The organism is Rhodospirillaceae bacterium, assembly GCA_028819475.1.
In the GTDB taxonomy this organism is placed as follows: Bacteria; Pseudomonadota; Alphaproteobacteria; order Bin65; family Bin65; genus Bin65.
This window is the reverse complement of record JAPPLJ010000021.1, coordinates 1-55,531: the sequence shown is the minus strand read 5'-3', so window position 1 is coordinate 55,531 and position 55,531 is coordinate 1. Positions and strand designations below refer to the sequence as shown.

The window sequence follows — 55,531 nt, the reverse complement described above, 5'->3', positions numbered from 1 at the left end:
GGCGGTAAGCGCCGGCTCCAGAAGATAGCCGGAAAGGCGCGTATCCTTGCCGATCACCACCCGGTGACGGTGCGCGCCGCGGCGGAAATGGCCGCCGGCCGCCGCCGCCAGCGCCAGCGCGGTCGTCGCGGTCATCGGCTCGCGGTTGGCGATGCCGCGAATGCCGTCGGTGCCGAAAAATTTGCGGCTCATGTTCCGGATGCGCTCCCCGGTCCGGACCGTTCGGCGGGAGTCCTAAACGATCGCGGGGTTTTCGGCCATACCGAGCTTCGTTCCATCCGGGGGCCTATCCGGGGGCCGCGGCATGGCAAATCCGGCGATCCGCAACGCCACCCGGGTCTCGGCGACGTCGTGGACCCGCAAGATCGCTGCGCCTTTCTGGGCCGCCAGCACCGCCGCCGCCGTCGATGCCGCCAGGCGCACGCCCGCCGGCGCCGACAAGGCGGCCAGCTTGCGCGAAGCGCCAACGCAGACCGGATAGCCAAGGGCGGTCAGCCGGTCCAGATCGTGCAGCAGGGCGAGATTGTGCCGATGGGTCTTGCCGAATCCGAAGCCCGGATCGACGGCGATCTGCGACTTCAGGAGGCCGGCGGCCACGAAGCGTTCGGCCTGCTCTCCCAGCGTGTCGGCGACTTCCGCGACGACGTCGCCATAACGGGGATCGTCGTTCATCGTCGCGGGATCGCCCTTCATGTGCATGAGGATGACCGGCGCGCCGCTGCGCCGGACCGTTTCGAAGCTGTCCGGATCGTGGGTCAGCGCGCTGACATCGTTGACGACCGCCGCGCCGGCATCGAGCGCGGCCCGCATGACGGACGCGTTGCGCGTGTCGATCGAAACCGTCCGGCCGTCCGCCGCGAGACGGCTCACGGCCGGCATGACCCGGTCGAGTTCGGCCTCCGGTGCAACCGGGGTCGCGCCGGGCCGGGTCGATTCGCCGCCGATGTCGATGAAATCCGCGCCGGCTGCGAGCAATTGTCCGGCGCGGGCGAGCGCCGCATCGGGCGTCTCGTAGCGGCCGCCGTCCGAGAAACTGTCCGGCGTGGGATTGAGAATACCCATCAGGGCCGGCCGGCCGGCAGGCAACAGGTCGGGCCAACGGGGAGCAGGGGAAGCGGAAGACAAGGCGGCATCTCGGCGGGCAAACGAACGGGCGGGATGTTGGCCTTCGGGGCCGGGAAGGCAACAGGGCAGGGCGGCGCGTTCCGGCCCGTACCGGAGGACGCGCCTCAGAACCGGTCGGACCGATACGGCGTCAGGTCCACCCTCGGCTCGCGGCCGCAGGCCAGGTCGGCGATCAGCAGGCCGGTGATCGCGCCCAGGGTCAGACCGAGCTGGCCGTGGCCGAAGGCGAAATAGGTGTTGGCATGGCGGCGCGACTGTTCGATGACCGGAAGGCTGTCCGGAATCATCGGCCGGTGGCCCATCCAGGGCCGGGTCTTCGCGCCTTTCAGGGCCGGCAGCATGTCCTGCGCCAGGGGCAGCATCATCTCGGCGCGTTCGTAGTTCGGTGCGGCATCGAGGCTCGCCAGCTCCACCATTCCGGCCAGGCGCAGGCCGCCCGACATGGGCGTCACCGCGAAATGCCGCTTGCCGTCCAGCACCGGCCCGTTGATCCGCACGGTCTCGTCCAGCAGCATCAGGTGATAGCCGCGCGCCGATTCGAGCGGCACCGAAACGCCCAGTTCCCGCGCGAACTTTTTCGAGAAAACGCCGGCGGCCAGAACCAGGCGTTCGACCGGGACGGTCCCGGAGGTCGTGCGCAGGGCTCTTGGCCCCGCTTCGCCCATCTCGATCCCGGTCGCTTCGGCCTTCCGGAAGACGCCGCCCAATTTTTCAAACGCTTCGGCGAGCCGCTCGGCGAGGTGCTTCGGATCGACGGTATAGAAGCAGTCCGGCAGATGGAATCCGTGGGTGTAGTCCCGGTTGAGCGCCGGCTCCATCTGGCGCAGTTCGTCGGCGCTCACCGTGTCCACCCGGACGCCGTGGCGGCGGAACATGTCCATTTCCCATTCGGCGTCACGGGCGTCCGCAGCGCCGCGATAGACGAACAGCAGCCCCTTGTAGCGCAGCATGTCCTCGGCGCCGGCCGCCCTGACCAGTTCCCGGTAGGCGTCGCCGACATGATCGAGCAGGCGCATCTGCGCGCGGGCATTGGCCTCGGTCCGGCGCGCCGACGACTGCCGGATGAAGCGCCACAGCCAGGGCAGCAGCCGGGGCAGGTAACGCCAGCGGATGACCAGCGATCCCTTGGGATCGAGCAGCATGGCGGGCACCTTGTGCAGCATGCCCGGGGTGGCCATCGGCATCGGCGTGCCGGTCTGGATCAGGCCGGCATTGCCGCTCGACGTGCCGGCGCCCGGCGTGTCCCGGTCGATCAGGGTGACGCTGAAACCTTCCCGCTGCAGCGCCAGCGCGCAACAGGTGCCGACGATGCCGGCGCCGAGGACCGTGATCGCGCCCCGGCCGGCCCGGTTCGAAGCGTCAGTCGGCAAGGGCGATGCACTCGATCTCGATATCGAAATCCAGCGGCCAGGACGCGACGGTGACGAAGCTGCGCGCCGGCGGGTCCTTCGGGAAATAGGTCTTGTAGACTTCGTTGAAGCGCTTGAAATGGGCGGCGTTGACCGAGAAGACCGTCACCTTCACTACCTGCTCCATCGAGGAGCCGGCGCATTCCAGACAGTATTTCACCGCCTCAAGGCAGGCGCGCGTCTGGGTCTCCAGATCGCCCTTGACCAGGTCGCCGGTCTCGATGTCGAACGGCGGCTGCCCGGAGACGAAGACGAACCCGTTCGCCTTCACCACCGGCGACAGCGGCACATTGTTCTTGCGCAGGCCTTCGGTCAGGCCGGGAACCTCGGGGATTTCTTTGGGCATCGATTGCTCCTGATTCGGGTACGGGCGGCGCAACCCTACACAAGCCGACGCCCGAAGGGGAGCGAGAAGCGTAGATGAGGTGCGAACTGCTGGCCGCACCTCACATAGCGCCTTCCACCCTGGGGTTATCGCTCAGACGCCCACCCTTCCTTCGATTAAGGCATATGCGCATTCATACTGCCAATTCGTGCGCGTCGTCGTCTTGTATCGTTTCAGATTGCAGCCAGGAGCGTCGGGGATGGTGGCGGAATTGAAGAACAGATATTTCTGGCTCCTGATTCGCTCGGTCAGGTCGCACGCCAACCGGACATAATCTTTGCTCACAAGAAGCACGACTGGCTCGTCGGTATCCTCCGGCAGCATCGAAATATCGTCGTACCGATCTCCCTTTCGCCGCCGTTTATAGCGGTCTGCCTGGGCGCTGAAGGTAATGTCGTAATTGGGCGTCAGGAATTCCGCTGCGAGCAATCCCCATCCCGCCGACAGGATGTAGAGACGGTCCAGCCCATAGCATTCCGCCAACACTTCATAGGTCGGGTTCCGGTAAAGCTGCCAGGCGGGCAGCAGCCCGAGAGAATTATCGCCCGTCGTATCATTATACCGGCGCAGTTGGTGTCTCCACGAATGGCCCGTGTCCGCCATGTCGTCGGGGCGGGCATAGAAGCACCCGCTGACCTCCGGGGCACCGTCGGGATCGGCGACGAACAAGACACGCCGACCGTCGCGCCGCCGCAGGTGACCAGCGCCCGGCTTCTTGGATGCCGCGCATTGGATAACGACAATCAAACAACGTCCTCCATTTCGCCGATCAGGCGTTCCGTCGTTTCGAGAAACGCCGGATCGTACGGCTCATCGACATGATTCTGGTTCCACAATCCGGAAATCCTGACACGTTCCCTGTCGCAAAATCGCCCCAACCATTCCCCCGATGGAGGATCGAACGGCTCCTTGCCATAGTTGCTCAGGAGAGCGATAGCATTGCGCTCGACATAACCCCGCAGGCTGTCCGGTCCTGGCTCGTCGTCGATCTCCAGCCAGAGGAACGGCATCGTCCCGATCGCCTTGCTGACAGCCTGTTCCAAAGGTTGCTCGACCCGCCGGACTTCGCGCGGCGCGGAACTTCTGTTGCCCCAAGTCGAGGACTTGAGGCTGTCCCGGTCGATCAAGGCTGTGCCGACAAGCAGGCGGAATATCGAACCGCGGTGGTTGCCGCCGCCGGACCTCTTTTGTCCTCCGTGTTGTCGGAGCCGAGTCCAGAGTCTTGTTTTCGATCCTGCCTTAAGCGCATGGGTTCCGACGCGCACGATACGCGGTCCCGATCCGGTATCGCTGCGGCCTTCGCCGAGTTCGCGGAAGAAATAGATGCCACGTTGCGGCCAGCCTGTTCGTCCATCGCATTGCGAAAGTTTCCGGGCGCCGCCAAGCCGCCGCTCAAGCTCGGCCAGCAAGCCGTAAAACCGTACCAGGTGCCGTGCCCGTATTACGGGCATCCTCCTTTCCGCGCTTCTGGGGTCGCCGCCGCTACGCCGAGCCATGCACCTCGAACAGGCCGGCGGCGCCCATGCCGCCGCCGACGCACATGGTGCAGACGACGTATTTCGCGCCGCGCCGCCGGCCTTCGATCAGGGCGTGGCCGACCATGCGCGCGCCGGACATGCCATAGGGATGGCCGATCGAGATGGCGCCGCCGTTCACGTTGTAGATGTCCGGGTCGATGCCGAGCCGGTCGCGGCAGTAGAGAGCCTGCACGGCGAAGGCTTCGTTGAGCTCCCACAGGTCGACGTCGTCGACCGTCAGGCCGTTGCGCTCCAGCAGCTTCGGCACGGCGAAGACCGGGCCGATGCCCATTTCGTCCGGATCGCAGCCGGCGACCGCGACGCCGCGATAGACGCCGAGCGGTTCCAGGCCGCGCTTCGAGGCTTCGGACGCTTCCATGAGGACCGCGGCCGAGGCGCCGTCGGAGAGCTGGGAGGCGTTGCCGGCGGTGATGTGCTTGCCTTCCGCGATCACCTGGCCGTTCTTGAACACCGGCTGCAGCCCGGCGAGGGTTTCATAGGTCGTGCCCGGCCGGTTGCCTTCGTCCTTTTCCAGCACGACGTCGCGTTCGGAAATCGCGCCGGTTTCCCTGTCCTTGAACTTCATGGTCGAGGGCAGGGCGACGATCTCGTCGTCCAGCCGTCCCGCCTGCTGCGCCGCGGCCGTGCGCGCCTGGCTCTGCGCCGCAAATTCGTCCTGGCTCTCGCGCGGGACGCCATAGCGCTCGGCGACGACCTCCGCCGTCTCCAGCATCGTCATGTAGAGCGCCGGCAGCCGGTCGACGATCCAGGGATCGTGCGCGCGGTGCATGTTCATGCTGTCGTTCTGGACCAGCGAAATGCTCTCCAGGCCGCCGCCGACCGCAACCGTCATGCCGTCGTGGACGATCTGTTTGGCGGCGGTCGCGATCGCCATCATGCCGGACGAACACTGCCGGTCCAGCGACATGGCGGCGACCGTGTTCGGCAGGCCGGCGCGGACCGCGCACTGGCGCGCGACGTTGCCGCCGGTCGAGCCCTGTTGCAGGGCGGCGCCCATGACGACATCGTCGATCTCCGCCGGATCGACCCCGGCGCGCCCGACCGCGTGGCGGATGGCGTGGCCGCCGAGCTCCTGGCCCTGGGTGTCGTTGAACGCGCCGCGATAGGCCTTGCCGATCGGCGTGCGGGCGGTTGAGACGATGACGGCTTCGCGCATGGCGGGGCTCCGTGATGATGCCGGTTGCGCCGATTTTACATCGGCAGTCTTTCAACCAGTTTCTATATCACATCGTCGGTATCGCGCTAATCGAACCGGGCATCGTGAAGGCGCCAGTACGCGTCTGTTCTCTTGAGACCGCGATTTCGAGCAGCAAAATCTCCCGGTCGCCTGCCCCTTGGGGTTTGTGCCTTCGGGTCCGCACCGGCATCCAGCAGCATCGTGACAATATCGAGAGACTTGTGGGTCGCCGCAGCAATGTGCAGAGGCGTCCGTCCATTCCTGTCCCTTGCTTCTAGCCTAGCGCCGGCCTTGAGCAATGTTTCGACGACAGCTGGGTGACTGGTATGAATTACCGCGATGTGAAGAGCCGTGCGTCTGTCTTTATCCCTCGCTTCAAGTCTCGCCCCAGCCTTGAGTAGCGCCGCGATAACGGCCGGTTCACTGTTGTATGCCGCTGCGAAATGGAGAGACGACCATCCATTATTGCTTCGCGCTTCAAGTCTCACGCCGGCCCCAATCAGCGCCGAAACGATCGCTTGTGAATTCCTCGCAGCAGCGAGATGTAGGGGAGTCCGTGCGTCCCAATCCCTTGTTTCAAGTTTGGCGCCGGCCTTGAGCAGTGCGGTAACAATGGCCGGACTGTTGCTGGTTTGAACCGCGACGTGCAGGGGCGTCCACCCGAATTTTCCTCGCGCCTCGGTTTTCGCTCCGGCATCGAGCAAGGCTGAAACGACCGTGGGCGCGCTATTCTGCACGGCAAAATGCAGGGGCGTCATGCCGTGTTCGTCCGACGCAGTTGCCGAACGCCCGGTGGCGACGCAACGCTCGACATCCTCCACCCCGGATCGAGCAAAAAATTCCTGCGTATTCCACTCATTGCATAGGGGCTGTTGCGCCACTACCGGGGCGATGGCAAAGAAGTACAGGGTGAAAGAGAGGCGGATCGCAACGGGGAAAAACGCCATAAGGACTCCTCGAATTTAAAGATTCAGGGTGCCGCCAAATCTATGTGGTGACCGCTCAGCGGCAAGGAAATACTGCTTGTCCAGAACCGTCGCTTTAGCGGCTGCTGTGTTTCTCACCGATTTACACCGTGCCAATCCCGGCTATGCTGCGCCGGTTTGGGGAGGGCGCATGGCGCAGGCGGAACCGTTCGAGGCGATGATCTCGGTTCGGGGCGTGACGAAGCGGTTCGGCGGCCTGACGGCCGTCGATAACTGTTCGCTCGAGGTTGCCGCCGGGACGATCACCGGCCTGATCGGGCCGAACGGGGCCGGCAAATCGACCCTGTTCAACATTATTGCCGGGGTCTTTCCGCCGACGGCGGGCGACGTGTTCCTGGACGGCGAGAACGTCACCGGCCAGAAACCGCACGAGCTGTTCGGGCGCGGCCTGGTGCGCACCTTCCAGATCGCCCACGAATACGCCCGGTTGCCGGTCATCGAAAACCTGATGGTCGTACCGCCCGACCAGGCCGGGGAAAAGCTGGCGACCGCCCTGTTCCGGCCCGGCCGGATCCGCGCCCAGGACGCCGAGGTGCGCGGGCGCGCCGAGGACGTGCTCGATTTTCTCCGCCTGGCGCCGCTCAAATACGAACTGGCGGGCAACCTGTCCGGCGGCCAGAAGAAACTGCTGGAGCTCGGCCGCACGATGATGACCGAAGCCCGGGTCGTGCTGCTCGACGAGGTCGCGGCGGGCATCAACCGGGCGCTGCTGGCGTCGCTCGCCGGCGACATCGAACGGCTGAACCGCGAGCGCGGCTATACCTTCTTCGTCATCGAGCACGACATGGACCTGATCGGCCGGCTGTGCGACCCGGTCATCGTCATGGCCCAGGGCAGCGTGCTGACCCGGGGCAGCATGGCGGAGATCAGGGCCGACCGGCGGGTCATCGAGGCCTATCTCGGGATGAGCGACGAGGAAGCCGCCTGACATGCCCGGCGACATGCTCCTGGCGGAAGGCATGACCGGCGGCTATGGCGGCGCCGACATCCTCAAAGGCGTCGACCTTGCGGTGGCGGCCGGCGAGATCGTCGCCATCATCGGCCCGAACGGCGCCGGCAAATCGACCGCGATGAAGGCGGTCTTCGGACTGGTCCGGCTGCGCGAGGGAGAGGTCCGGTTCCGGGGCGAGGATATCGGCAGCTGCCAGCCCGACGAGCTGGTCCGCAAGGGGATGGCCTATGTGCCCCAGGAGCGCAGCATCTTCCCGTCGCTCACCGTGCACGAAAACCTGGAAATGGGCGCCTTCATCCGGCGTGACGATTTCAGCCACGTCATCGACCAGGTCTACACCCTGTTCCCGCCGCTGAAGGAAAAGCGCCGCCAGCAGGCCGGCGAACTGTCCGGCGGCCAGCGCCAGATGGTCGCCTTCGGCCGGGCGCTGATGACCGAGCCGTCGCTGCTGTTGCTCGACGAGCCGACCGCAGGCCTGTCGCCGGTCTATATGCGCGAGATATTCGAGCGGGTGATCGCCGTGAACCAAACCGGCGTCGGCATCCTGATGGTCGAGCAGAATGCCCGCCAGGCGCTGAGGATCGCCCATCGCGGCTATGTGCTGGCGACTGGCGAGAACATCTTCACCGATACCGGCGAGGCGCTGCTGGCAAACCCGGAAGTGGCCGAGAGCTTTCTCGGCGGGCGCAACGGCACTCGGGACGGGGGCACTCGGGACGGCGGCACTCGGGACGGCGGCGGCCGGGGCGGGGCCGGCGCTTGATCGACTTCGTCAACCAGTATCTGATCCCGGCGCTCGTCCTGGGCGGGATCTATTCGCTTGGCGCGATCGGCATCTCGCTGATCTACTCTATTCTGCGTTTCGCCCATTTCGCCCATGGCGACCTGATGGCGGCGGGCGCCTATATCGGGCTGCTCGTCGTCTGGCTGCTCGATGCCACGCCGCTCAGGGAAATGTCCGTCAACGTGCGGCTGCTGATCGGCCTGCCGCTGGCCTTTGCCGGCACCGCAGCCGTCGCGATCCTGATCGACCGCCTCTTCTACAAGCCGTTCCGGCGCGCCCGGTCGATGATCGTCGTGGTCATCGCGTCGTTCGGCGTGGCGCTCATGCTGCGCTCGCTGGTCCAGCTCTTCTTCGGCGTCGACGTCATCAACTACGCCGACGGCATCCAGTTCCCGCTCAAGGAGTTCCAGCCTTTGCGCATCCTGGAGCGCCACATCTACATCGTGGTGCTGACGGTCGTCCTCATGCTGGCCCTGCACCATTTCCTGACCCGCACACGGACCGGCAAGGCGATGCGCGCGATGAGCGACGACGCCGACCTTGCCCGGGTCTCCGGCATCAACACCGAACGGGTGGTGATCTGGACCTGGATTCTCGGCGCCGGGCTGGTCGCCGTCGCCGGCGTATTCGTCGGCATGGATACGCGCCTCATCCCGACCATGGGGTGGGATATGCTGCTGCCGATGTTCGCCGCCGCGATCCTCGGCGGGCTGGGCCAGCCCTATGGCGCGATCGCCGGCGGACTCATCATCGGCGCGATGGAGGAGCTTTCGACCTACCCGTGGATCGGCGACGGTCCGCTGGTCCCGCCCGACTACAAGACCGCGGTCGCCTTCGCCGTCATGGTGCTGATGCTGATCTTCCGGCCTCGCGGCATCTTCCGGGGCAAGGTGCTGTAGATGGAAATTTACGGCCTCTTCCTGTTTGCCGTCGGCTTCCTGACCATGGCGATGATCTATGCGGTCGGCAGCCTGGGCGTGAACATCAACTGGGGCTTCACCGGCCTGTTCAACGTCGGCGTCGCCGGCTTTTTCGCTGTCGGGGCCTATTCTTCCGCGGTGCTGACCGCGCCGGAAAGCGTCAACCATATCGGCGGGTTCGGCGTGCCGGTGCCGGTCGGCATCCTCGCCGCCATGGCGCTGGCGGCCCTGGTCGCCTGGCCGGTCGGCAAGATCTGCCTGCGCCTGCGCTCGGATTACCTGGCGATCGCCACCATCGGCATCGCCGAAATCCTGCGCCTGACCGTGCGCAACTACCAGCCGATCGGCGGCGGGCCGTTCGGCGTCAACAATGTTCCGCGGCCGTTCGAATCCCTGCCCGCGCCGTGGGACCAGGTCGCCTTCCTGCTGCTGGTCGTCGTCATCGTCGGCGTCATCCTGTTCCTGGTGCAGCGCGCCTGGGCGGCGCCCTGGGGGCGGGTGCTGCGCGCGATCCGCGAGAACGAGGACGCGGCGGAGGCCGCCGGCAAGGATGTCGAGAAATTCCGGCTCCAGGCCTTCATTCTCGGCTCGGCGCTGATGGGCCTGTTCGGCGCCCTGATGGCCCATTACGTCAAGATCATCAGCCCGGAGGGGACGGAGCCCCTGCTGGTCACCTTCCTGCCCTGGGTGATGCTGATCGTCGGTGGGGCGGGCAACAACAAGGGCGCGGTGCTCGGCGCGATCCTGGTCTGGGGCCTGTGGACGATGACCGAGCTGCTGACCGGCCGGCTGCCCGACGAATGGGCCCTGCGCGTCGGCTATCTGCGCATCTTCCTGATCGGCCTGCTGCTCCAGATCGTGCTGCAGAAATTCCCCGGCGGCCTGCTCCCAGAACGCGCGCCCACCGTGCCGCGGGATTGATCGAACCTGCGGGAAGCCTCCCCCAAGGGATTCCTTTGCGAAATGCTGCTGGAATGCCAGGTGTTCCCCCTCCCCGTTGGGAGGGGGGATTCACTCCGTAACGCCGCGTCAAAGCCGAAAACCGCTACATTTCCAACCCGATTTGCTGCCCCGGACCCCGATCCGGGGCCCAGAGGCGACCCGAAAGGCCTCGGCCCGTAGCCCCTGGACCCCGGATCTCCGCTGCGCTCCATCCGGGGTGGCAATGGAGGGTGAAGCCGGAAGAGCCTGCCCTGAGCCAAGTCGAAGGGCGCCGACCCAATCCCCTCACCAAGGGGAGGGAGGAAGAAGCGAACGCATTACACACCCTCATGCCGGGCAGGCGGGCTTTGCCGGGTCGGACTTCAAAAATATTTCCTTTTTTTCGATAATATTCCTTGACACAGTCGATCCCGCACCTTATATCGGCCCCGTCAACGCCCGAAATGCGCCTGCCGCGGCCGGCCGACATCCCCCCCAAAATAAGCAAACGAAGAAACAGGCGGGGGACCGTGCGGGACCGTTCCGCCCGTCCCGCTTTCCGGCCCGCCGCTGTCAGTCGGCCATCCTGTGTGCCGCCCTGTGCGCCATTGGACCTGACGGCCGGACCCCGTCCGGTTCGACCCTCCGCTTCCGCCGGGCCATCGTGCCCCCGATCCTGCCCGGCGGTGCCGCCCCCGGTGTCGACCGGCGCTCCAGTTCGGCCGGGAGGCTGGAAAATTTCCTATCTGGATTGATTTTGCGCATTTCCGAAAGGCGTGTTTCCAACGATTCCAAAGGGTTAGGGTCGCCGGGTGCAAAAAAACACGTAAGAAAGACCGGTCTGTTTAATTAGAAAAACAGAGCAATTTCAAAGACTTAGGGAAATTGATTTTGAACATTTATTCAAAATCAGGCCGTTTTCCGGCCTCCAGCCCGTTCGGCGCACCCTTTCCCAGAGGAATCCGCTTGGGGGAGGGAGATTCGTCCGGGAGCGTTGACGCCTCGGAAACCGGACCGGGGCTGCCGTAATCCGCTATTCCGCAGCCGCCTTGGAGACGTCGGCGACAGGATTGATCACGGGCGCGACATAAGGGCTGGCGGTGGTCTCGCCGCCTTTTCCGCCGGCCGGCGGGGTCGCGGTGTAGTGGGCCGGGGCCGGCCCGCCGCGCTGCTTGCGCTCCCACGCTTGCGCCGGCGTTTCCAGCAGGGCCGCCGCCGCCAGCGCCGCCTTGCGGTCGACCGTATGGGGCGTCCCGGCGGCGTCGGGCGCCGGCATCATGTTGGCGTGGTAATAGGCCATCTTCTGCTTGGCCGGATCGACGACGCGGGACGGGTCGATGTCGCGCCGGTTGGTGCCGACCCGCGGCTCGACGGCGATATCGTCGATGATCTCGTGGTCGAACCACCATTTCTTGACCGGATTGCGCGTGCCGTTGCCCAGCCAGTCGTCGGCCCAGGTTGCGATCGGCACCATCAGCGGCTTGAGGAACATGGCGTTGACGCCCATCCAGCTCGCCGCGCGCGTCAGGAGCGGGCCGTCGGCGTCGATCACCTTGTTGATCGGGCAGGTCTTCATGCAACGTCCACAGGCCGCGCCCTTCATGTTGGTCAGGCGGTAGCGGGTGCAGCGCTCGGCGTCCGGCTTCCACATCTCGTAGCCGTTGAACATCACCTTGTCGCCGAAGGGGATGGCGTCGCACGGGCATTCGCGGGCGCATTTCAGGCAATTGTTGCAGAAATACTGGAGACCGAAATCGATCGGCCTGTCCGGCGTGAGCGGCATGTCGGTGGTCAGCACGACCGACTTGAAGCGCGGGCCGACGAAGGGGTTCAGCACCAGTTCGCCGATCCGGCTCAATTCGCCCAGGCCGGCCCACAGGACCACAGGGATGTGCAGCACGTCGCTGTCCGCGTTGGTCTGGGAGCGGGCCGGGAAGCCGAGGTCGCGGAGGAATTCGGCCATCACCCCGGCGATCGCGGCGCCGCGCAGATAGGCGCGCATGGATTGGGTGCCCGAGATCCAGTCGTCGCCGCTCGCGCCCTCCATGGTGTCGAAGCCCTGGTCGATCAGCATGACGACGGCGTATTTGTGATAGGGCGCGATCGGCCGGCCGTCCTCCTTGTGGGAGAACCAGGCGTAATGCGGGATTTCGCAGATGCCGGTGAGATCGGAGCCGAGATGGTAGGACAGCGCCTTGATTGCCCTCGAGTTCGCTTCCGGGGAGTTGGCTTCGGGATCGCCCAGTCCATCGGTATCGGCCGGCGCCGCCTCGCCGCCCTGGTACGGCACGAGCGAGCGGATGACGCCGAGCAGACCCTTGGACGTCGGATGCTTGAAGGAGAAGCGCGAGCGCTCCTTCTGGGATTTCTCGCCCAGGTCGCCCTGCAGCGCGCGTTCGAAAAAGGCGGCCCGCTTCGGCACCCGGGGGACTTCGTCGTCCAGGATCAGGGTGGTCGGCCGGTCGACCCGCTTCACCTGCTCCATCGGATAGTAGCTCTCGTGGGACGGGCGGCGCGCGCGCCGGTTGCGCTCCCGGCCCGAGGTCGCGCCGTTCCGGCCCCACCAGTAGCCCAGCCCGCGCCCGTCCCGGGCCGAGGCGGCGAGCGGCCGGTCGGTCGCCAGGGCGTAGTCCGTCGTGACGACGGCGAGCGAGAAGGCGGTATCGAGATAGGGATTGACGAGCTCCCCGTTCGAGCGGACGGCGAGGCCGGCCATCACGGCGAGCCGTCCGGCGTCGGTCTGCCGGTGCCCGGCGACGTCGGCGCGGGCGGCGAAGCCCATCGCCCGGATGTGGCGCGCCACGCAGACCGCGATTTCGGCGGCCCGCATGTCCGACATCTCGCGCACTGCGGGCGCAACCCAGCCATGCGCCGCGTTGTGCGGCTCCGGCGCCCGGCCGTCTTCGATCAGCAGCACGATGGCGTGGCTGTGGGGCAATGCTTCCGCACCCTCCAGCCAGGCGTTCGGCGCCATCTCGCAGATGCCGACCATGGCGGCGTCCATGAAGTAGGCCATGCCCTTGGCGTCGCGTGCGCGGGCTTCGAGATCGTCGGGGACCGGCGCGCGGGCGGGCGCCGATTCCTGCTCGGCAGAGGCTGCGAAGATGTTCCGGTATTTCAGCGCCGCCGCCGCCATCGGGCCGTCGCCGGCCGTGTCATGCAGGCCCGCGCGGCGCGGCCGGTCCCGTTCCACGGTCAGGATCGCGTCGTCCCGCGGCAGTGTCTCCAGCGGATAGGTGCCGAGCGAGAAGTCGCGGCCCCTGGAGCGGGGGTGAAGAAGCATGGCGAAACTCCCTGGTCGCCGGACGTTCTAGCCGCCCGGCGCGGCCCTGTCATGCGATGCAGGATGCACTAGGCCGCCGCGGCGCGCTTTTCCTCGGTCCAGGCGTCGAGCTTGTTGCGCGCGCTGGCCCGGGCATGGGCGATATAGTCGGCTTCCTCTTCCGCCAGCTCGTGGGTCAGCTCCAGGCGGTAGCCGTTCGGGTCGAAGAAATAGATCGACTGGACGAACTTGTGGTCCGTCGGGCCGATGACATGGACGCCGTGGGCCTCGAGCCGGCTCTTGGCCTGGAGCACCTCGTCGACCGAATTCATGTGCAGCGCCATGTGGTTGCACCAGGAGGGCGTGTTCGGCGACAGGTCGGCGGCCTGGTTGTCGCCGAGGTCGAAGAAGGCAACCGCAGAGCCGTCCGGCATGCCGAAGAAGAGATGGACATAGGGATCGCACTGTCCGGTCGAGGGCACGCTGTCCGCCCGGATGACGTGGACCAGCGGCAGGCCCAGGATATCCTCGTAGAAGTGGCGGGTTTCCTCGCCGTCGCGGCATTTGTAGGCCCAGTGATGCAGCCGCTCGATCGGCGGCATGTCCGGCATGTTGCTGGTTGCCGGGCTCGTCGTCCGCGTGCTCATGGCAAGGCGCTCCTGCATTGCTGCGCCCAGTATGCCGCAATTTTCTTGCGAAGACCAATGGTGCGCCGCCGCGCAGGCCTGCATGGCCGGGGTGCGAAAATGTCCTTACGGACGGCCGCCGGGCGGCGGGGCGGATTTGCCTCCGCGGCGATGTCGATGCTATTCGAAAGCGATCGCATCCGGGCGCCCTGTCGCGACGCGTCCGCAGGCGCCCGCCCTGTCCCGGAAACCCATGACGATCAAGCGCGGCAGTCGGTAATGGACCGGGAATCGGGCCGATCCGGAATGAGCCCCCGGCGGGCCGTATGGTTTGCCGTCGGCATCGCGGCGCTCGCGCTTGCCGCGCTGGGCGCAGCGCTGCCGCTGCTGCCGACGACGCCGTTTCTTCTGGTCGCGGCCTACGCCTTCGCCCGGTCTTCGAAGCGCTGGCATGCGTGGCTGCATTCCCATCGGGTCTTCGGGCCGCTCATCAGGGACTGGCGCGAGCATCGCGCCATCCACAGGCGCGCCAAGATCGTCGGCGTCGCCTCGATGGTTGCGGTCCTCGCGATATCGGTGGCGGCGGAGGTCGATACGGTCATCCTCGCGGTGCAGGCGGTCGTCCTGAGCGCATCGGCGGCCTTCGTGCTGTCGCGGCCGTCGCCGCCGGACCGCTGAAGCGGCGCCCGGCCGGAGCGGCGCGGGTGCGCGTTCCGGCCGGTTCCAGCATTCCGGGTAATTTTCCCGAAAATTCAGGCGATTGTTTCAACGGGCGCCGGCTTGGCGGCGGCCGGCCGATCGCGTATGTGTCGGCGCCGTGGCGGCGCGAGGGCGCGTTGGGCAAAGGTGTGGGCGAATGCGGGAATACCGGACTGAAATCACCGTGGAATGGGCGCATTGCGATGCGGCCGGGATCGTCTTCTATCCCTGGTTCTACACCTGGTTCGACCAGGCGACCGAGCGGCTGTTCTCCGCCAACGCGCTGTCCTATCCCGAGATGGCTCGCGACTTCGGCGTCAGCGGCATGCCGTTGCTGGAGACCGGCGCAACCTTCCGCAACGCCTGCCGGCTCGGCAACCGCCTGACGATGGCGAGCCATGTCAGCGAATGGGGCGGCAAGACCTTCACGGTCAGCCACGCGCTCACCCACGCCGACGGCCGCCCCGCGCTGGAAGGCTTCGAGAAGCGCGTCTGGGTGATTCCGGCGCCCGACCGCCCGGCCGGCATCAAGGCCGTCCCCGTCCCCGAAGAGGCCAGGGCGCGGTTCGTCGACTAGGGCCTGTCCGTTTCTTTCGATTTCGCAATCAGCCGGTTGCAAAACCCTGGAGAAAACCGGCCGGCTACTCCGCCGGTGCGGCGGCGCCGAGTTCCGTACCCGAGCGGGACGGCAGCATCAGGGCGGCGGCGATCACCAGAAGCGCTGCGCCGGCAACGATCAGCATGACGGTTTCGAAAGAGCCGTCGTTGGCCAGCACCCAGCGGGCGGACATGATCGCCAGGGCGCCGACCCCGAGATTGAGCAGGAATTTGACCGACAGCACCTTGGTGCGCCATTGGTCCGGCACATAGCGGGCGAGCACGGCGTCGGTGATCGGGATCTGGCCGAACACGAACGCCATCGCGAGCAGGGCGGCGGCGAACAGCGCGTAATCGGTCTCCAGCGCCATCGCGGCGAGGAATACCGGTTGCGCAAGGGCGACGGGCACCAGCACCCGCCTGACGGGGTGGCGATCGATGAGCCGGCCGACGGCGAGCTGCGAAAAGGCAGCCGCGGCGTAAACGATCGCCGCGAGGGCGCCGGTGAGCGCGATGTCGTCCGTGATTCCGGTCATGCGCACGTCGAACAGGCGCGGCACCAGGAACGTCATGGCGCCGAACACGAAGCCGCCGGCGCCGGTGACCAGGGCGAGCGCCACCAGCGCCCGCTGCCAGCCCGCGGCAAAGGACACATGGGCGCGCTCCCGGGCCGTGCCGGGCGCCGGATCGGCCCGGCCGCTGCGGATCATGCCGACATAGGCGAGGCCGAGGGCGACCGACATGGCGCCCGGAACGTAAAAGGCGGCGCGCCAGTCGATGAAGGACAGGATGAACCCGGTGAGCAGCGGCGCGCCGGCCACGCCCATATTGCCCCAGACGCCGTTGACGCCGAGGCGCCAGCCGACATTGCCCCCGCCCTGGATCACCATGGATATGCCGACCGGATGGTAGATCGCCGCGAAGACGCCGATGACCGCCAGCCCGATGCCGACCTGCAGCGGCGATTGTGCGAAACTGGTGGCGACGGACGCCAGGCCGATGCCGATGAAGAAGACCGCCATCATTGCATTGCGCCGCCACTTGTCGGCCAGATGCGCCGCCAGCGGCGCGCAGGCGGCGAACAGCACCATCGCCGGGATGCCGTAGGGCAGCATTTCCGCATAGGCGCCGTTCTCGGCCAGGCCGAACGCCAGCCCCGCGCTGAATGCCGCCTTGGCGAAGATCAGCATGAACAGGTGGTCGGCGAAATGGCCGAAATTGAGAAACAGAAAGTGGCTGCGGTTGGCGGACATGCGCACCGGTTCGTGCAGGAGCGGGCCGGCGAAAGATAAGCGCCGCCGCAGCCGATGTCATTGACAACCTGCCGCCCCGGAATTCTCAATGCGCAGACCGTCAATGCGCCGGATGCGCAGCGGGGAGGGCAGGGGGCGATGTCTGCAACGCTGGTCTACATGACCGCCGGTTCGGTGGAGGAAGCGCGGGCCATCGGCGCCAGCTTGGTCGCGCGCCGGCTGGCCGCCTGCGTCAACATCCTGCCGGGCATGCTGTCCCAGTATCGCTGGGAGGGCAGTATCCAGACCGACGAGGAGGTCGTTCTGATCGCCAAGACGCGCAGCGATCTGGTCGACTCATTGACCGGCCATGTCCGGGAAATCCACAGCTACGATTGCCCCTGCGTCGTCGCCCTGCCGATCGAAGGCGGCAATCCGGCCTTCCTGCAATGGATTGAAGAGGAAACGGCGGAAGCGTCGGGAGCAAAGGAATAAGCTCGGCCCGCCGCCACCTCCAGTATTTGGATCTTTCCCAAGCGCTTGGGTTATACTATTTTAAGTAATGCCAACGGTGCTTCGTCTCGATGGCCTGCGCGTGGTCATCTATCCGAACGATCATCGGCCTGCGCATGTTCATGTCATCGGTGCGGGCAAAGAGGCGGTCTTTAATTTGAACTGTCCCGAAGGCCCTCCGGAACTGCGTGCAAGTTTCGGTTTCGGGCGAAGAGAGGTGAGTGGTATCGGCAAGTTGCTCGGTGAGGAACTCGCGATGCTTTGCGACGAATGGACCAGGATTCATGGTGATTTCTGAACAGGAATTCGAAAGAGCCGAAGCGCGGGCTCAGAAAGAGCGCGAGGCCGGCCACGTTATCTCTGCCCGCTACGACCGGCGCCGGCGACGCGTCATCGCCCTGCTGAATACCGGCGTCGAGATTGCGTTTCCCGCAGCACAGGCGGAAGGACTTGCCGACGCATCGCCCGAAGATCTGGCGCAGATTGAAATCAGTCCGACCGGATTGGGCCTTCACTGGCCGCGGCTCGATGCCGACCTCTACGTACCCGCTTTGCTGCGCGGCGATTTCGGATCCAGAAGTTGGATGGCGGCTCAAATGGGCGCCGCGGGCGGCAGGGTCCGTTCCGTTGCGAAGGCGTCGGCGGCACAAAAAAATGGCCGGAAGGGCGGGCGGCCTCGCCGCATGGCCGGCGGATCGGGCGCCTGATTACATGAAGTCCCGTTCGTGGACGATCGCGGTGAGATAGGCCGCGGCCAGCAGGCGGCGGGTGTCGGTCATCTCGTGCGGCTGTTCCCTGCGCCAGGCCTCCAGCATGTCGGTCGCGCGGTTTTCGGCGACGGTGCGGATTTTGCCATCGTATAGCGCCATCCGCGCGTCCTCCTCGGCGGCGTCGGCCTTTCCGGAGAGGACTCGGGCGATCTCGGCGACCTCCGGATTGTTGGGGCCGAATGCCCGCTCCCGCTCGGCAAGGGCCTCTTGAAGGAGCGTCTCAGCCGCTTCGTCCTCGTCGAGGAAGAGGCGCGCAATTCCGAGATTGAAGCGGGTCAGCGCCGCGGCGCCGGTCAGGAACGCGCGGTGCCGCGCGCGCCGGACGTCGCCGTAGGTCTCGACATGGCGCTGTTCCAGGCGCTGGTGGAACATCGAACTGCGCGCCACGGGCGACACCGCCATGCCGCCGGTCCAGTCGAGCGCGTCATCCCAGGCAGTGAGCGTCGAAGTCAGGGCGGCGGCGGCACTCTCATGGGCCTGGTCGATCAGCAGGGCCAGCGCATCATTGTTCGCGCTGGCGGCCCGGCGCGGGTCTCCCGCCGGGAATTCCCGCGCCAGTGCGCCGGCCCGTCGCCACAGATGGACGGCCTCCTCCCGCCGCGCCGCGCGATAGGCTTCGAGCGCCGCGGCCGAGAAGGCCTCCCATTCCCATTCTGCGGCTTGGGCGCCCATCGCCGGGCGATGACAGGCCGGCCGGGGCGCCGCTATCCGCTGCCCAGATAGCTCGCCATCGAATCGTCCATCGCCTCGACCCAGGGCGTGTGGTGGACCGGGGCGTCGGTGCCCGTGATGGCCGACCTGTGGCCGTGGTCGCGGTAGCTCATGATCCCCTGCTTCTTGTACTTCTTCCACTGGAAGAACGCTTCGTCGGTGTTGTCGACGTTAAAGCTGGGATAGTCCGTGTCGGCGGACAGCTCGCGGACGTAGTCGCCCTGGTAGCTGATCGCGCCGTAGTCGTCCTCGAGCGCGTCTTCCCGGGCCTCCCGGTCGGCCACGTCGGCCGCCCGGGCGTCGCGGTCCGGCACCGCGATCCGGCCGAGGATGATGTCGCGGACATACCAGGCCTGGGCGTCGAACATGGTAAAGGTGTACCACTGGTCCTGCATGCCCAGATAGAACAGCTTCGGATTGTCGATCCAGACGACACCCTTGTAGAGGTCGGCGGCCGCCAGCCGGTTGGCGGTCTTCAGGCACAGCTCCGGCGCCATGAAGGGGAAATGGTGCAGATAGCCGGTGCACAGGATGATGGCGTCGACGTCGGAGGTCGAGCCGTCCTTGAAGGTGCAGGTGTTGCCCTCGACTTTCTGGAGCAGCGGCACCTCCTTCCAGTTGTCCGGCCAGTCATAGCCCATGGCCGCGGTGCGGTGGCTGACGGTGACCGACTTGCAGCCGTATTTCCAGCACTGCGAGCCGATGTCCTCCGCCGAGTAGCTGGTCCCGATGATCAGGATGTCCCTGTCGACGAACTCGACGGCGTCGCGGAAGTCGTGGGCGTGCATGACCCGGCCGTTGAACCGGTCGAGACCGTCGAAATGCGGCACGTTCGGCGTCGAGAAGTGGCCCGTCGCGACGATGACGTTGTCGAACTCCTCGCCGTATTCTTCGTCCGTTGCGAGATCATGGGCCGTTACCGTGAACCGGCCGCTCGCGGCGTCGTGGTCGACGCGCCGAACCGGGGTGCGGAAGCGGATCCAGTCGCGCACGTCCGACTGTTTCGCCCGGCCGGTGATGTAGTCGAACAGGACTTCCCGCGGCGGGTAGGACGCGATCTGCCTGCCGAAGTGGGTCTCGAAGGAATAGTCGGCGAATTCCAGGCCTTCCTTCGGCCCGTTGGACCACAGGTAGCGGTACATCGAGCAATGCACCGGCTCGCCGAATTCGTCCGTGCCGGTGCGCCAGGTATAGTTCCACAGGCCGCCCCAGTCGTCCTGCTTCTCGTAGCAGACGATCTCCGGAATTTCCGCTCCACCGGCTTTCGCCGTCTGAAACGCCCTCAACTGTGCAAGGCCGCATGGACCTGCACCGATTACCGCAATGCGTTTGCTCATGGTCTCACTCACACTCCCTGCCGGTCGCTGCACTCCGCCCGAAACACCGGCATCGTTTCAGATTCTGCAACCTCTGCACATACCAATCTGCACCAATATACACCAATTGAATCTCGGATTCTACCGGCGCCGGAATCCGGCCCGGCATCGCCTGCCCGATAGGATAGTCACAATAATGCATATTTCTCTTGCATCCATCCCCTAAATTGTCATGCTGTGTAGCATCGACTGCAACAGCATTAAGCTTGGACAGCAAGCCGGACTAATTGGTCTGAATTGGTTCAATCGCCCAAGGATTGTTCTGCAGTTGCGGTCTTGCGGGCCGTTCGGTGTCCTTCCGGCTTCCGACCGGCCGATGGGCGGCGCCTCCCGGTTTAGGATGCCGAGGCGGCCGCCGCGAATAATGGGAGGCAGGTCCAATGCGAAAGACACTCGACCGCAAATTGAGCAGGCGGAAATTCCTCGGGACGACGGCGGCGTCGGGGGCTGCGCTGGCCGCGACGGGCACGGGCCTGTCGCGGGTTTCCTTTGCCGCCGGCCACACCATCAAGATCGGCTTCCTCGCGCCGTTCACCGGCCCGGTCGCGGCCTGGGGCAAACCCGGCTACGACGGCTGCCTGATCTGGGCTGACTGGGTCAACGCCAAGGGCGGCGTGAAAATCGGCGACAAGTCGTACAGGATCGAGTTCGTCGGCTACGACAACGAATACGATGCCGGCAAGGCGAAAACCGGCGCGACCAAGCTGATCAAGGAAGACGGCGTCAAGTTCATCATGATGCTGGGCGGCGACACCTGGCCGGGCGTGGAGAAGATCGCGGAGCGGGAAGGCATGCTGTTCTCGACGCTGCTGCCGAGCGATCTGTCGCCGGACACGAAGACGCTCGTGGCGCCGTGCGAGGTGCATCCGATCTACAACGTCACCGGCGTCGAATGGCTGGCGGAGAACAAGAAGAACCTGAAGACGGCCGCGATCTGCGCCCAGGACGATGCGCTGGGCAAGCCTTCGGTGGCGACCTACCTGGCGGCCTTCGAGGCGGCCGGCATCAAGATGGTCGACGCGCCGCTGTTCTTCGATCCGGCGACGACGGACTTCGCGCCGGTCATGACCAAGCTGCTGGCCAAGAAGCCGGACATCCTGTGCCTGGACACCTGCTATGCCGACTATGTCCACCCGCTGTGCGAGCAGGCGTTCCAGCAGGGCTACAAGGGGCAGATCATTTCCTGCACCGCCGACTTCTACCAGGTGATCGTCGAGAAGACGTCGAAGGACTTCATGGAAGGCTTCGTCTTCCAGTTCCCGGATTTCGACGACCCGGCGCTCAACGCCAAGGAAGTGAACTTCGTCAATCCCAACGAGTTCTATGCCGAATACTCCAAGCGCTACGGCGCCAAGGAATGGAGCGCGGTGTCCTGGGAATACGCTTCGATCATGGACCTGTGGGCCGACGCCGCCGGCAAGGCGGGCAGTGCCGAACCGGGGCCCGTCCTGAAGGCGATGAAGGCCGGCGGCACCGGCAAACACGCCTTCGGCGACGCCAAATGGTGGGGCAAGGAGCTGTTCGGCATCGACAACGCGCTGGTCGGCAACTGGCCCGTCGTGGTGATCGAAGGCGGCAAGGCCAAGATCAAGGCCTTCAAGTCGATTCCCGCCTGGTGGGCGAAGCACAGCAAGCTGATGATCAAGCACATGACGGCCCTGGGCCAGATGTGGAATCAGCGCTGATAAATCGCCGCAATCCGCATGGCGCCTCTGCCGTGCGTGTATAATCCGCCGGGGCCGGGCCTTTCCCGGCCCCGGCATCGTTTTTTCGCCCCAGCCGTCGAGGCCCGGTGATGGACCTGCTGTGGCAGACCGCCATCAACGCCATGTATGCCGCCAGCTATATGGCGCTGATCGCGGTCGGGCTGGTGATGATTTTCGGCGTCATGGGCGTGATCAACTTCGCTCATGGCGAACTTTATATGGCCGGCGCCTATTGCGTCGTGTTCCTCTACGCTCAGGAGAAGTTTCCCTTCCTGGTGGGGGTCGCTGCGGGCCTGATCTTCGTCGGGGCCGTCGGCCTCCTGATGGAGCGCGGGTTGTTTCGCCCGCTGCGGAAGAATCCGCTGGGCGGCCTCATCGCGTCGATCGGATTTCTTCTCATCCTGCAAACCCTGGTCGTGTTCGGCTTCGGCCGGCGTATGGGCCATGTCCCGCCGCCGACCCAGGGCAAGATCGAGATTTTCGGCGCGATCCTGACCTATCAGCGCCTGTTCGTGATCGTCGCCGCCATCCTGCTGCTGGCTGCGCTGTGGGCCTTCCTCAAGCGCTCGAAGTTCGGCTGGGCATTGCGCGCCTGCGCCCAGGATGCCGAAGCCGCGTCCCTCCAGGGCATTTCGATGAACCAGACCGCGCGTATCGCCATGTTCATCGGCGCCGGGCTTGCCGGCGTTGCCGGGGCCCTGACCGCGCCCCTCGTCAGCCCGACGCCCTATATCGGCCACTCGATCATCGTTACCGCCTTTATCATCATCATCGTCGGCGGAATCGGCAGCCTTGAGGGCGCGGTGATCGCGGCCGTGCTTTACGCCTTCGTCCACACCTTCGTCACCACCTTCTTCGACGGCGTGATCGCCAACATCGTCGGACTTGCGCTGATGTTCGCCGTGCTGGTGGTGCGGCCGACCGGCCTGTTCGGAGCCAGGGAACGTGCCTGAACCGGCGGTCGCCCTGTCGGGATCCCGTGCGGGCAGCCCGGCCGGGCGGATCGTCTGGCGCCTGCGGTTTGCGCTGCTGTTCGCGGCGTTGGCGGTCCTGCCCTATCTGCTGAGCTATTCGCAGCAGGAAATCGCCGTCCTCCTCGTCATCAACGTGCTGCTGGTCTCCAGCTACCGGCTGCTGACGTTGACCGGCGAATGGTCGCTCGGCCATGTCGTGATCATGGGCGTCGGGGCCTATGCCAGCGCGCTGCTCGCCAAGCGGCTCGGCGTGCCGGTGCCGTTCTCCATGCTGATCGGCGGCTGCATGGCGGCGGGGACCGCCGCAATCCTGAGCTTCCCGCTGTTCCGGATGAAGGGCTTCTATTTCCTGATTGGCTCTTTCGCCGCCGGCGAGATCATCCGCCTGATCTGGAAACGCTTTACCGACCCCTTCGGCGGCCCCAAGGGCCTTAAGCGCATCGACGCCTTTCCCGATATAGACACCGGTTTCCTGTCGATCGATTTCTACGAGCCGGTCAATTATTATTTTCTAGCATTGATAATAGTTTCCATATCGTTGTTCATTCTTTACAGGATCGAACGGTCGCGCATCGGGCTGACCTTCCACGCGATCCACTGGCAGGACAGGCTGGCCGAGTCGATCGGCGTCGACACGTTCCGCTACCGGACCCTGGCCTTCGTCATCGCCTCATTCTTCGCCGGGATCGCCGGCGGCCTCTATGCCCACTATGTCGGCACGGTGAACCCGACCCGCTTCGGCGTCGACCAGATGGTCTATGTCCTGGTCTGGGCCATCGTCGGCGGGACTGCGACCTTCCACGGCCCGATCCTCGGCGTCATTGTCTTGACCGTCATCAACGAGATCGTCCTGCGCGGCCTGGGCCTGGATACGGCGCGGCCGCTGATCTACGGCGCCATCCTGATCCTGTCGGTCCTCTATCTGCCGGATGGCCTTGAGAGCCTCGGGCCGAAGGTGCGGGCCTGGCTGCACCGCCGGCGGCGCGGGCCGGCCGCGGCCGCCGGGAGAGAGGGGGGAGAGGCGGCATGAACGCGCCCGCCGACCCGCCGATCCCGGAAGCGCCCATCCTGGAGGCGCGGGGGCTGACCCGCCGGTTCGGCGGCCTGGTGGCGGTCGACGATTTCAGCTTCGCGGTGCGCGAGGGCGCGATCCACGGCCTGATCGGGCCGAACGGCGCCGGCAAGACCACGACCTTCAACGTGATCAGCGGTTTCTACGCGCCGACGTCCGGGCAGGTGCTCTATCGCGGCCGGGACATTTCCGGGCGCAAGACCAGCGCGCTGGCCGAGATGGGGCTGGTGCGGACCTTCCAGGGCTCGACGCTGTTCCAGGAATTCTCCGTTCTGGACAATGTCCGGGTCGGCCGCCATCTCGGCACCCGCGCGGGCTTCCTGAGACGGCTGCTCGGCACGGACCGCGGGTCGGAAGCGCAGGCCGATGCCAGCGCGCGGGAGGCCCTGGCCTTTTTCGGCCTGGAAGAGTTGGCGGACGAGCCGGTCTCGAACCTGCCGCACGGCCATCAGCGCATGCTCGGCATGGCGGTCGCGCTGGCGGCGGAGCCCAAGGTGCTGCTGCTCGACGAACCCTTCACCGGCATGAACCCGGAGGAGACCCGGCGCATGATGGAACTCGTCCGGCGCATCCGCGACGGCGGCGTCACCGTCATGCTTGTCGAGCACGACATGCAGGCGGTGATGAATCTGTGCGACATCATCACGGTGATGAATTTCGGCGCCCTGCTGGTCGAGGGCGCGCCGGACGACGTGCGCAACGATCCTGCGGTGATCGAAGCCTATCTCGGCTCTGCCACGGGCAACGGGGCGGGCAACGGGGCGGGCGATGCTGCTTGAGATCCGCGATATCGAGGTGCGCTACCAGAAGACCGCGGCGCTCAAGGGCGTCACGATGGCAGTGCCGGCCGGCGGGATCGTCACCATCATCGGCGCGAACGGCGCCGGCAAGACGACGACCCTGCGCGCCATTTCCGGGCTCGAACCGCTGACACGGGGCGAGATCCATTTCGACGGCGCGCGCATCGACGGCCGGCCGCCGGAAGAGATCGTGCGCCGAGGCATTGCCCACGTTCCCGAGGGACGGCGGGTGTTCCCGGACCTGACTGTCGAGGAGAACCTGCGCACCGGCGCCTTCCTGCGCACCGACAGGGCGGCGGTCGAGGCCTCGCTCGCCGACGTTTTCGGGCGCTTTCCGCGCCTCGCCGAGCGGCGCAAGCAGTGGGCCCGCTCCATGTCCGGCGGCGAGCAGCAGATGCTGGCGATCGGCCGGGCACTGATGAGCGCGCCGCGGGTGCTGCTGCTCGACGAGCCGTCGATGGGCCTGTCGCCGGTCATGGTGCAGGAGATCGCGCGGATCGTCACCGACATCTCCGCCCAGGGCACGCCGGTCGTCCTGGTCGAGCAGAATGCCGAGATGGCGCTGCTGCTGGCCCGGTACGCCTATGTGCTCGAAACCGGCGCCGTCGCGCTGGAAGGCCCGGCCGGCGACCTGCACGAGAACGACCACGTCCGCCGCGCCTATCTCGGCGGGTAGCGCCGGCGGATTGGCATCGTTAGGGTAGGGCTCCGCACACCGGGAGCCCCGCCATGCCCGACGGTCCGAACGCCTCCGCGCCGTCCGAATCCGGCCGCCGCGCGAACCGCAGGCTGCGTTCGCGCATCACGACCGACGGCCTCGACCGGGTTGCCCACCGCGCCTTCATGCGCGCGATGGGGCTGGACAGCGAAGCGATCGCACGGCCGATGGTCGGCGTCGTCACCACCGAGGGCGAGATGACGCCCTGTAACATGGGCCTCGCCAACCAGGCCGATTACGCCCGGCGCGGTATCGTCGAGGCCGGCGGCACGCCGCGGGAATTCCGCACCATTTCGGTGTCCGACGGCATCTCGATGCAGCACCAGGGCATGAAATTCTCGCTGCTGTCGCGCGAGATCATCGCCGACAGCGTCGAGGCCGTGGTCCGCGGCCACGCCTACGACGCGCTGGTCTGCTTCGCCGGCTGCGACAAGACCCTGCCTGGCATGATGATGGCGATGGCGCGGCTCAACGTGCCGTCGGTCTTCATCTACGGCGGCTCCATGCTGCCCGGCACACGCGGCGGCGAGGACGTGACGGTGCTGACTGCCTACGAGGGCGTCGGCGGTGTGCTGGTCGGCACGGTGCCGGAGGAGGAGGTCAACGCGCTGGAGCTGGTCTGCGCGCCAACCATCGGCGCCTGCCCGGGCCAGTTCACGGCCAACACCATGGGCATGGTCTCCGAAGCGCTCGGCCTGGCGCCGCTCGGCTCGTCGATGATCCCGGCGGTGTTCGCCGAGCGGCAGGGCATCGCCCGGCGCGCCGGCCACGCCGTCATGGCGGCGCTGGAAAAGGGCGGCCCGCTGCCGCGGGACCTGGTGACCCGCACGAGCCTGCAGAATGCCGCGGCGGTGGTCGCGGCGACCGGCGGTTCGACGAACGCGGCGCTGCACCTGCCGGCCATCGCCAACGAGGCCGGCATCTCCTTCGACATGGACGATGTGGCGAAGGTGTTCGACCGCACGCCGCTCGTCGCCGACCTGCAGCCCGGCGGCCGCTTCCTCGCCAGGGACGTCCACGGCATCGGCGGCGCGCCGGTCGTCTTCCGCCTGCTGATGGAAAGCGGCCTGTTCGACGGCGCGGCGCTGACCTTCACCGGCGAAACGATGGCCGACGCGCTCAAAGGCGTCCCGGACCCGGACGGCGAGATCATCCGCCGCAAGGGCGACGAACGCTCACCCGACGGCGGCGTGATCGTGCTCAAGGGCAACCTGTGCCCGGACGGTGCGCTATTGAAGGTGGCCGGGCTGAACTCGACTTATTTCAAGGGCCCGGCCCGGGTGTTCGACGAAGAGGAGAGCTGCAACGCCGCGGTGCAGACTCAGGCCTACGAGGACGGTGAGGTCATCGTCATCCGCAACGAAGGCCCGGTCGGCGGCCCGGGCATGCGCGAGATGCTCGGCACGACGGCGCTGATCTACGGCCAGGGCCGGGGCGAGAAGGTGGCGCTGCTGACCGACGGGCGCTTCTCCGGCGCAACCCGCGGCATGTGCATCGGCTACGCCGCGCCGGAAGCGGCGGTCGGCGGCCCGCTCGCTCTGATCCGCGACGGCGACGTCATCGAGATCGACGCCGCAAAGCGCTCGATCAACGTCCTGCTCCCGGAGGAAGAACTGGCCGCCCGCCGCGCCGCCTGGCAGGCGCCGGACCCGCGCCGGCTCGGCGGCGCGCTGGAGAAATACGCGCGGCTGGTCGGCCAGGCCAACACGGGCGCCGTCACCCATTCCGGCGCGGTCGAGTGGGAGTGGGAGGCGTAGGGCGCCCTATTTGCGGTGCCGCCGCCAGGTCCAGAATATGGTGAAGACGGCGGCGGCGAGGAGCAGGGCGGCGATCGGCCGGGTCACAAACACCGTTGCGTCCATGTCGTTGGCGGTGAGCGCGTTGCGCAGGTTGGTCTCGACCATCGGGCCGAGCACGAGGCCGAGGACGACCGGCGCCATCGGGAAGCCGAAGCGGATCAGGACATAGCCGGCGAGGCCGAGTACCGCCATCAGGCCGACCTCGAACGTCGTGTTGTTGATCGCGAAGGCGCCGGTCGCGCACAGCACGCCGATGACCGGAATGAGGATGCGCGGCGGCAGCTTCAGGATCGCCGGCAGCCAGCGCCGCGTGCCGAGGCCGATGACCAGGATGCAGATGTTCGCGAACAGCAGGATGAGCAGGATCTGCACGAACAGGTCGCTCTTCTCGGCGATGAAGAACGGGCCGGGATCGATGCCCTGGATCAGCAGGGCGCCGATCAGCACCGCGGTCACCGTATCGCCCGGAATGCCCAGCGTGAGCAGCGGGATGAGCGCGCCGCCCGTGACCGCGTTGTTCGCAGTCTCCGCCGCAATGACGCCGCGCGGATCGCCCTCTTCCTGCGCTTGCGGCGCCTTCCTACGGGCCGATTCGCCGTAGGCGATCCAGGCCGCGATGGTCGGCCCGGTGCCGGGCAGGATGCCGATGCCCGTGCCGATGAACGCGCTGCGCAGCGTCAGCCACTTGTTGCGCAGATAGTGCGAAAGCACTTCGCCCGCGCCGACCCGGCGCTGCGCCGGCAGGGTGGCCAGCGTGTCCTTGCGCGCGGCCTGCACCAGCATTTCCGAGACCGCGAAAAAGGCGATCAGCGCCGGCATGAGCGGCACGCCGCCGAGCAGGTTCGGGTCGCCGAAGGTCAGCCGCGTCATGCCGCCGACCGGGTCGATGCCGCTGCAGCCGAGCAGCATGCCGAGCGCAGCGGCGATCATGCCTTTCAGCAGCGAGCCGCCGGAGACTGCGGCGACGCAGACCAGCCCGAAGGTGCCGAGGGCGAAATATTCGACCGAAGTGAATTCGAGCGCAAAATTGGCCAGGTTCGGCGCCGCCAGCATCAGCACGAGTATCGAGACGAAACCGCCGATGAAGGATGAGACCACCGACAGGCTGATCGCCAGATCGGCGTTGCCGCGGCGCGCCATGCGGTAACCGTCGAGCGCGGTTGCCGCGTTGCCCGGCGCGCCCGGCGTGTTGATCAGGATGGCGGGGATCGAGCCGGCGAAATAGCCGCCGCAATAGATGCCGAGCAGGAGGGCCATGGCGACCTCGAAGGAGGCGCCGAAGGTCAGCGGGGTCGCGATGGCGACACCGGCGGTCGCCGTCAGGCCCGGCGCCGCGCCGAAGATCAGGCCGACGACGACCCCGATCAGGATCCAGAGCAGGATCATCGGATCGGCGATTGCGCCGAGGGCAGTGCCGATCGCGGAGAAGGAGATCAGATCCATGTCGGCAGCAGCACGGTGAATCCGTAGCGGAATACGGCATACACCGCGGCCGAGACCGCGACCGGGATCAGGGCCAGTTCAAGCGGCCGGCGTGAGCCCAGAATCCACAGCGACAGGATTGTGAACGCCCAGGTCCCGAGCCGGAAATCGACATAGCGGAAGGTCAGGCAGTAGAGCAGGAACAGGGCGGCCATCATCAGGCCGCGCCGCCGCATCAGCCCGGACAGCACATCTGCCGTGCCGAGATCGCCCGGCCGCAGCGCCAGCAGGCCGCCGAGCAGCACCAGTACGCCGGCCAGCAGGCCGGGAAAGAAGCGCGCCGAGAGGGTCGATTGCCGTTCGTTGATCTCGATGCCGGCGACCAGCAGCGCCAGGGCAAGGCCCAGCGCCACGACCGCCAGCCCGACGATCCGGTCCGCCCGTTTCGGCACGCGCCCTCCCCGGGCTTGGGGACGGACCGGACCCGGAGCCCGCTTACTTGATCAGGCCGATATCCTTGAGCACGACCCGGTGCTTCGCGACGTTGGCGTCGATGCGCTTCTGGAATCCCTCGCCGTCGAGAAATGCCTCGTTGAAGTTGAACTTCTTGTACAGCGCCGAGGTCGAAGCCTGGTTGGCGACCTTCTTCACGACCGCGCGCAGCTTGCTCACCACGGCCGCTGGCGTGCCCTTGCGGGTCAGCAGGCCGAACCACACGGCGACCGTGAAGTCGTAGCCCTGCTCCTTGAAGGTCGGCACGTCCGGGAAGTAGGGCACGCGCTTGTCCGCCGCGATACCGATCACCCGCAGCTTGCCGCCTCTGGCGAGCCCGGTGTAGTTCGGCGCGCCGACGAACACGAAATCGACCTCGCCCGACAGGGTCTTGGTGACCGCGCCCTTGCCGCCCCGGCCGCCGATATGCTTCATCTTGATGCCCTGGGCCTTGGCGAAGATCTCCATGTTGATGTGCTGGGTCGCGCCGGGGCCGGGCGTGGCGTACTTGACGCCGCCGGGCTTGGCCTTGGCCGCCGCGACGATGTCCTTCACCGATTTGAACGGGCTGTCCGCCTTGACGGCGAGGCCGATCGGCACCTCTACGAGCTGGGCCAGCGGGACGAAATCGCTCGTGACGTAGCCCGGTTTCGAGATCAGCGGCCGGGCCGTCAGCGCGCCGGTCGAGCCCATCAGGAGCGTATAGCCGTCGCCTTTCGCCTTGTTGGCTTCGGCGGTGCCCTTGCCGCCGCCGGCGCCCGGGATGTTCTGCACCACGAAGGGCACCTTCAGCTCCTTCTTGAGCTGCTCGGCGATCACCCGGGCGGTGCCGTCGAGCGAATCGCCGGCGCCGAACGGCACGACGATCTTGACGGGTTTTTCCGGATATTCCGCGATGGCGGGTGCGGCGATGGAAACCGCTGCAATGCCGGCCGCAACAGCGAACGGGCGCGTAAGCGATAACGATAATTTCATAACCTTTTCCTCCCGATTTCCGGCCCGTGCCCGGCCCCGGAATCCGGCGAGCCGGATACGGCGCGGCCTGCATGGACTTGACGGAAACGTATTTCTATCATCGGAAGCGGTCAACGGCGGCAGGGAAGGCTCATGCCCGACATCTCCATTTCCTATCTCAACGGCAGGGACGTCGACGCCCTCGCCATGACCGAGGACGAGATCATCGCCGCGGTCGAATCCGGCCTGCGCGCCCAGGGCAACGGCGAGACTGTCCTCGAACCGCGCGTCCATCTGGTGCCCGAATCGTCCGACAAGGGCCATTTCAACCTGCTGCGCGGCTATATCAAGCCCTTGGGCTTTGCCGGCTTCAAGATGGTCGGCGATTTCGTCGACAACTACAAACAGGGCCTGCCGTCGGAGATGGCGATCCTGTGCCTGTTCGATCCCGAAACCGGCATGCCGCGGGCCATCGTCGACGCAACGGCGATCACCGAGATGCGCACCGGCGCAATGACGGCGATCGGCGCGAAGTACCTGGCGCGCCGAGATTGCCGGAGCCTCGGCCATATCGGGGCGCGCGGCACCGCCTACTGGAACGTCCGGCTGCTCGACCACCTGTTCGATTTCGACGAGATCCGCGTCCATTCCCGCCGCCCGGAGAGCCGCGAGGCCTTCGGCGCCCGGCTGAGCGAAGACCTGGGCAAGACGGTGATCGTCACCGACAACTGGAAGGACTGCCTCGACGGCGCCGACATCCTGGTCGAGGCGTCGCGCCTGCCGGAGCCTGAGCCCCTGTTCCTGACGGAATGGGTGAGGAAGGGCGCCTTCGTCGTCCCCTACGGCACGATGAGCAGCGTCGAGCTCTCGCTCACCGACATCATGGACAAGATCGTGGTCGACGACTGGGGCCAGTGCAAGCCGGGCAAGCCTTTCGGGTCGCTGCGCCGCCATGTCGACGAGGGCAGGCTGACCGAAGAGACGCTGCACGCCGAAATGGGCGAGATTGTCGCCGGCCTGAAACCCGGGCGCGAAAGCGACGGCGAGACCAACCTGTTCTGGCACCGCGGCCTGAGCCTGAGCGATATCGCCCTCGGCGCCGCCATGCTGGAAAAGGCGGAACGGATGGGCATCGGCGCGACGCTGCCCTTCGCTTGATCGCCGCTGTCGGCACGGCTCCGCTATCGGGTCGGTACTGCAATACCGGTCGGGCCGGCAGCCCGGCGGCCTCACGCCGCCAGCGCGTCCAGAAATCCGCAAATCCGCTCCACCGCCAGTGCAAGGTTGCTTTCCTCGGTATGGCCGGAGGCCTTGCGCGGCTTGAAACTGTGGTCGCCGTCGGGCAGCCAGGCGAGCGAAATGGTTTCGGAGAGAGTATAGCAGGGCACCTCGTCGGCGCGGCCGAGCGGGTCGCGTTCGCCCTGCAGGATCAGCGCCGGCGTTGCCAGCGTTTCCAGATGCGCCGTGCGCAGCCTGTCCGGCCGGCCGGGCGGATGGAAGGGATAGCCGAGGCAGACCAGCCCGCGCACCCCGGCTTCATCGGCTATCATGCTCGCCATCCGGCCGCCCAGGCTCTTGCCGCCGATGACGAGCGTATCCGCCCCGAGATCGGCGATGACGCTTCGCCAAGTCCCGGTCAGCACGGGTTCCCGGTCCGGCGGCTTCTTCGCACCGGTCGCGCGCCGCGCCGCCATGTAGGGAAATTCGAACCGGACGACGCGCCAACCGGCGGCGGCCACACCTTCGGCGATCCGGTCCATGAAGGGGCTGTCCATCGGGGCGCCGGCGCCGTGGGCGAGGATCAGGGTGAGCGGCGCGCCGTCCGGGCCGTCCGTCAGGGTCCGAACGCTCACCGCTTCTTGCGGAAGGAATCCAGGTTCACGACTTCGCCGGTCTGCGCCGCCCCGTCCGCTGCTTCGTCCGCCGGCCCGTCCGCTTCGGGGCCGCCCCCGGCGTCTTCGTTGCTCGCCGCCGGCGGGGCGTCGCCCGGCCCGGCGCCGGCTTCGTCCTCCTCCGCCGTTTCGGCATCGGCGGTCAGCTCGAATTTCAGGCCGAAGGGCACGGAGGGATCGGCGAAGGACGTGACGCAGTCGAACGGCACTTCCAGCCGTTCCTGCCGCCGGTTGAAGCTGAGTTCGACGGAGAACAACGCCTCGCCGACTTCCAGGTTCCAGAACTGGTGCTCCAGAACGATGGTCATCTCCTCCGGATAGGTCCGCGCCAGACGCTCGGGGATGTCGACGCCCGGGCCGGCCGTGAGGAAAGTGATGTAGAGCCCATGGCCTTCAGGCAGGCCGAAGGTCGCGACCTGCTCCAGCGCGGTGCGCACGACGCCGCGCAGCGCGTCCTCGACGATCTTCTCGTAATGCAGGAGTTCCGGCTCCATCGCCCCGGCCGTCTTGCCCTGCCGCGCCCGGCGGCTTTTGTCCCATTATGGAGCGCCGGGCAGATGCCGCAAGCGGGGAATGGCGCCGGCCGCGTTCGGTGGGGGGCTTCTGTTGCCCGGCGCCCCCCGGGCCGCGCTTTCCTAGAAGCTAGGCAGCGAGTGCCAAACGATCGTTGTCGTTAGCATTTGTGAAGGTAGCCCGATAACGGTGGTACAATGCCGGGCGAAAAGCGAACCTTTTACTGCACGTCGATCCTGTTTCGCCCCCATGAGAAGCCGGGCCGTCGGCGGCGCGCGGGACGCAAACCCGCCCCTAAACCGCCGGGGCCCGGCGAAACTGGTGGAGGCGCCGGGTACTGCCCCCGGGTCCGCAACAGCTATTGCGCACGCCGTTTATCGCCATAGTCGCCCGAAGGCGACATTGCGAAGATAGGGCCTCGCGGCGAATTTTGAAAGAGGGACGGGGCAGCGATACCCGGTGACGCGGCGGGACCGAAACGCTAGTTTCGCCATCCAATGCGAACGTAACGATTGCCGAGAATGCCGAACGAGTCCGACAGCCTGCCGCCCCCCAATGCCAACGCCACGGCTGACCAGATCGCCGAGATCGAAGAGGCGCGCGCCCGCATGGCGGAGACGCGGCGCGTCGTTGCTCCAGGGCTGGAGGAGGTGCTCTACACCGCCTTCCCGGTGCTCGATCACGGCTTCGTCCGGGTGGTCGACTATATGGGCGACGACGCCGCGGTCGTGCAGGCGGCGCGGGTGTCCTACGGCCGGGGCACCAAGTCGGTGCGCAACGATGCCGGCCTGATCCGATACCTGCTGCGCCACCGGCACACCACGCCGTTCGAGATGTGCGAGATCAAGCTGCATGTGAAGCTGCCGGTCTTCGTCGCGCGCCAGTGGATCCGCCACCGCACCGCCAACGTGAACGAATATTCGGCGCGCTATTCCGTGCTCGACCGCGAGTTCTACATCCCGGCGCCGGAGCACCTTGCGGCGCAGTCCGCGGCCAACCGGCAGGGAAGGGGCGACGTGCTGGAAGGCGAGGAAGCGGCGCGGGTGCTGCAACTGCTGCGCGACGACGCGGCGGCCTGCTACGACCATTACGAGGAAATGCTGAACGAGGGGCCGGACGGCGCGCCGGCCGATCCCGGCCGCCAGGGCCTCGCCCGCGAACTGGCGCGCATGAACCTGCCGCTCAGCGTCTATACCCAGTGGTACTGGAAGACCGACCTGCACAACCTGCTGCATTTCCTCAGCCTGCGCGCCGACGCGCACGCGCAATACGAAATTCGCGCCTATGCGGATGTCATGCTGGCGCTGACCGAGCGGTGGGTGCCGATCACGGCGCAGGCCTTCCGCGACTACAGCCTGGGCGCGGTCAGCCTGTCGGCGCCGGCGCTCGCCGCGGTCCGGCGGATGATCGCCGGCGAAGCGGTGACGCAACCGGACAGCGGCCTCAGCGCCCGCGAATGGCGCGAACTGATGGCGGCGCTGGAGCGGTAGGGGCCTTGCGTTGTTCCGCCGGTCCGGCGCCTGCGCCGGTCCCGGAGGACATCGCGGCCGATCGGGTGAAAGACGGATTTCCGGAGAGGGAGAGATAATGGCGACCGATCCGGCATTGATCGACGCGCTGCGCGGCATCTCGACCGCGACGCTCACGATGCAACTCCTCAAACGCGGCGTCCGGCGCGGCTGGATGGCCGGGACGAAGCCGCTGCAGCCGGGCGGGCCGCGGCTCGCCGGGCCGGCATTCACTCTCCGGTTCGTTCCCGGCCGCGAGGACGTCTCGACCCGGGAAAGCTACGCCGCGCCGAATTCGCTGCGCGACGCCATCGAGGCCATGCCGCCCGGCGTAGTCGCCGTGATCGACAGCCGGGGCGAGCAGGGCGCCGGAACCCTGGGTGACATCCTGGCCGGCCGGATGAAGCGGCGCGGCGTGGCCGGCATCGTCAGCGACGGCCCGATGCGGGATGTCGCCGGCATTCGTGCCGTTGACATTCCGGTCTGGTGCAATGGCGCCGCTGCGCCGCCGTCCATCGCGGCCCTGTGGTTCGCCGGCTGGCAGGAGCCGATCGGCTGTGGCGGCGTCGCGGTGTTTCCGGACGACATCGTCGTTGCCGACGACGACGGCGCCGTGGTGCTGCCGCAGGCGCTTGCCGCCGAAATTGCCGAAGACGGCGCCGAGCAGGAAGCGCTGGAAGCTTGGATTCTCGCCGAAATCGAGCGCGGCGAACCGGTCAAGGGCCTGTACCCACCGGACGATGCGGCGCTGGCGCGGTATCGTGCCGCAAAATCGGAACAGGATTGATTTTGTTGAAAAATGTCACTAAACCCAATTTATGTCAAAAAAAGAAAAACCTGTGTCACGTGTTCAGCGCTATCGCACAAGGGTCGGTCCCGGCGGGCGTGTGGTGATACCGGCCGAACTCCGGCGAGCGCTCGAAATCGAAATCGGCGATGAAGTTATCCTTTATTCGGAGGGCGGCGAATTGCGCCTCTATACCCACGCCATGGCTATCGAACGTGCTCAGGAGCTGGTTCGGAAATATGTCCCGGAAGGGGTGAACCTGGCTGACGAATTGATAGCCGACCGTCGCCGGGAAGCCGCGCAGGAGGAAGCCGAAGCCCGCGAATGGCGTTTGAGAAATCGGGCGAGCAAGGCTGCCGCCGAGTAATCGCCGGTGGCCAGGAATTTCGTTCTCGATTCCTCGGCAGTTCTTGCGCTGCTGAATGACGAAACGGGTGCCGACGTTGTGGCCGAGATTATGCCGTCAAGCGTCGTGTCGGCAGTCAATCTGGCCGAAGTCATCTCCTCACTCGTCAATAAGGGCATCAGCGGCGCCGATGCCGAAACGGCGCTCTTGACGCTGGATTGCAAATCCGAGCCTTTCCGGCGCGAAGAGGCGCTTCTCTCCGGGCGACTGAGGGAATCGACACGACACGCTGGCCTGTCGTTCGGCGACCGGGCCTGTCTCGCCCTGGCGCTTACGCTCAGGTTGCCCGTTTACACGGCCGACCGGGCGTGGCGGGACCTGCCGCTCGATGTTGATGTCCGCCTGATTCGGTAGCCCCGTCGGACGGGGCCGGTCTCGTTGACACTGGCCGCGGAAGCCATCTGAGGTAAATTCAGAAGCATGGCGAAGAAGAAAAACAGCGACTACGAAAGCGATTTCTGGCGCGTTTCGATGGGCTCGGGCGGGCGCGTCGTCATCCCTGCTTCGGTTTGTGAAGCGCTGGGCTTCGCCGAGGGCGAGCCGCTTGTGCTGACTATGGACGACGGAACGGTGCGGATCGAAACCTACGCGCGCAGCGCCGAACGGCTCCAGGCGCAGGTCCGGGCGATGATCCCGCCGACCGGCGACCTCGTCGACCGGTTCCTCGCCGACAAGCGGGCGGAAGCGGCGCGCGAGAATGCCCGCGACGCCGAATGGATGCAGGCCGACACGCCGGTCGACCGGGCTGCGGAATAACCCGTTGCGCGGCGAACGGGTCGTTCCCGATTCGTCGACGGTCCCGGCCATGATGTTCGGCAACCGGATTTGCCTGTGTCTGGCGGGAAAGCTGGAACTACCGGCCGTCACCTGCGATACCATGTGGCGCGAGCTCGATATCGGCGTCGATATCCGCGTGCTCCGATAGCCGCCCGCACCAGCAAGGAGATTGCCATGACCTCCGCAACCGCTTCCGACCCTGTCGTTATCGTCGACGGTGCGCGCACGCCGATGGGGAGCTTTCAGGGAACGCTCAAGGACATTACGGCCACAGCGCTGGGCGCCGTCGCCATCGAAGGCGCACTCAAGCGCGCCGGGGTGGCCGGTGAGGATGTCGACGAAGTTATCATGGGCTGCGTGCTGCCGGCCGGGCTGGGCCAGGCGCCGGCGCGCCAGGCGGCGCACGGCGCCGGCATCCCGTGGGACGCCGGCTGCACCACCGTCAACAAGATGTGCGGCAGCGGCATGAAGGCGACCATGCTGGCCCACGACATGCTGGCGGCCGGCGTCAACGAGGTGATGGTCGCCGGCGGCCTCGAGAGCATGACCAACGCGCCCTATCTGATGGACAAGGCCCGCGGCGGCCTGCGCATGGGCCACGGCAAGGTCTGGGACCACATGTTCCTCGACGGGCTGGAGGACGCCTACGAGCCCGGCCGCCTGATGGGCGCCTACGCCGAGGACACGGCCCAGCACTACCAGTTCACCCGCGAGGCCCAGGACGATTTCGCGATAACGTCGCTCAAGCGGGCCAGGGCGGCGAACGAAGACGGCTCCTTCGACCGCGAGACCGAGCCGGTCACCGTGCGAACCCGCAAGGGCGAGGTCACGGTTACCCAGGACGAGCAGCCCTTCAACGCCGATCTGGGGAAAATTCCGAAGCTGCGGCCCGCCTTCCGCAAGGACGGCACGGTGACGCCGGCCAACTCCTCCTCGATCTCGGACGGCGCTTCCGCCCTCGTCCTGACCACGCAGTCGGAGGCCGAGAAACGCGGCCTGACGCCCCGCGCGCGCATCGTCGCCCACGCGACCCACGCCCAGGAGCCCGCCTGGTTCACCACCGCCCCGGTCGGCGCCATCGACAAGGTGCTGGAAAAGGCCGGCTGGACGAAGGCCGACGTCGGTCTCTACGAGGTCAACGAGGCATTCGCCGTTGTCACGATGGCGGCGATGAAGGAGCATGGCCTGCCCCACGACATCGTCAACGTCCATGGCGGCGCCTGCGCCCTCGGCCACCCGATCGGCGCCTCGGGCGCGCGCATCATCGTGACCCTGCTGAACGCGATGGAGCGGAAGGGCGTCGAGCGCGGCGTCGCCTCCCTGTGTATCGGCGGCGGCGAGGCGACGGCGATCGCCATCGAGCGGCTGCACTGAGCACGGCGCAAGCCGGCCGAGCCTGATATAGGCTCGACGAGCCGGTGATCGCGATCGACGCGGCGACCTGCTGACGGTGGCTGCGCCAGCGGGGCATCGATGACAAGACCTACGGCCGGGGCAGCCTGATGCAGGATTATGAGGGCAGGCCGAAGAGTGGCCAGCTGCCCGATTAGTCTCCGGTATCGAGGCGGAAAGCCTCGCCGCGGCGCACGATGCGGCCGGCGACCGGGGTCGGGAAATGCCCGGCGAGCAGGATCGATTCGGTCTCGGCCAGCCGTTCGATCATGGCCGTGCGGCTGCGCGCCGACATCGCCGGGTCTTCGCAGAAGGCGCTCGACAGGCCGGGGTCGCACAGTTGCAGGGGCGTGTGCATGGTGTCTCCGCACAGCAGGGTGTGACGGCCGCCGCCGCGCACGTTGACGTTCACGTTGCCCGGCGTGTGGCCGAAGGCGGGCTCCAGCCAGACGCCGCGATCCAGCTCGTGGTCGGCCTCGACCAGCACCGCCCGTCCGGCCTCCATGACCGGCAGGACGCTGTCGTCGAAGCTGCCGTGATTGGGCGGCTCCTGCATACCTTCGGCCTTCGCGCGGCGGGCTTCGGCTTCCCAGAACTCGTACTCCCGGCGCGCGAAGACGTAGCGCGCTTTCGGGAAGGTCGGCACCCAGCGGCCGTCGACCAGCTGCGTGTTCCAGCCGACATGATCGGCGTGCAGATGGGTGCACATCACGATGTCGATCTCTTCCGGCGCCACGCCGGCGGCGCGCATCGTGTCGAGGAACGGCGTCTGCTGCCGGTGCCACGTCGGGCGCAGCGGCCGGTCCTTGTCGTTGCCGACGCAGCAATCGACCAGGATGGTCTGGCGCGGCGTGCGCAGGACGAGCGCGTGGAAGGCCATAATCAGCTTGCCGTCCGGCGCAATAAAACGGGGCGCCAGCCAGTCGGCGTTGGCGTCGACCAGGTCCTGCGTCGCGCCCGGCAGGATGAAACCGAAATCGGCGAAGGCGCCCTCGGCCTCGACGATCCGGTCGATGACGATGTCGCCGATCAGCTGGGTCTTCATGTCCGGGCGCCGGCTACTCCGCCGCCACGGCGCCGGCGCCCGCACCCGTCAGGGCCCCGATCACCTCGCCGGTCGTCATGATGTCGGCGAAGCTGATCGACATGCTGGTCAGGCTGGCGTTGTGGATGGCGTCGGTATAGGTCGCGTTGCCGTCCGCCACCATGATGACGTGGAAGTTTCGCATCATGGCGTCGCGCGCCGTCGCCTCGCAGCAGACGTTGGTGAGCGTGCCGGTGATCGCCAGCGTGTCGATGCCGCTGGCGCGCAATTGCGCCTCGATGTCCGACGATCCCTGGATGAAGGCGCTGAACCGGTTCTTGACCGCCCGCATGTCGCCGTCCTCGGCAGCCATGTCCGGCCACAGGGGATGGCCCTCGGCGCCGTCCATGAGCTGCTCCGCGATCCGTCTTGCGGTCTCCGGGCTGGCGGTGCCGCCCAAGAAGGACGACCATTCGGTGAAGATCCTGTCGTCGAACGTGGTGGTGACCCAGACGACCGTCCCGCCGGCTGCACGGAAGGACGCCGCAAGGCGGTTGATGTTGGGAACGACCTCGCGCGCCATCGGCACTTCCGACGGCAGGCCCTCTTTCAGGAACGCCGTCTGCATGTCGACCACGACCAGGGCCGTGCGCGCCGGATCCAGCGTATCGCGCACATGCAGCCTGCCGCCGCGCCGCATCCTGATGAGCCGGACTGCGTCCGGGTGGATTTCGGTCTTGTGCATACCTTCCTTCCGGTCAGGCTCCGCCGGCTCGCTCCCGGCATCGAAGCAAGGGTGCACAGGAAGCCGGCCTTGTCCAGCGTGGCGCTTCGCGGATCCATGTCCCCTTGGGCTGAGGCCGGTTCGGGGACTCCCCGCTATCGACCCGGTCCGATTCCGCCTATAAGGACGTGCAGGTCCGGGGTACCTGCGGCAGCGGCGGGTTAAGGTCGATGAGTCAGGACAGGCATATTCCGTTCGAAGCGCCGGTGGTCGATCACCTGTCGGTGCGGGTCGTCGTCGACTCCCGCCACGAGCTCTTTCTGCCGAAGGCCGACCATCCGCACGTCCACATCGAGCATGTCGGGATGATCCCCGGACAGCATATGACGACGCTCGCCGGCGAATGGGGCCTCTCGCTGCATCTCGAATCGACGGCAGGCGGGCACAAGGCCGCGTACCTGCTCGATTTCGGCTATACGCCGGAGATCCTGAACCGGAATTTCGCGCTGCTGAACATCGATCCGGCGCGGCTGACCGGCCTGATCCTGAGCCACGGGCATCGCGATCACTACGGCGGTCTGGAGGGATTCGTGGCGCGCCACCGGAACGAAATGGGCGACGACCTGAATCTCTACGTCGGTGCGGAGGAAGCGTTTCATGTGCGCTGGGTTCCGGCCGGTCAACCGCCTCCCGGCGAGGAGCCGGAGATGCTGCCCTGGGGTGCGCCGGACCGCGACTCGCTGGTCGCGCACGAGGTTGCGCCGGTGTGTTGCGACGGCCCCCGAGCGCTCGCCGGCGCCTTCACCACCGGCTACATCGAGCGCAATTCCTTCGAGGAGGTCACCGGCGGCACCAAACTGGAAGTTCCCGACCATTTCAGCGAAGCCGAACGCCGCGGGGAGCTGGTGTTCGACAGCCACCCGGAGGAGCACGCGACCTGCTATCTGGTCCGCGGGCGCGGACTGGTCGTCATTTCGTCCTGCGGCCATGCCGGCATCGTGAACTCGGTCCGGACCGCGATGGCGGTTGCCGGCACCGACAAGCTTCACGCCGTGATCGGCGGTTTCCATCTCGGCCTGGCGAAGCCGGACTACATCGAATTCACCATCGACGAACTGGAGAAGCTCGAGCCGGATGTCGTCGTCCCGATGCACTGCACCGGAGAGCCTTTCATCGAAGCGATGCGCCGGCGCATGCCGGAGCGGCTTGTGCGCTCCTTCCTCGGCACCAGGATTTCATTCGGCGTTTGATCCCCGACATCGGCTCCGGCGCCGTCCTGCATGCGCCGGGCCCGATCGCTGCGCCCGCGGGCAAGCCGCGCTGCGGCTCGCTGCGTCCCGACACACCCGGCCTTGCTTCCGTTCTCCGCTGCTGCAATCGAACTTTCCGGCAGGTCGCGCCGCAGCCTGACGGCCGTATCGGTTCAAACAACTCCTTTCGCGCCCTTACATGACATTTTCTTGCCAGATGGTCGCGTGGCCGGTAACATCTGCGCACGGGAGAACGAATAATCGATTAATTCGCCCACTTTCGCCGCTTCGTGTCGGGCCGTAGCAACAGGCGACAGCAGCCTTCATTTTTTTGAAGCTGACCGTTTCCGGCTGCGAGAACGAATTCGACACGCTTACAAGCGATGCGGAAGCGCCACGGGGCTCCTTTTGACCGGGAGCAGACATGATGTCCAGGCCGACACTAAGCCAAATTGCCGAACAGCTGGGGGTTTCAACTGCAACTGTGTCGCTTGCCATGCGCGGCAGCCCGAAAATCTCACAAAAAACCCGGGAGAGAGTGGCGGTCGCTCTGAAGGAATCGGGATATATCTACCAGCGTAGCGCTGCCGGCCTGCGAACCGCAAAAACCCATACAGTCGGCGTCGTCCTGAACAATATTTCCGATCCGTTTTGCAGCACTCTTCTGGCATCTATCGAGGAAGAACTGTCGAAAGCAGGACGAACGATATTCTTGTGCAATAGCAATGAATCCGTTCAAAGACAGACCGAATTTCTAAGATCCATGGCAGAATATAATGCCGATGGCGTGATTATTTCGCCGGCAATCGGCTCGACCGCAGAGGATATACTTTCACAAAAGGCCTTGTTGCCGCCCCTGGTCTTCGTATCGAGGGCGGTGTTCGACGTGAACGCGGATTATGTCGTCAACGACGACCGTCAGGCCGCGAACCTGGCGGCAAAGCGGCTTCTCGGTTGCGGGCACCGCCGGATTGCCCTGGTCGGCGGCGATCCGAGCGTCAGCTGTTTCGCCGCAAGGCTGGAGGGCTACAAGGAAGCGCTTGGCGAAGCCGCCATCGCTTTCGACGACGCGCTGGTCCGGGCGTGTGCGCCCACGCGGCCGGCCGGTTTTGCCGCCGCACGCTGGGTCGCTGAACTGGCCCCGAGGCCGACCGCTGCAATCTGCTACAACGACTCACTGGCGCTCGGCTTCATATCCGGCCTCCGGCACGAAGGTTTGCATCCGGGTACCGATTTCGCGCTTATCGGCCATGAAGACATTGAAGAAGCCGGCTTCGTCTCGCCTTCGCTCAGCTCGACCGCGGTATTGCGCGATGAGATGGGCCGGACGGCAGCCGCGGTTCTTTTGGAGCGGGTGGCCAATCCCGATGCGCCGCTGCAACGGCATGTCCTCCCGTCCGAACTTGTCGTCCGGGAAACCTGCTCGGTTTCCAATGACACCGCTCTTCAGGCCGGTCCGGTCCGCGAGCGTAACTGACGGCCGGCGCGGGGCTGGCCGGCATCGAAAAATTCTCAAATCCTGCGCAGTGTCCGGATAATTTGTTCGATCGGGACGTATCCGGTTTGGCCGCATCCTGGCGGCTTTCCAGTGCCATCGTTCTATCCCGAAGAATCCGAAGAAAACTGCTCGGCGTATGACTCCAATTTTTCCCGGTCGTAACTGCAGGACTTTTTCGTTTTGCAAACACGAAGAAACAAACAGATTTGCGAAGTCTGTTTGAACTTGTCGCTCGTATAAATCGTATTACGATCTTCCTCGTCGGATTTCCGTCCGCAATAAATTGCGTTTCCGTTGTTCGTTGTTGAATTTGTCCGACGCGCTCCGTCCGGTGCGCCGGCGATTGCCGGACAATTCCGGAAAACAGCGCTCTCCGGACCGAGGTATCGTCGAAAAGCGCGGTCGAACAAAGGGATTGCCGTGAGTTTGAACCCTTTGGCCGGTTAGCATCGCCTTCGGCGGACGCCCGATGCGCAGGTCATATAACCGATTTAATTCGCCGGATTTCAGGAAATGACCGCCACAGCTGGCGCGACCGTTCCCGATCGCAACACGGTCTTGGCAGCGTTGGACTCCTGAATCGCCGGCGCCATATCGGGGCGCTCAACAGTGCCGCCGTCTCCGGCGGCCGAATTGCATTCGTCAATCGGCGGCAAGCCCCCGGCAAGCGGGCGCGTCCGATCTTGCGGCGCGGCAGGTGCGGCACGCCCGCCGGCGAAAACGGGCAGCGAGGCTCACCGGACCGAGGGGGTTGCCGCGCTGTTGCCGTTTGCGCCATGTATCCCTTTTCGCTGGCCATAGGCCGGGGCGGCCGGCCGGAATCGGGAGGACAGGCTATGGGTTTGATGATTGACGGCGAATGGCACAGGGAAGACCGGCTCGCCGGCTCGGACGACGGGCACTACCGGCGCGCGGTCACCGCGTTCCGCGACTTCGTCACCGCCGAAGGACCGTCGCCGTTCAGGGCCGAGCCCGGCCGCTATCACCTTTATGTGGCGCACGCCTGCCCCTGGGCGCACCGGACGATGATCCTGCGCAGGCTGCGCAAGCTGGAATCGGCGATCTCGGTCTCGGTGGTCGATCCGCATTTGAGCGACGAGGGCTGGCATTTCAGCGACGGACCGGGCTGCATCCCCGACAGCGTCAACGGCGCGCGCTATCTGCGCGACATCTACAAGAAGGCGAAGGACGACTATACCGGCCGGGTTTCCGTCCCCGTTCTGTGGGACAGGAAGGAAGCGACCATCGTCAACAACGAATCGCCCGAAATTCTCCGCATGCTCAACACGGCGTTCAACGAATGGGGCGACAGCGAGCCGGACTTCTATCCGCCGCACCTGCGGCGCGAGATCGACGCCGTGAACGAGCCGATCTACGAGAATGTCAACAACGGCGTCTACAGGACCGGATTCGCCACGACGCAACAGGCCTACGAGGAGGCATTCGAGGCCCTGTTTGCGACCCTGGACGAACTGGAAGCGCGCCTCGACAGGCAGCGCTACCTGGTCGGCAACCGCCTCACCGAGGCGGACTGGCGGCTCTTCCCGACCCTGGTGCGCTTCGACGCCGTCTATGTCGGCCATTTCAAGTGCAACAAGCGCCGGATCGCGGACTATCCCAACCTGGGCAACTACCTGCGCGATCTCTATCAGCAGCCCGGCATCGCCGAAACGGTGAACATGGACCACATCAAGCGGCACTATTACGGCAGCCAGCTGCGCATCAACCCGACCGGCATCGTGCCCAGGGGGCCGGCCCTCGACCTGATGGGCCCTCACGACCGCGGCCGTTTCGGCTGACCGGCGGGCACGCGCCCGGCGCTACCGCCCCCTGAAGTTTTCCGGCCGAAGCCTCGAGGTCGCCGCGCCTCGGCGGCGTGGACGCGCGGCGGGCCGCTACCACTTCGCCTTGAGCGACAGGTAGAAGGTGCGGCCGCGGACCGCGTCGTAGCGGTCCTCCCTGTTTTGCGGGTTCGACGTGTCGGTGGGCGGCCCTGCGTCGCCCAGGTTGAACACGCCGCCGCGCAGCGTCAGGTCTTTCACGCCGAAAACATTGCGCCAGTCCAGCCCGACATCGTGGGCGATCCACGTCTTGAAGCGGCCGCTGTTGTCGATATTCGAGTATTCGGAGATCGCGCGAGTGTGCCAATCGACGATCCAGCCGCGCCCGCGCAAGCCCGGGCCCGCGCTGAGGGTGGCGTGGATGCGGTTGCGCGGAAAGTCGCCGGGCTGCTCGATGCCGTCGACCCTGGCCTCGTCATCGAGCACATGAAGCCAGCGCAGGTCGAAGCCGGTATCGAGTTCGCCGAATTTCCATCTGGCGCCGGCCCGGACGTTCACGCCGGAAGTTTCGGATTCGCCGCTGTTGACCAACGGATTGACGACCCTCCTGAGCAGATTGCCCTCGCGGATCACCGCGGCGCCTGACGGCAGCGATCCGCCCGTGGCGTCGATATCGACGATCTTCTGGGATGACAGCCGGCCCGGCGTTTCAGAATTCTCGATCCGGAACCAGTCGGCGGAGACGGATAATCTGCCCAGGGTCGCCTTCGCGCCGATCGTGTAGACCTGCGTTTTGTGGGGTTCTAGTTCCGGATTGCTGACGTAAGTTGCTTCGATCTGGGGGCGCGGACAATCCGCCAGCGGGCCGGTATGCGTCTTGGTATCGCAGACTCTCGGAAAGCCCCCCGAAGGCGGGCTGTGCAGGCTTTGGAGCGTTGCCGGGCTCCGGCCGGTTTCCCAGGACCCGCGCAGCGATAGGACTTTGTGCAGGCGCCAGACGGTGGCGGCCTGGTACGACCAGGTCGGGCCGACATCGTCGTGGCGGTCGTGGCGCACGGCGAGCGCGACCGTCCAGTCCTGGTGCAGCGGCAGCCGCAACTCGCCGAACGCCGACCAGCGCAACCGCTCGCCGGAATAGGACGCGCCGCCTTGGCCGATCACGTCGCTCACATCATGGGTCCCGCTGTTGCTGCGGAAAATTTGGTTCGTGCGCTCCTCCCGATGGTCGACTTCCAAGCCGGCAGCCCAGCGCAAGGGACCGCCGGGGAGCGGGCCCCCAGGACCGTCCAGAACGAGCCGCGCCCCCCGGAGCGACGTATCCGTGCTGTACTTCTGCCGGACGGCGCTATTGCGGACGGCCTCCCGGTGCGCTGCGGCGGCGACCGGGTCGGACGGGGGATTGAGCGGGTCTTCGAGATTGTAACTTCCGTCGATGATGGCCTGCCGAATCAGGCGCTCGCTCACGAAGGTGCCGCTACGTTGCAGGGAAGAAACGCGATGGCTGCGCACATGCATGTCGTAGCCGATTCCCGCTCCGAGGCGTCCGCGCACGCCCGTCGCCAAGTCGTATTCGAGCAGATCGGTATGCCATTCCCGGTTGCCGTGGGCGGTGAAGCGGTGATTGAGGGTCACCTTCGTAACCTCATTCACGATAAAGTCGCCGGGAAGATCGAGGTCGCTTGAGAGCAGCCGGGTCCTGAAATCCAGCAGTGCCTGATTCGGATTATTGGAAAAATCGAAGGTGAACGGGCCGGTGAGCGGCGCGTAGCGGAACTTCGTTTTGCCCTGGGAGAACCGGGCCGCGGCATAGAAAGTCGCGCCCTTTCTGAGCGGGTGGTCGAAATTGGCGAACAAGCTGTAGCGTTCGAGGCGCGGGTGATCGTCGATCCAGGCGATATCGGCCCAGGCAAAGCCGCAGCCGGTACCCGTTATGCTGTTGGGGTTGGACAGGAACCCGGTATAGCTGCTGCCCGAACACTCGCCCAACGGACGCGCCACCGTCACATCGTCCGCAGTGGTGTTTGTCCCGTTGCCGTCGGTGACGAATATCGTATTGCCGCCCACGCTGACGCCGGAGACGCCAGCGAACGACCCTCCATCGGTCCAGGAAGCGGCGGTGTAGGGCCGGTCTTTGTTGCGGATCTCGGCTTGCCGGAAACCGTCGACGCCGATCGTCAATCGGCCGCGGCCGATCTTGCCGCCCCACATGGCGCCGACATTCTCGATTTCGCTGCCCGGCCGGGCCGGGCGTTCGGTGGCGGCCCAGGCCGTTGCGCCCTCGAAGCCGTGGCGCAGTACGATGTTGATCGCGCCGCCCGGGTTGTCGGGATAGAGCGCTCCGGCGCTGTCGCTCAGGATTTCGATGCGTTCAACGGCCTGAAGCGGCAGCGCGCTCAGACCTGAAGTGGGGCGACCGTCAACCATGAACGCAGCGCCGCCCAACAGGGACCGATATATGCCGAAATTGTTGTAATCGTTTAGGTTCGACACCAGATCCGCGATAGTCGACGCGCCGGACCGTTCGATCTCTTGCCGGGTTATGACATGGACCGGCCGCACGCCGCCGACCGAACCCGGAATGTGGCTGGCCACGGATGTCCGCTCGTCCGCCGCCTTGGGCTCGGCCGAAGCGGCGGCCGCGGGCGCGGCGGCGACCAGCACCGCCGCCAGGCACCACCGGGCAGCCGGGCGGCGGGAAATTTGCCGGCGCTGTGAAATCCGGGCACGATCCTCAAGTTTCGATACACGGCGCATATCGAATTTCCCCAAAACGGATGAGAATGGCATGCATCGTGGACATCCGGCAGGATCGAAACAACCCTGTAAATCGTTATATGCATGCAAGGAATTTGTTATAGGCGGCGTAGCGCATCCGGCTCGCAACGACAGGGGGAGCCCCTTGCCCCAGGCCTTCGACAGCATCCGCATTCTCGATTTCACCCAGGTCGTCGCCGGGCCCTACGCGGCGCAGTTGCTGGGCAACCAGGGAGCGGAAGTCATCAAGGTCGAACCGGCGCAGGGCGACCAGCTGCGCAAGATCTTCAAGACGGGCTCCCAGCCGCCGGACGCCGATTCGGCGGCCTACGAGCTGGTCAACCGGGGCAAGCGCTCGATAGCGATCGACCTGAAGAACCCGGCCGGCCGCGATGCGATCCTGAGGATCGCCGCCGCCTGCGACATACTGCTGGAGAATTTCCGGCCCGGCGTCATGGCGCGCCTCGGCCTGGACTACGATGCTGTGCGCAAGGTGCGCCCGGATATCGTCTACTGTTCGATTTCCGGCTACGGCCAGACCGGGCCGCTGGCCGGCGAACCGGCCTATGACGGCACGATCCAGGCGATCTCCGGCATGATGTCGAACAACGGCCATCCGGAGACCGGGCCGACCCGCGCCGGCTTCCTGCCGGTCGACGTGCCGAGCGCCTTCCTCGCCGCCTATGCCGTTGCCGCCGGCCTGTTCCGCCGGGCGCAGACCGGCCGCGGCCAGTATATCGACCTCGCCATGATCGACGCCGCCATCCTGATGCAGCTCTCGGTCTTCTCAAGGGTCTTCACCGACGGCAGCGGCGGCGGCCTGATCGGCAACCGCTCGACCGCCGCGGTCCTGACGGCAGACGCCTTCCCGTGCAGCGACGGCTACATCGCGGTGAGTGCGGTGACGCGCGCCCAGGGCCGCATCATCCTCGAACTGGCTGGTCTCGATCCCGACCTGTGGGACGATTTCGATCCCGAGAACCCGGCCGCCCCGCGTTCGCAGGAGATTGCGGACCTGGTTTACGACGCCTTCCGCAAGCGTCCGATGAAGGACTGGGAGGCCCGGCTGCGCGAGGCCGGACAGTCGGCCTCCTGCGTGCTCGACGCCAAGGCCGTTGCGGCGCTGGACCAGATGGCCCACCGCGCCGTATTCCGGGACGATCCTGCCGACGACCCCGCGGCCCCGCGCACCATCGGCGGCGCCTTCGTGGCGAACGAGGACGGGCCGGACATAAGCGGCGCGGCGTCGGCCATCGGCGCGGACACCGATGCGGTGCTGGCCGAATTCGGATTTTCCGGCCTGGAGATCGAAGCGCTCCGCGAATCGGGCGCCATAGAGGTCGCTGGAGCGCCGGCTTCTTCCTGACCGGGAACGGGACGGTCAACCGGCGGACGCGAACTCCTTCCCGATCCAGTCGACAAAAGTGCGCGCCGCCGGCGTTTCCTCGTGTTTCGGTGCGGCGAGCAGGAAATAGCCCTCCGGCAATTCCACGCTGTGCGCGTACGGCCGCTCGAGCCGCCCGTCCGCCAGCAGGTCCTGCGCCAGCGAATCGTGCGTGATGGCGAGGCCGCCGCCGGTCAGGGCCGCGGTCATCGCGACGACATAGGTCGAGGCGAGGGTGACGCTCCGGTCCCGCGGGAGGCTGAGACCCTGGCTGGAGAGCCAGGCCTCCCAGTTCGTCGTCACGCCGACGGTATCGAAGAGCGGCGCGGTTTCCCAGCGGCACATTTCCGGCCTCGCGCCGGGCGCGCAGACCGGGTAGGCGCGCTCGACCGCCAGCCGTTCCGCCGTTCCGGGCATCAGCGCGGCGCGGCCGAAGCGGATTTCCACCTCCGGAACGCCTTCCCCGTGCAACGGGTCCCAGATCGGCGTCGACAGGTTGAGCGACAGCCAGGGATGGGCCGCCAGCAGGCCGCCGAGCCGCGGCGCGAGCCAGAAGGTCGAGAAGGCGAGATTGCAGGTCACCATCAGGCGCCGGCCCCGGTCCCCGCCGGTCAGCGCACGGGTGCCGCTGCCCAGGATTTCGAAGGCGTCCTGTACGATCGGCAGGTAGTTCGATCCGGCCTCGGTCAACTGGAGCGCACGGGTCTTGCGGACGAACAGGCCGAGCCCGAGCGCAGCCTCCAGGCTCCGGACATGCTGGGATACCGCCGACTGGGTGAGATTCAGTTCCGCCGCCGCCTGGGTGAAGGAGAGATGCCGCGCCGCCGCCTCGAAGGCGCGCAGCCAGGTGAGGGGAGGGAGGCTCGCCATGCCGGTCGCCCCTTATGCAAAATCGAAACATTAGAATTATTAATGTTACGTCCCAATATCTGTTGTTTGTCAATCGGGGCGGGGCCGCGCAGTCTCCGCGGAGGCTCGTCTGGAGGCGGATTGCGATGAGTGTCCATTTGTTGTTTTCGGGCCGGCCGAAGCTTGACCACCGGAAGGCCCGGGCCGATCTGGCCGCCGCCTTCCGCTGGGCTGCGCGTCTCAATTTGCACGAAGCGGTCGCCAACCATTTCAGCCTGGCGGTTAACCCGGCGGGCACCCGCTTCCTGATGAACCCGAACCAAAGGCATTTCAGCCGGATCCGGGCGTCGGACCTGCTGGAGCTGGATGCGAACGATCCCGTTACGCTGTCCCGGCCGGGCGCCCCGGACCCGACGGCATGGGGACTGCACGGGTCGTTGCATCGCCGCTGCCCGCACGCCCGTTGCGTCATGCACGTTCACTCCGTCTTCGCGACGGTGCTGGCGAGCCTGGAAGACAGCAGGCTGCCGCCGATCGACCAGAATACGGCGACCTTCTACAACCGGATGATCGTCGATGAAGACTTTGCCGGCCTCGCCTTCGAGGCCGAGGGCGAACGCTGCGCCAGCATGCTTTCCGACCCGAACGTCCGGGTCATGGTGATGGGCAACCATGGCCTGCTCGTCATTGGTGACGGCGTGGCCGATGCCTTCAACCGGCTCTACCATTTCGAGCGTGCGGCGGCGACCTATATCCGCGCCCTGCAGACCGGCAGGTCGCTGCGGGTGATGCCCGCCGACATTGCGGAAAGGACCGCCTCCGAAATCGAAGGGTATCCGGGCCAGGCCGAACGGCATTTCGCCGAAATCAGGGCCATCCTCGACGCGGAAGGCTCCGACTATGCCGACTGAAGGCGCTTTGCCCGACGGCGCGCCGGCCGAGGCAGCCCCGACCAACGCGGCATCCAGCGGCGTGACGCTCGACCGCAAGGCCCTGAAGGCGCTCGCGCAGCGGTCCGACCGTCCCGGCCTGGTCTATCTCGCGCAATGGGGCTGCGGGTTGCTGGCAACCGGCTGCCTGGTCTGGCTGTCCGTCGGCACGGCCTGGCTGTGGCCGGCGATGTTCGTCCACGGCGTGCTGCTGACCGTTCCGGCCTACGCAATCAGCCACGAAACCGCGCACGGCACCGCCTTCCGCAGTCGCCGGCTGAACGAAGCGGTCCTCTGGATCACGTCGCTGCTCTACATGGAGGAGCCGCTGCACCGGCGCTACACCCACACCAATCACCACACCCACACCTGGCATGTCGGCAAGGACAGCCAGATGCCGTTCGACACGCCGATGACGTTCGGCGGCTGGCTGCTGGAGGCCTCGGGGCTGGCATTGCTGCGCTACCAGGCGACGGTCCTGCTGCGCCTGGCGGCCGGCCGCTACACCGGCGTCATGCGCATGGTGACGCCAGCGGGCGAGCTGCCGAAGATGACGCGCAACGCGCGCATCTTTCTCGCCGTTTATGCCGGCGCCGCCCTGCTCGTGGCGCTCGGAGGCTCTTGGCTGCTCTGGTTCCTGGTCCTGCCGCGCCTGCTGGGCATGCCGGTCATGATGCTGTTCACGCTGATCCAGCATGTCGAGATGCAGGAAAACTCGCCGTCCATCCTCGAGAGCACGCGCTCGTTCCGGACAAACCGGCTCGGCCGGTTCCTCTACGCGAACATGAACTGGCATGTGGAGCACCATCTTTATCCCCAGGTGCCTTTCTTCGCCCTGCCGGCCTTGAGCCGGGCAGTCGCCGCGCAGGTGCCGGCGCCCGATCCCGGATTTTTCCGCACGAATTGGGCGGTGTTCGTCGTCGTCGTCCGGCGCAGCCTCGGCCTGTCGACCGGCACGCCATCGATCCGCCAGGCGCCGCACATGATCACCGAAGGCGGCGCCTTCGAGCGCGTCGCGCACCGGACCATGTGATGGATACGCCTTTCGTCGAACCGGCCGGGAAGCCGGCAACGTTTTCCCAGGCCCCCTGCAGGCGGCACACGGTGCACCGATGAACGAGGCCGCGGACTATCGGAAGACCTTCGCAGCCCGGCCCCAGCCGCTCACGCTGGAACAGGCCGCGCGGATCACGCCGCCGGCCCGGGCCACGGACACCGAGGGGCTGTTCGACGTGCCGCGGATGCGCGCCTGGCGGCAGAACCGGCTGCGCGAACAGATCGCCGCCCACGGGCTGGACGCGGTCGTCCTCGTCGAGCCGCTGTCGATCCGCTACGCCGCCGGCGTGCGCAACTGCGCGCTGTTCCAGATGCACATCCAGGCCGGATACCTGTTCGTGCCCGCCGACGGCCCGGTCGTCTACTTCGACAGCGAGCCTGGGCGGCACACCGGCCGCCAGCTCGAAACGATCGACGAAGTCCGGGACGATCTCCTGCCTCTGTCCTACATGTTCGCCGGCTCGCGGCAGCGCGAAACGGCGCGCAAATGGGCGGCCCAGATGGGCGATCTCCTGAAAGAGCATTGCGGCGGCGGTGCGCGGGTCGCCGTCGACCGTATCGGCCGCCGCGCCGCGCAGGCGTTGATCGAAAACGGCTTTGCTCCCGCCGATGCCGCGCCGGTCCTCGCCCATGCCCGCAGGATCAAGTGCCCGGAAGAAATCCTTGCCATGAATCTGGCGCTGGCGGCGGCCGAGGACGGCATGACCCGCATGCGCGACGCCCTGCGCCCCGGCATCGCGGAGCAGGAGCTCTGGGCCCTGATGTGGCAGGCGACGATCGAGCATGGCGGCGAATGGCTCGACTATCGCCTGCTCGCCTCCGGGGAGCGGACCAACCCGTGGCAGCAGGAAGCGTCGGGCCGGACGATCCGGTCCGGCGACCTGGTCGTGTTCGACTGCGGGATGGTCGGGCCGCTCAGCTACGGCGCCGATGTCAGCCGCGCTTTCCACTGCGGTCCCGGGAGGCCGAGCGACGAGCAAAGAAAACTGTATACGCTCGCCTGGAACGAGGTGACGCACAACGCGCAGCTGCTGCGCGCCGGCACGTCGTTCCGCGATTTCATCGCCGCCCGCTACATCCAGGAGCCGGGCTACGGCGACCAGCCCTATCCCTGCCTGGCGCACGGCGTCGGCATGGGCGACGAGTGGCCGGTCATCCACCATTCGCCCGAGCATGACGATCATTATGACGGGGCGTTCGAGGCCGGCATGGTGATTTGCGTCGAGAGCTATGTCGGCAAGGTCGGCGGGGTGGAAGGGGTCAAACTGGAGGACCAGGTGCTCGTCACGGAGTCCGGGCCGATCGTTCTTTCCCGGTATCCGTACGAGGACTCGCTCCTCGGCTGCGAGGTCTGAGGAAGGAGGCCGCCCTTGGGCGAATGGATCGAGGTCTGCGCGGCGGACGATATCGAGGAAGAGGACCTGATCCGCTGGGACTACGAGAGCCGGAGCTTCGCGGTCTACAATACCGCGAAGGGCTTTTTCGCGACCGACGGCTATTGCACCCACGAGCGGCAGCATCTCGGGGACGGCCTCGTCATCGGCACGGTCATCGAATGCCCGCTGCATCAGGGCCGCTTCGACATCGCCACCGGCAAGGCGCTCACCCCGCCGGTCTGCGAGGACCTGGCGACCTATCCGGTCAAGGTCGAAGGCGGCATCGTCTTCGTGCGGTTGTAGGGCAGCGGGGAAAGCGCCGCCCCGCAACGGCCAGCCGCTGTTCGGGAAAATCCCGGATCAACGGCCCAGGACGCTGTAGTCGCCGTCCGCGATCAAACGAATGGAAACGTATAATCCAAGCAGCGCGCAGAGCACCCAGGGGCAATTCATTCCATAGATATAGATATACTTCTCCCGCCGGCTGATCCGCGATTGCCGATCGGCTACGAAGAAGCTGACCCAGTAGACCGACGTCATGTAGATCAATTGCCAGAACAGCATCGCCCCGATAATTCCCGCGACGAGTGCGGGCATCAGGTCGACCGAACAGGCGGCATACAGGATCAGCGTCGGGACCGGCGTCGCAAAGCCGTTTGCAATATCCACGTTGAAGCCGTAGGTGCGCCGGTCGGCGTAGGAGCCGTCAAATTGGGCATAGGTCGCCCAGACGTCCGCCCATTGCGTCGACGAAAACAACTTTGCCAGCGGTACCCTTGCGCCAAGGAATTCGGCGACCGGCGACCGGCCGGTCTCGCGCCGCCGGTCGCGCCAATACCGGGCGCGGCGCTCGATATAGTCCCGGCGGAGAAACAGGCAGATTTCCCAATAGCAGACCACCAGATTGACGGAAAAGAACAGGCTCAGGAGCGCATGGACGACGTCAAAGTCCCCCCGGATCCAGTAGCGCCCGCCGATCCCGGCGGATACCAGAATCGCGACGGCCAGCGCCGCAACCTGTCCGGCCGGAAGCGCGGCTCCGGTCCTTTGTGGGTCGCGATCGGGATGGGCTCGATCGGATCGGTGTTCCGGCATGTGTCCTGATCTTTGCGGGCGATCCGGCGTTCGGTCTTGCCGCATTATACCCTGCCGGGCAGCCGTCACCCGCTTCGCGGTTTGAGCGCCCGGGCCAGCATCCGCGCCGGTTCGTCGGTTTCGAAGGAGGCGGCGAAAGCGTCGATGCTGACCGCGACGGCTTCGCTCAGCGGCATTTCCTGCCAGCGGTCGAGCAGCGCCTTCTGGGTGCGCACGGCGGCCGGGCCGCAGGCGAGGATTGCGTCGAGCCAGGCGTCGACGGCGGCGTCCAGGTCGGGCGGTGCCGTTACCTTTTGCAGAAAGCCGATTTCGGCGGCCTCCGCGGCGCCGTATTCCCGGCCGGTCAGCAGCATCTCCCGCGCCGCGCCCCAGCCGACCAGGCCGGGCAGCAGCGCGGCCTCGATCACGCTCGGGATGCCGACCCGCACTTCCGGCATGGCGACGATCGCCGTGGTGTCGCCGGCGCGAAAATCGCAGGCTGCCGCCAGTTCGACGGCGGCGCCCAGGCAATGGCCGCGGATTGCGGCGATCACCGGCACGGGCAGGGTGCGCACCGCGTCGATGGCTTCGTGCAGCGACGTGATGAAGGCGCGGGCGCTGTCCGGCGTCAGGCCGGACATCGTGTTGACATCGGCGCCGGCTGCGAAGGTCCGGCCGCCGGCGCCCGTCAGCACGACGGCGCGCAATTCGCCGTCCGCCGCCAGTTTCGCGCAGGCGTCCTTCAGGCCGGCGATCACCCCCGGTCCGATAGCGTTGCGCTTTGCCGCGCGGTCGATGAACAGGCGCGCCACCCGGCCGCCCCCGGCGCGGCCGGGCCGTTCCTCGTAGTCGATCCTGGCGCCGCCGTCCGTCATTCCGCATCTGTCCCCGCCGTTTCGGCGACGGCGGTAACACGAAGCGGAACGGCGAAACAGGCTTTTCGCCCTGCGCCGATCCGGCCGCCCGGCGGCGGTTGGCAAGCCGCGAGGGCGGGCGCTATATCTCCCCGCGAACGGCGCAACGCCGGTATCACGATCAATCGCGAGGAAGCAGCAGCATGTCGGCCAACAATCTGAAATTCTACATCGGCGGCGCATGGGTCGATCCGGCGGAGCCCCGGACGCTGGATGTCATCGACCCGGCGACGGAGGAACCGTGCGGTCAGATCAGCCTCGGTTCGGCCGCCGATGTCGACAAGGCCGTGGCCGCCGCCCGCGCCGCCTTCGACAGCTACGCCGAGACCAGCCGCGAGGAACGGCTCGACCTGCTGAACCGGATCGTCGAGATCTACACGAGCCGGCTCGACGATCTGGGCGAAGCCATCTCCAGCGAGATGGGCGCGCCGCTCGGCTTTGCGAAGAAGGTCCAGGCGCGGTCCGGCCTGGCGCATATCAAGACCGCCGCCCGCGTCCTCCAGAATTACGCGTTCGAGGACATGCAGGGCAGCACGCTGATGCGGCGCGAGCCGGTCGGCGTCGTCGGCATGATCACGCCGTGGAACTGGCCGCAGAACCAGATCACCTGCAAGGTCGCGCCGGCGCTCGCCGCGGGCTGCACCATGGTGCTGAAGCCGAGCGAAATCGCGCCGCTCGACGCCATCATCTTCGCCGAAATCCTCGACGAGGCCGGCGTGCCGGCCGGCGTGTTCAACCTGGTCAACGGCGACGGGCCGACGGTCGGCGAGGCCATGTCCGCCCATCCGGATATCGACATGATGTCCTTCACCGGCTCGACCCGCGGCGGCGTCGCCGTGGCGAAGGGCGCGGCCGACACGGTCAAGCGCGTGACCCAGGAGCTTGGCGGCAAGTCGGCCAACATCCTGCTCGACGATGCCGATATCGCCAGGACGGTGAAGGGCGGCGTGTTCGTCTGCGCCGGCAATACCGGCCAGTCCTGCAACGCGCCGACCCGGATGCTCGTGCCGATGGACCGGATGGCCGAGGCCATCGAGGCCGCGCAGTCGGCGGCGGGCAAGATCGCGGTCGGCGATCCGCGCGATGAGGCGACCACGATGGGGCCGCTCGCCAGCGCGATGCAGTTCGACAAGGTCCAGGGCCTGATCGAGAAGGGGATCGAGGAAGGCGCCGAACTGGTCGCCGGCGGCCCGGGCCGGCCCGACGGGCTGGACAAGGGCTATTATGTCCGGCCGACCGTGTTCGCCAACGTCTCCAACGACATGACGATCGCGCGGGAGGAGATTTTCGGGCCGGTCCTGTCGATCATCGGCTACTCGGATGAGGACGAGGCGGTCGCCATCGCCAACGACACGCCCTACGGCCTGTCCGGCTACGTCTCGTCGGCCGACCCGCAGCGGGCGGCCCGGGTGGCACGCCGGATGCGCACCGGCAGCGTCCATATCAACGGCGCGATGCCCGATCTCTCGGCGGCTTTCGGCGGCTACAAGCAGTCCGGCAACGGCCGCGAATGGGGCGAGCACGGCTTCGAGGAATTCCTCGAGGTCAAAGCCATCTTCGGCGCCGAAGCCGCCTGACCGGCGGCCGCCGCACCATACGGCGCGCAAGCGCGCAAACCTCCCCTTCCCAAAGGGATTCCTCTGCGAAACGGTTTCGAGCCATAAAGGATATCCTTCCCCCTCTTCAGAGGATTTCTCTGCGAAAGGGGATTCTCAACCTGTCC

General features: G+C 66.5%; 56 protein-coding genes and 1 other RNA gene (1 of these 57 cut by a window edge). 32 read left to right on the top strand and 25 right to left on the bottom strand.

The features are described 5' to 3' along the window. The 8 genes from glmM to OXM58_05225 all read right to left on the bottom strand — a co-directional run. Window positions 1-192, bottom strand: the 5' end (the start) of a protein-coding gene (gene glmM / locus OXM58_05260; protein ID MDE0147759.1) for a phosphoglucosamine mutase. 1,167 nt of this gene lie to the left of the window's left edge; only the first 192 of its 1,359 coding nucleotides appear in the window; it begins with the start codon at window positions 190-192; the stop codon falls past the left edge of the window. Between the two features lie 42 nt (window positions 193-234). Continuing rightward, a complete protein-coding gene (gene folP / locus OXM58_05255) occupies window positions 235-1,062 on the bottom strand; it encodes a dihydropteroate synthase (GenBank protein ID MDE0147758.1) in 828 nt (275 codons plus the stop codon). A gap of 167 nt (window positions 1,063-1,229) precedes the next feature. Beyond that, window positions 1,230-2,495, bottom strand: coding sequence for an FAD-dependent oxidoreductase (locus OXM58_05250; protein ID MDE0147757.1), 1,266 nt, complete (start codon window positions 2,493-2,495; stop codon window positions 1,230-1,232). Continuing rightward, window positions 2,485-2,880, bottom strand: coding sequence for a RidA family protein (locus OXM58_05245; protein ID MDE0147756.1), 396 nt, complete (start codon window positions 2,878-2,880; stop codon window positions 2,485-2,487). Before OXM58_05245 ends, OXM58_05250 begins: the two co-directional genes overlap by 11 nt. Window positions 2,881-3,012: 132 nt before the next feature. After that, complete coding sequence (locus tag OXM58_05240; protein ID MDE0147755.1) at window positions 3,013-3,666, bottom strand: hypothetical protein; 654 nt, start codon at window positions 3,664-3,666, stop codon at window positions 3,013-3,015. Further along, window positions 3,663-4,370 carry a hypothetical protein gene (locus tag OXM58_05235; GenBank protein ID MDE0147754.1) on the bottom strand — a complete coding sequence of 236 codons (708 nt, stop codon included), beginning with the start codon at window positions 4,368-4,370 and terminating at the stop codon, window positions 3,663-3,665. The genes OXM58_05240 and OXM58_05235 overlap by 4 nt, the downstream gene beginning before the upstream one ends. 31 nt (window positions 4,371-4,401) lie before the next feature. Further along, entirely contained in the window at window positions 4,402-5,613 is a 1,212-nt protein-coding gene (locus tag OXM58_05230) for an acetyl-CoA C-acyltransferase (protein ID MDE0147753.1), read from the bottom strand. 86 nt (window positions 5,614-5,699) lie between these two features. Beyond that, on the bottom strand, window positions 5,700-6,581 hold the full coding sequence (locus OXM58_05225; GenBank protein ID MDE0147752.1) for an ankyrin repeat domain-containing protein: 882 nt from the start codon (window positions 6,579-6,581) through the stop codon (window positions 5,700-5,702). 169 nt (window positions 6,582-6,750) lie between these two features. On the opposite strand from OXM58_05225, the gene OXM58_05220 reads away from it, so the two are divergent. From OXM58_05220 to OXM58_05205, 4 genes are read left to right on the top strand one after another with little or no spacing between them, the layout of a single operon-like run. Continuing rightward, window positions 6,751-7,548 carry an ABC transporter ATP-binding protein gene (locus OXM58_05220; GenBank protein MDE0147751.1) on the top strand — a complete coding sequence of 266 codons (798 nt, stop codon included), beginning with the start codon at window positions 6,751-6,753 and terminating at the stop codon, window positions 7,546-7,548. Between the two features lies 1 nt (window position 7,549). Then, a complete protein-coding gene (locus tag OXM58_05215; GenBank protein MDE0147750.1) occupies window positions 7,550-8,335 on the top strand; it encodes an ABC transporter ATP-binding protein in 786 nt (261 codons plus the stop codon). Next, the gene (locus OXM58_05210) at window positions 8,332-9,255 is read left to right on the top strand and encodes a branched-chain amino acid ABC transporter permease (protein MDE0147749.1); all 924 of its coding nucleotides are present in this window, start codon (window positions 8,332-8,334) and stop codon (window positions 9,253-9,255) included. Before OXM58_05215 ends, OXM58_05210 begins: the two co-directional genes overlap by 4 nt. After that, the gene (locus OXM58_05205) at window positions 9,256-10,197 is read left to right on the top strand and encodes a branched-chain amino acid ABC transporter permease (GenBank protein MDE0147748.1); all 942 of its coding nucleotides are present in this window, start codon (window positions 9,256-9,258) and stop codon (window positions 10,195-10,197) included. Between the two features lie 1,033 nt (window positions 10,198-11,230). Here the strand turns inward: OXM58_05205 and OXM58_05200 are convergent. After that, window positions 11,231-13,480, bottom strand: a complete 2,250-nt coding sequence (locus OXM58_05200; protein ID MDE0147747.1) for a hypothetical protein — start codon at window positions 13,478-13,480, stop codon at window positions 11,231-11,233. A 68-nt stretch (window positions 13,481-13,548) separates the two neighbouring features. After that, entirely contained in the window at window positions 13,549-14,106 is a 558-nt protein-coding gene (locus OXM58_05195; protein MDE0147746.1) for a VOC family protein, read from the bottom strand. Between the two features lie 285 nt (window positions 14,107-14,391). Here OXM58_05195 and OXM58_05190 point away from each other — a divergent pair, with 285 nt between their 5' ends. Together OXM58_05190 and OXM58_05185 are read left to right on the top strand one after the other, a co-directional pair. Further along, a complete protein-coding gene (locus tag OXM58_05190; GenBank protein ID MDE0147745.1) occupies window positions 14,392-14,763 on the top strand; it encodes a YbaN family protein in 372 nt (123 codons plus the stop codon). A 178-nt stretch (window positions 14,764-14,941) separates the two neighbouring features. Next, complete coding sequence (locus OXM58_05185; GenBank protein ID MDE0147744.1) at window positions 14,942-15,361, top strand: acyl-CoA thioesterase; 420 nt, start codon at window positions 14,942-14,944, stop codon at window positions 15,359-15,361. Between the two features lie 64 nt (window positions 15,362-15,425). Here the strand turns inward: OXM58_05185 and OXM58_05180 are convergent, their stop codons facing one another. Continuing rightward, entirely contained in the window at window positions 15,426-16,634 is a 1,209-nt protein-coding gene (locus OXM58_05180) for an MFS transporter (protein MDE0147743.1), read from the bottom strand. A gap of 138 nt (window positions 16,635-16,772) precedes the next feature. On the opposite strand from OXM58_05180, the gene OXM58_05175 reads away from it, so the two are divergent. The 3 genes from OXM58_05175 (at window position 16,773) to OXM58_05165 (ending at window position 17,833) form a co-directional block, all read left to right on the top strand. Next, the gene (locus tag OXM58_05175; GenBank protein MDE0147742.1) at window positions 16,773-17,108 is read left to right on the top strand and encodes a divalent-cation tolerance protein CutA; all 336 of its coding nucleotides are present in this window, start codon (window positions 16,773-16,775) and stop codon (window positions 17,106-17,108) included. Window positions 17,109-17,175: 67 nt separating this feature from the next. Continuing rightward, entirely contained in the window at window positions 17,176-17,424 is a 249-nt protein-coding gene (locus OXM58_05170) for a DUF4160 domain-containing protein (GenBank protein ID MDE0147741.1), read from the top strand. Beyond that, window positions 17,411-17,833, top strand: coding sequence for a DUF2442 domain-containing protein (locus OXM58_05165; GenBank protein ID MDE0147740.1), 423 nt, complete (start codon window positions 17,411-17,413; stop codon window positions 17,831-17,833). Before OXM58_05170 ends, OXM58_05165 begins: the two co-directional genes overlap by 14 nt. On the opposite strand, the gene OXM58_05160 is transcribed toward OXM58_05165, so the two are convergent. Both OXM58_05160 and OXM58_05155 read right to left on the bottom strand, forming a co-directional pair. Beyond that, a complete protein-coding gene (locus OXM58_05160; GenBank protein ID MDE0147739.1) occupies window positions 17,834-18,568 on the bottom strand; it encodes a hypothetical protein in 735 nt (244 codons plus the stop codon). 32 nt (window positions 18,569-18,600) lie between these two features. Continuing rightward, on the bottom strand, window positions 18,601-19,944 hold the full coding sequence (locus OXM58_05155) for an NAD(P)/FAD-dependent oxidoreductase (GenBank protein MDE0147738.1): 1,344 nt from the start codon (window positions 19,942-19,944) through the stop codon (window positions 18,601-18,603). Window positions 19,945-20,363: 419 nt separating this feature from the next. On the opposite strand from OXM58_05155, the gene OXM58_05150 reads away from it, so the two are divergent. The 6 genes from OXM58_05150 to OXM58_05125 all read left to right on the top strand — a co-directional run bounded on the left by OXM58_05150 (window position 20,364) and on the right by OXM58_05125 (window position 27,010). Continuing rightward, window positions 20,364-21,668 (top strand): ABC transporter substrate-binding protein, encoded by a 1,305-nt coding sequence (locus OXM58_05150; protein ID MDE0147737.1) that lies wholly within the window; start codon window positions 20,364-20,366, stop codon window positions 21,666-21,668. 110 nt (window positions 21,669-21,778) lie between these two features. Beyond that, window positions 21,779-22,642, top strand: coding sequence for a branched-chain amino acid ABC transporter permease (locus tag OXM58_05145; protein MDE0147736.1), 864 nt, complete (start codon window positions 21,779-21,781; stop codon window positions 22,640-22,642). Continuing rightward, window positions 22,635-23,693 carry a branched-chain amino acid ABC transporter permease gene (locus tag OXM58_05140; GenBank protein ID MDE0147735.1) on the top strand — a complete coding sequence of 353 codons (1,059 nt, stop codon included), beginning with the start codon at window positions 22,635-22,637 and terminating at the stop codon, window positions 23,691-23,693. Before OXM58_05145 ends, OXM58_05140 begins: the two co-directional genes overlap by 8 nt. Next, window positions 23,690-24,514: an ABC transporter ATP-binding protein gene (locus tag OXM58_05135; GenBank protein MDE0147734.1), complete on the top strand. Its 825-nt coding sequence runs from the start codon at window positions 23,690-23,692 to the stop codon at window positions 24,512-24,514. Before OXM58_05140 ends, OXM58_05135 begins: the two co-directional genes overlap by 4 nt. Continuing rightward, window positions 24,504-25,211 carry an ABC transporter ATP-binding protein gene (locus OXM58_05130; GenBank protein ID MDE0147733.1) on the top strand — a complete coding sequence of 236 codons (708 nt, stop codon included), beginning with the start codon at window positions 24,504-24,506 and terminating at the stop codon, window positions 25,209-25,211. Before OXM58_05135 ends, OXM58_05130 begins: the two co-directional genes overlap by 11 nt. 53 nt (window positions 25,212-25,264) lie before the next feature. Further along, a complete protein-coding gene (locus OXM58_05125; GenBank protein ID MDE0147732.1) occupies window positions 25,265-27,010 on the top strand; it encodes a dihydroxy-acid dehydratase in 1,746 nt (581 codons plus the stop codon). 6 nt (window positions 27,011-27,016) lie between these two features. Here the strand turns inward: OXM58_05125 and OXM58_05120 are convergent, their stop codons facing one another. From OXM58_05120 to OXM58_05110, 3 genes are read right to left on the bottom strand one after another with little or no spacing between them, the layout of a single operon-like run. After that, window positions 27,017-28,495: a tripartite tricarboxylate transporter permease gene (locus tag OXM58_05120; protein ID MDE0147731.1), complete on the bottom strand. Its 1,479-nt coding sequence runs from the start codon at window positions 28,493-28,495 to the stop codon at window positions 27,017-27,019. Next, the gene (locus OXM58_05115; GenBank protein ID MDE0147730.1) at window positions 28,486-28,926 is read right to left on the bottom strand and encodes a tripartite tricarboxylate transporter TctB family protein; all 441 of its coding nucleotides are present in this window, start codon (window positions 28,924-28,926) and stop codon (window positions 28,486-28,488) included. The genes OXM58_05120 and OXM58_05115 overlap by 10 nt, the downstream gene beginning before the upstream one ends. 43 nt (window positions 28,927-28,969) lie before the next feature. Further along, window positions 28,970-29,941, bottom strand: coding sequence for a tripartite tricarboxylate transporter substrate binding protein (locus OXM58_05110; protein MDE0147729.1), 972 nt, complete (start codon window positions 29,939-29,941; stop codon window positions 28,970-28,972). A gap of 132 nt (window positions 29,942-30,073) precedes the next feature. Between OXM58_05110 and OXM58_05105 the strand changes: the two genes are divergently transcribed. Next, window positions 30,074-31,078 carry an ornithine cyclodeaminase family protein gene (locus OXM58_05105; GenBank protein ID MDE0147728.1) on the top strand — a complete coding sequence of 335 codons (1,005 nt, stop codon included), beginning with the start codon at window positions 30,074-30,076 and terminating at the stop codon, window positions 31,076-31,078. 71 nt (window positions 31,079-31,149) lie between these two features. Here OXM58_05105 and OXM58_05100 read toward each other — a convergent pair whose 3' ends face one another. The 3 genes from OXM58_05100 to ssrA all read right to left on the bottom strand — a co-directional run bounded on the left by OXM58_05100 (window position 31,150) and on the right by ssrA (window position 32,765). After that, window positions 31,150-31,773 carry an alpha/beta hydrolase gene (locus OXM58_05100; GenBank protein ID MDE0147727.1) on the bottom strand — a complete coding sequence of 208 codons (624 nt, stop codon included), beginning with the start codon at window positions 31,771-31,773 and terminating at the stop codon, window positions 31,150-31,152. Continuing rightward, entirely contained in the window at window positions 31,770-32,306 is a 537-nt protein-coding gene (locus tag OXM58_05095) for a ClpXP protease specificity-enhancing factor SspB (protein MDE0147726.1), read from the bottom strand. The genes OXM58_05100 and OXM58_05095 overlap by 4 nt, the downstream gene beginning before the upstream one ends. A 97-nt stretch (window positions 32,307-32,403) precedes the next feature. Beyond that, window positions 32,404-32,765, bottom strand: a transfer-messenger RNA (tmRNA) gene (ssrA, locus tag OXM58_05090). An 81-nt stretch (window positions 32,766-32,846) separates the two neighbouring features. On the opposite strand from ssrA, the gene thyX reads away from it, so the two are divergent. The 7 genes from thyX to OXM58_05055 all read left to right on the top strand — a co-directional run bounded on the left by thyX (window position 32,847) and on the right by OXM58_05055 (window position 37,177). Continuing rightward, window positions 32,847-33,815: an FAD-dependent thymidylate synthase gene (thyX, locus tag OXM58_05085; GenBank protein ID MDE0147725.1), complete on the top strand. Its 969-nt coding sequence runs from the start codon at window positions 32,847-32,849 to the stop codon at window positions 33,813-33,815. 97 nt (window positions 33,816-33,912) lie between these two features. After that, the gene (locus tag OXM58_05080; protein MDE0147724.1) at window positions 33,913-34,620 is read left to right on the top strand and encodes a ribonuclease activity regulator RraA; all 708 of its coding nucleotides are present in this window, start codon (window positions 33,913-33,915) and stop codon (window positions 34,618-34,620) included. A gap of 31 nt (window positions 34,621-34,651) precedes the next feature. Then, window positions 34,652-34,987: an AbrB/MazE/SpoVT family DNA-binding domain-containing protein gene (locus tag OXM58_05075; protein MDE0147723.1), complete on the top strand. Its 336-nt coding sequence runs from the start codon at window positions 34,652-34,654 to the stop codon at window positions 34,985-34,987. 6 nt (window positions 34,988-34,993) lie between these two features. Beyond that, on the top strand, window positions 34,994-35,380 hold the full coding sequence (locus tag OXM58_05070; GenBank protein ID MDE0147722.1) for a type II toxin-antitoxin system VapC family toxin: 387 nt from the start codon (window positions 34,994-34,996) through the stop codon (window positions 35,378-35,380). A gap of 66 nt (window positions 35,381-35,446) precedes the next feature. Next, window positions 35,447-35,782, top strand: coding sequence for an AbrB/MazE/SpoVT family DNA-binding domain-containing protein (locus OXM58_05065; GenBank protein MDE0147721.1), 336 nt, complete (start codon window positions 35,447-35,449; stop codon window positions 35,780-35,782). A 4-nt stretch (window positions 35,783-35,786) separates the two neighbouring features. Next, window positions 35,787-35,951 (top strand): hypothetical protein, encoded by a 165-nt coding sequence (locus OXM58_05060; protein ID MDE0147720.1) that lies wholly within the window; start codon window positions 35,787-35,789, stop codon window positions 35,949-35,951. A 26-nt stretch (window positions 35,952-35,977) separates the two neighbouring features. Then, a complete protein-coding gene (locus tag OXM58_05055) occupies window positions 35,978-37,177 on the top strand; it encodes an acetyl-CoA C-acyltransferase (GenBank protein MDE0147719.1) in 1,200 nt (399 codons plus the stop codon). Between the two features lie 172 nt (window positions 37,178-37,349). Here the strand turns inward: OXM58_05055 and OXM58_05050 are convergent, their stop codons facing one another. Both OXM58_05050 and OXM58_05045 read right to left on the bottom strand, forming a co-directional pair. Further along, entirely contained in the window at window positions 37,350-38,240 is an 891-nt protein-coding gene (locus tag OXM58_05050; protein MDE0147718.1) for an MBL fold metallo-hydrolase, read from the bottom strand. 13 nt (window positions 38,241-38,253) lie between these two features. Next, window positions 38,254-38,964, bottom strand: coding sequence for a cysteine hydrolase (locus tag OXM58_05045; protein MDE0147717.1), 711 nt, complete (start codon window positions 38,962-38,964; stop codon window positions 38,254-38,256). A 209-nt stretch (window positions 38,965-39,173) separates the two neighbouring features. Here OXM58_05045 and OXM58_05040 point away from each other — a divergent pair, with 209 nt between their 5' ends. The 3 genes from OXM58_05040 (at window position 39,174) to OXM58_05030 (ending at window position 43,490) form a co-directional block, all read left to right on the top strand. Next, a complete protein-coding gene (locus OXM58_05040; GenBank protein MDE0147716.1) occupies window positions 39,174-40,193 on the top strand; it encodes an MBL fold metallo-hydrolase in 1,020 nt (339 codons plus the stop codon). A 424-nt stretch (window positions 40,194-40,617) separates the two neighbouring features. Then, the gene (locus tag OXM58_05035; protein ID MDE0147715.1) at window positions 40,618-41,670 is read left to right on the top strand and encodes a LacI family DNA-binding transcriptional regulator; all 1,053 of its coding nucleotides are present in this window, start codon (window positions 40,618-40,620) and stop codon (window positions 41,668-41,670) included. Between the two features lie 857 nt (window positions 41,671-42,527). Continuing rightward, window positions 42,528-43,490: a glutathione S-transferase family protein gene (locus OXM58_05030; protein ID MDE0147714.1), complete on the top strand. Its 963-nt coding sequence runs from the start codon at window positions 42,528-42,530 to the stop codon at window positions 43,488-43,490. Window positions 43,491-43,586: 96 nt separating this feature from the next. Here OXM58_05030 and OXM58_05025 read toward each other — a convergent pair whose 3' ends face one another. After that, window positions 43,587-46,226 (bottom strand): TonB-dependent receptor, encoded by a 2,640-nt coding sequence (locus OXM58_05025; protein MDE0147713.1) that lies wholly within the window; start codon window positions 46,224-46,226, stop codon window positions 43,587-43,589. A 145-nt stretch (window positions 46,227-46,371) separates the two neighbouring features. Between OXM58_05025 and OXM58_05020 the strand changes: the two genes are divergently transcribed. After that, on the top strand, window positions 46,372-47,592 hold the full coding sequence (locus OXM58_05020) for a CoA transferase (GenBank protein MDE0147712.1): 1,221 nt from the start codon (window positions 46,372-46,374) through the stop codon (window positions 47,590-47,592). A 15-nt stretch (window positions 47,593-47,607) separates the two neighbouring features. Here the strand turns inward: OXM58_05020 and OXM58_05015 are convergent, their stop codons facing one another. Continuing rightward, the gene (locus tag OXM58_05015) at window positions 47,608-48,480 is read right to left on the bottom strand and encodes a LysR family transcriptional regulator (GenBank protein MDE0147711.1); all 873 of its coding nucleotides are present in this window, start codon (window positions 48,478-48,480) and stop codon (window positions 47,608-47,610) included. A 125-nt stretch (window positions 48,481-48,605) separates the two neighbouring features. On the opposite strand from OXM58_05015, the gene OXM58_05010 reads away from it, so the two are divergent. The 4 genes from OXM58_05010 (at window position 48,606) to OXM58_04995 (ending at window position 52,123) form a co-directional block, all read left to right on the top strand. Then, the gene (locus OXM58_05010) at window positions 48,606-49,370 is read left to right on the top strand and encodes a class II aldolase and adducin N-terminal domain-containing protein (GenBank protein ID MDE0147710.1); all 765 of its coding nucleotides are present in this window, start codon (window positions 48,606-48,608) and stop codon (window positions 49,368-49,370) included. Next, entirely contained in the window at window positions 49,360-50,421 is a 1,062-nt protein-coding gene (locus OXM58_05005) for a fatty acid desaturase (GenBank protein ID MDE0147709.1), read from the top strand. The genes OXM58_05010 and OXM58_05005 overlap by 11 nt, the downstream gene beginning before the upstream one ends. Before the next feature lie 79 nt (window positions 50,422-50,500). Continuing rightward, on the top strand, window positions 50,501-51,799 hold the full coding sequence (locus OXM58_05000) for a Xaa-Pro peptidase family protein (GenBank protein MDE0147708.1): 1,299 nt from the start codon (window positions 50,501-50,503) through the stop codon (window positions 51,797-51,799). Window positions 51,800-51,814: 15 nt separating this feature from the next. Then, window positions 51,815-52,123 (top strand): Rieske 2Fe-2S domain-containing protein, encoded by a 309-nt coding sequence (locus tag OXM58_04995; protein MDE0147707.1) that lies wholly within the window; start codon window positions 51,815-51,817, stop codon window positions 52,121-52,123. Window positions 52,124-52,180: 57 nt separating this feature from the next. On the opposite strand, the gene OXM58_04990 is transcribed toward OXM58_04995, so the two are convergent. After that, window positions 52,181-52,915, bottom strand: a complete 735-nt coding sequence (locus OXM58_04990; GenBank protein MDE0147706.1) for a hypothetical protein — start codon at window positions 52,913-52,915, stop codon at window positions 52,181-52,183. 65 nt (window positions 52,916-52,980) lie between these two features. Next, complete coding sequence (locus tag OXM58_04985) at window positions 52,981-53,769, bottom strand: enoyl-CoA hydratase-related protein (GenBank protein ID MDE0147705.1); 789 nt, start codon at window positions 53,767-53,769, stop codon at window positions 52,981-52,983. A 182-nt stretch (window positions 53,770-53,951) separates the two neighbouring features. Here OXM58_04985 and OXM58_04980 point away from each other — a divergent pair, with 182 nt between their 5' ends. Beyond that, entirely contained in the window at window positions 53,952-55,385 is a 1,434-nt protein-coding gene (locus OXM58_04980; GenBank protein ID MDE0147704.1) for an aldehyde dehydrogenase family protein, read from the top strand. The last annotated feature ends 146 nt before the right edge of the window (window positions 55,386-55,531 follow it).

Bases quoted from the DNA above. Each gene is read 5' to 3' on its own strand.
- folP (MDE0147758.1), bottom strand. From the start codon at position 1,062: ATGGGTATTCTCAATCCCACGCCGGACAGTTTCTCGGACGGCGGCCGC.
- OXM58_05245 (MDE0147756.1), bottom strand. From the start codon at position 2,880: ATGCCCAAAGAAATCCCCGAGGTTCCCGGCCTGACCGAAGGCCTGCGC.
- OXM58_05235 (MDE0147754.1), bottom strand. From the start codon at position 4,370: ATGCCCGTAATACGGGCACGGCACCTGGTACGGTTTTACGGCTTGCTG.
- OXM58_05230 (MDE0147753.1), bottom strand. From the start codon at position 5,613: ATGCGCGAAGCCGTCATCGTCTCAACCGCCCGCACGCCGATCGGCAAG.
- OXM58_05225 (MDE0147752.1), bottom strand. From the start codon at position 6,581: ATGGCGTTTTTCCCCGTTGCGATCCGCCTCTCTTTCACCCTGTACTTC.
- OXM58_05220 (MDE0147751.1), top strand. From the start codon at position 6,751: ATGGCGCAGGCGGAACCGTTCGAGGCGATGATCTCGGTTCGGGGCGTG.
- OXM58_05215 (MDE0147750.1), top strand. From the start codon at position 7,550: ATGCCCGGCGACATGCTCCTGGCGGAAGGCATGACCGGCGGCTATGGC.
- OXM58_05205 (MDE0147748.1), top strand. From the start codon at position 9,256: ATGGAAATTTACGGCCTCTTCCTGTTTGCCGTCGGCTTCCTGACCATG.
- OXM58_05200 (MDE0147747.1), bottom strand. From the start codon at position 13,480: ATGCTTCTTCACCCCCGCTCCAGGGGCCGCGACTTCTCGCTCGGCACC.
- OXM58_05195 (MDE0147746.1), bottom strand. From the start codon at position 14,106: ATGAGCACGCGGACGACGAGCCCGGCAACCAGCAACATGCCGGACATG.
- OXM58_05190 (MDE0147745.1), top strand. From the start codon at position 14,392: ATGAGCCCCCGGCGGGCCGTATGGTTTGCCGTCGGCATCGCGGCGCTC.
- OXM58_05185 (MDE0147744.1), top strand. From the start codon at position 14,942: ATGCGGGAATACCGGACTGAAATCACCGTGGAATGGGCGCATTGCGAT.
- OXM58_05180 (MDE0147743.1), bottom strand. From the start codon at position 16,634: ATGTCCGCCAACCGCAGCCACTTTCTGTTTCTCAATTTCGGCCATTTC.
- OXM58_05175 (MDE0147742.1), top strand. From the start codon at position 16,773: ATGTCTGCAACGCTGGTCTACATGACCGCCGGTTCGGTGGAGGAAGCG.
- OXM58_05170 (MDE0147741.1), top strand. From the start codon at position 17,176: ATGCCAACGGTGCTTCGTCTCGATGGCCTGCGCGTGGTCATCTATCCG.
- OXM58_05165 (MDE0147740.1), top strand. From the start codon at position 17,411: ATGGTGATTTCTGAACAGGAATTCGAAAGAGCCGAAGCGCGGGCTCAG.
- OXM58_05160 (MDE0147739.1), bottom strand. From the start codon at position 18,568: ATGGGCGCCCAAGCCGCAGAATGGGAATGGGAGGCCTTCTCGGCCGCG.
- OXM58_05155 (MDE0147738.1), bottom strand. From the start codon at position 19,944: ATGAGCAAACGCATTGCGGTAATCGGTGCAGGTCCATGCGGCCTTGCA.
- OXM58_05150 (MDE0147737.1), top strand. From the start codon at position 20,364: ATGCGAAAGACACTCGACCGCAAATTGAGCAGGCGGAAATTCCTCGGG.
- OXM58_05145 (MDE0147736.1), top strand. From the start codon at position 21,779: ATGGACCTGCTGTGGCAGACCGCCATCAACGCCATGTATGCCGCCAGC.
- OXM58_05135 (MDE0147734.1), top strand. From the start codon at position 23,690: ATGAACGCGCCCGCCGACCCGCCGATCCCGGAAGCGCCCATCCTGGAG.
- OXM58_05130 (MDE0147733.1), top strand. From the start codon at position 24,504: ATGCTGCTTGAGATCCGCGATATCGAGGTGCGCTACCAGAAGACCGCG.
- OXM58_05125 (MDE0147732.1), top strand. From the start codon at position 25,265: ATGCCCGACGGTCCGAACGCCTCCGCGCCGTCCGAATCCGGCCGCCGC.
- OXM58_05120 (MDE0147731.1), bottom strand. From the start codon at position 28,495: ATGGATCTGATCTCCTTCTCCGCGATCGGCACTGCCCTCGGCGCAATC.
- OXM58_05110 (MDE0147729.1), bottom strand. From the start codon at position 29,941: ATGAAATTATCGTTATCGCTTACGCGCCCGTTCGCTGTTGCGGCCGGC.
- OXM58_05105 (MDE0147728.1), top strand. From the start codon at position 30,074: ATGCCCGACATCTCCATTTCCTATCTCAACGGCAGGGACGTCGACGCC.
- OXM58_05095 (MDE0147726.1), bottom strand. From the start codon at position 32,306: ATGGAGCCGGAACTCCTGCATTACGAGAAGATCGTCGAGGACGCGCTG.
- thyX (MDE0147725.1), top strand. From the start codon at position 32,847: ATGCCGAACGAGTCCGACAGCCTGCCGCCCCCCAATGCCAACGCCACG.
- OXM58_05080 (MDE0147724.1), top strand. From the start codon at position 33,913: ATGGCGACCGATCCGGCATTGATCGACGCGCTGCGCGGCATCTCGACC.
- OXM58_05075 (MDE0147723.1), top strand. From the start codon at position 34,652: ATGTCAAAAAAAGAAAAACCTGTGTCACGTGTTCAGCGCTATCGCACA.
- OXM58_05065 (MDE0147721.1), top strand. From the start codon at position 35,447: ATGGCGAAGAAGAAAAACAGCGACTACGAAAGCGATTTCTGGCGCGTT.
- OXM58_05055 (MDE0147719.1), top strand. From the start codon at position 35,978: ATGACCTCCGCAACCGCTTCCGACCCTGTCGTTATCGTCGACGGTGCG.
- OXM58_05050 (MDE0147718.1), bottom strand. From the start codon at position 38,240: ATGAAGACCCAGCTGATCGGCGACATCGTCATCGACCGGATCGTCGAG.
- OXM58_05045 (MDE0147717.1), bottom strand. From the start codon at position 38,964: ATGCACAAGACCGAAATCCACCCGGACGCAGTCCGGCTCATCAGGATG.
- OXM58_05040 (MDE0147716.1), top strand. From the start codon at position 39,174: ATGAGTCAGGACAGGCATATTCCGTTCGAAGCGCCGGTGGTCGATCAC.
- OXM58_05035 (MDE0147715.1), top strand. From the start codon at position 40,618: ATGATGTCCAGGCCGACACTAAGCCAAATTGCCGAACAGCTGGGGGTT.
- OXM58_05030 (MDE0147714.1), top strand. From the start codon at position 42,528: ATGGGTTTGATGATTGACGGCGAATGGCACAGGGAAGACCGGCTCGCC.
- OXM58_05025 (MDE0147713.1), bottom strand. From the start codon at position 46,226: ATGCGCCGTGTATCGAAACTTGAGGATCGTGCCCGGATTTCACAGCGC.
- OXM58_05015 (MDE0147711.1), bottom strand. From the start codon at position 48,480: ATGGCGAGCCTCCCTCCCCTCACCTGGCTGCGCGCCTTCGAGGCGGCG.
- OXM58_05010 (MDE0147710.1), top strand. From the start codon at position 48,606: ATGAGTGTCCATTTGTTGTTTTCGGGCCGGCCGAAGCTTGACCACCGG.
- OXM58_05005 (MDE0147709.1), top strand. From the start codon at position 49,360: ATGCCGACTGAAGGCGCTTTGCCCGACGGCGCGCCGGCCGAGGCAGCC.
- OXM58_05000 (MDE0147708.1), top strand. From the start codon at position 50,501: ATGAACGAGGCCGCGGACTATCGGAAGACCTTCGCAGCCCGGCCCCAG.
- OXM58_04990 (MDE0147706.1), bottom strand. From the start codon at position 52,915: ATGCCGGAACACCGATCCGATCGAGCCCATCCCGATCGCGACCCACAA.
- OXM58_04985 (MDE0147705.1), bottom strand. From the start codon at position 53,769: ATGACGGACGGCGGCGCCAGGATCGACTACGAGGAACGGCCCGGCCGC.
- OXM58_04980 (MDE0147704.1), top strand. From the start codon at position 53,952: ATGTCGGCCAACAATCTGAAATTCTACATCGGCGGCGCATGGGTCGAT.